48 protein-coding genes and 1 pseudogene (2 of these 49 cut by a window edge) are annotated in these 57,065 nt (G+C 67.9%); 23 read left to right on the forward strand and 26 right to left on the reverse strand.

Annotated elements, in window-relative coordinates:
- The 4 genes from ACYKG1_RS12460 to ACYKG1_RS12475 form a co-directional block, all read right to left on the reverse strand.
- On the reverse strand, nt 1-290 hold the 5' portion of the coding sequence (locus ACYKG1_RS12460; protein ID WP_014037513.1) for a DUF6959 family protein. The gene continues 1 nt to the left of window position 1, outside the view; only the first 290 of its 291 coding nucleotides appear in the window; the start codon lies at nt 288-290; its stop codon straddles the left edge of the window (only 2 of its three bases are visible, at nt 1-2).
- 122 nt (nt 291-412) lie between these two features.
- Nucleotides 413-1,249 (reverse strand): outer membrane protein assembly factor BamE, encoded by an 837-nt coding sequence (locus tag ACYKG1_RS12465; RefSeq protein WP_478470645.1) that lies wholly within the window; start codon nt 1,247-1,249, stop codon nt 413-415.
- A gap of 61 nt (nt 1,250-1,310) precedes the next feature.
- Complete coding sequence (locus tag ACYKG1_RS12470; protein WP_478470646.1) at nt 1,311-6,872, reverse strand: ESPR-type extended signal peptide-containing protein; 5,562 nt, start codon at nt 6,870-6,872, stop codon at nt 1,311-1,313.
- Between the two features lie 235 nt (nt 6,873-7,107).
- Nucleotides 7,108-8,088, reverse strand: a complete 981-nt coding sequence (locus tag ACYKG1_RS12475; protein WP_100472998.1) for an AraC family transcriptional regulator — start codon at nt 8,086-8,088, stop codon at nt 7,108-7,110.
- Nucleotides 8,089-8,777: 689 nt separating this feature from the next.
- Here ACYKG1_RS12475 and ACYKG1_RS12480 point away from each other — a divergent pair.
- The 13 genes from ACYKG1_RS12480 (at nt 8,778) to ACYKG1_RS12540 (ending at nt 21,372) form a co-directional block, all read left to right on the forward strand.
- The gene (locus ACYKG1_RS12480) at nt 8,778-8,966 is read left to right on the forward strand and encodes a Flp family type IVb pilin (RefSeq protein ID WP_014037517.1); all 189 of its coding nucleotides are present in this window, start codon (nt 8,778-8,780) and stop codon (nt 8,964-8,966) included.
- Between the two features lie 89 nt (nt 8,967-9,055).
- Nucleotides 9,056-9,601 carry an A24 family peptidase gene (locus ACYKG1_RS12485; RefSeq protein ID WP_100473000.1) on the forward strand — a complete coding sequence of 182 codons (546 nt, stop codon included), beginning with the start codon at nt 9,056-9,058 and terminating at the stop codon, nt 9,599-9,601.
- Nucleotides 9,598-10,074 (forward strand): TadE/TadG family type IV pilus assembly protein, encoded by a 477-nt coding sequence (locus ACYKG1_RS12490; protein ID WP_100473003.1) that lies wholly within the window; start codon nt 9,598-9,600, stop codon nt 10,072-10,074. The genes ACYKG1_RS12485 and ACYKG1_RS12490 overlap by 4 nt, the downstream gene beginning before the upstream one ends.
- A 25-nt stretch (nt 10,075-10,099) precedes the next feature.
- Entirely contained in the window at nt 10,100-11,137 is a 1,038-nt protein-coding gene (gene cpaB, locus ACYKG1_RS12495) for a Flp pilus assembly protein CpaB (protein ID WP_478470647.1), read from the forward strand.
- 18 nt (nt 11,138-11,155) lie between these two features.
- Complete coding sequence (locus tag ACYKG1_RS12500) at nt 11,156-12,514, forward strand: type II and III secretion system protein family protein (RefSeq protein ID WP_478470648.1); 1,359 nt, start codon at nt 11,156-11,158, stop codon at nt 12,512-12,514.
- Nucleotides 12,515-12,541: 27 nt separating this feature from the next.
- Nucleotides 12,542-13,798 carry a CpaE/TadZ family protein gene (locus ACYKG1_RS12505; RefSeq protein WP_100473026.1) on the forward strand — a complete coding sequence of 419 codons (1,257 nt, stop codon included), beginning with the start codon at nt 12,542-12,544 and terminating at the stop codon, nt 13,796-13,798.
- On the forward strand, nt 13,783-15,129 hold the full coding sequence (locus ACYKG1_RS12510) for a TadA family conjugal transfer-associated ATPase (protein ID WP_100473029.1): 1,347 nt from the start codon (nt 13,783-13,785) through the stop codon (nt 15,127-15,129). Before ACYKG1_RS12505 ends, ACYKG1_RS12510 begins: the two co-directional genes overlap by 16 nt.
- A gap of 2 nt (nt 15,130-15,131) precedes the next feature.
- A complete protein-coding gene (locus ACYKG1_RS12515; RefSeq protein WP_100473031.1) occupies nt 15,132-16,088 on the forward strand; it encodes a type II secretion system F family protein in 957 nt (318 codons plus the stop codon).
- 28 nt (nt 16,089-16,116) lie between these two features.
- Complete coding sequence (locus tag ACYKG1_RS12520; protein ID WP_100473033.1) at nt 16,117-17,052, forward strand: type II secretion system F family protein; 936 nt, start codon at nt 16,117-16,119, stop codon at nt 17,050-17,052.
- Nucleotides 17,052-17,942, forward strand: a complete 891-nt coding sequence (locus ACYKG1_RS12525) for a tetratricopeptide repeat protein (protein WP_262084350.1) — start codon at nt 17,052-17,054, stop codon at nt 17,940-17,942. Before ACYKG1_RS12520 ends, ACYKG1_RS12525 begins: the two co-directional genes overlap by 1 nt.
- A complete protein-coding gene (locus ACYKG1_RS12530; RefSeq protein WP_262084351.1) occupies nt 17,939-18,400 on the forward strand; it encodes a DUF3613 domain-containing protein in 462 nt (153 codons plus the stop codon). The genes ACYKG1_RS12525 and ACYKG1_RS12530 overlap by 4 nt, the downstream gene beginning before the upstream one ends.
- Before the next feature lie 8 nt (nt 18,401-18,408).
- A complete protein-coding gene (locus ACYKG1_RS12535; RefSeq protein WP_262226805.1) occupies nt 18,409-20,562 on the forward strand; it encodes a TadG family pilus assembly protein in 2,154 nt (717 codons plus the stop codon).
- 105 nt (nt 20,563-20,667) lie between these two features.
- Nucleotides 20,668-21,372: a DUF2968 domain-containing protein gene (locus ACYKG1_RS12540; RefSeq protein WP_049443363.1), complete on the forward strand. Its 705-nt coding sequence runs from the start codon at nt 20,668-20,670 to the stop codon at nt 21,370-21,372.
- Between the two features lie 75 nt (nt 21,373-21,447).
- Here the strand turns inward: ACYKG1_RS12540 and ACYKG1_RS12545 are convergent, their stop codons facing one another.
- On the reverse strand, nt 21,448-21,834 hold the full coding sequence (locus tag ACYKG1_RS12545) for a hypothetical protein (RefSeq protein ID WP_478470649.1): 387 nt from the start codon (nt 21,832-21,834) through the stop codon (nt 21,448-21,450).
- A 185-nt stretch (nt 21,835-22,019) separates the two neighbouring features.
- Here ACYKG1_RS12545 and ACYKG1_RS12550 point away from each other — a divergent pair, with 185 nt between their 5' ends.
- Entirely contained in the window at nt 22,020-22,844 is an 825-nt protein-coding gene (locus ACYKG1_RS12550; RefSeq protein ID WP_478470650.1) for an alpha/beta fold hydrolase, read from the forward strand.
- 105 nt (nt 22,845-22,949) lie between these two features.
- On the opposite strand, the gene ACYKG1_RS12555 is transcribed toward ACYKG1_RS12550, so the two are convergent.
- The 7 genes from ACYKG1_RS12555 to ACYKG1_RS12585 all read right to left on the reverse strand — a co-directional run bounded on the left by ACYKG1_RS12555 (nt 22,950) and on the right by ACYKG1_RS12585 (nt 29,729).
- Complete coding sequence (locus ACYKG1_RS12555) at nt 22,950-24,599, reverse strand: MFS transporter (protein ID WP_478470651.1); 1,650 nt, start codon at nt 24,597-24,599, stop codon at nt 22,950-22,952.
- A complete protein-coding gene (locus ACYKG1_RS12560; RefSeq protein WP_478470652.1) occupies nt 24,593-25,876 on the reverse strand; it encodes an alginate export family protein in 1,284 nt (427 codons plus the stop codon). Before ACYKG1_RS12560 ends, ACYKG1_RS12555 begins: the two co-directional genes overlap by 7 nt.
- Nucleotides 25,855-27,702 carry an amidohydrolase gene (locus ACYKG1_RS12565; protein WP_262084394.1) on the reverse strand — a complete coding sequence of 616 codons (1,848 nt, stop codon included), beginning with the start codon at nt 27,700-27,702 and terminating at the stop codon, nt 25,855-25,857. Before ACYKG1_RS12565 ends, ACYKG1_RS12560 begins: the two co-directional genes overlap by 22 nt.
- A gap of 119 nt (nt 27,703-27,821) precedes the next feature.
- A complete protein-coding gene (locus ACYKG1_RS12570) occupies nt 27,822-28,247 on the reverse strand; it encodes a DoxX family protein (protein WP_478470653.1) in 426 nt (141 codons plus the stop codon).
- A gap of 2 nt (nt 28,248-28,249) precedes the next feature.
- On the reverse strand, nt 28,250-28,906 hold the full coding sequence (locus ACYKG1_RS12575; protein ID WP_478470654.1) for a hydrolase: 657 nt from the start codon (nt 28,904-28,906) through the stop codon (nt 28,250-28,252).
- Nucleotides 28,903-29,346, reverse strand: coding sequence for a helix-turn-helix transcriptional regulator (locus tag ACYKG1_RS12580; protein ID WP_100473059.1), 444 nt, complete (start codon nt 29,344-29,346; stop codon nt 28,903-28,905). Before ACYKG1_RS12580 ends, ACYKG1_RS12575 begins: the two co-directional genes overlap by 4 nt.
- Before the next feature lie 50 nt (nt 29,347-29,396).
- On the reverse strand, nt 29,397-29,729 hold the full coding sequence (locus ACYKG1_RS12585; RefSeq protein WP_100473061.1) for a hypothetical protein: 333 nt from the start codon (nt 29,727-29,729) through the stop codon (nt 29,397-29,399).
- A gap of 96 nt (nt 29,730-29,825) precedes the next feature.
- Here ACYKG1_RS12585 and ACYKG1_RS12590 point away from each other — a divergent pair, with 96 nt between their 5' ends.
- Both ACYKG1_RS12590 and ACYKG1_RS12595 read left to right on the forward strand, forming a co-directional pair.
- Nucleotides 29,826-32,855, forward strand: coding sequence for a sensor histidine kinase (locus ACYKG1_RS12590; protein WP_478470655.1), 3,030 nt, complete (start codon nt 29,826-29,828; stop codon nt 32,853-32,855).
- Nucleotides 32,848-33,501: a response regulator gene (locus ACYKG1_RS12595; protein ID WP_262084358.1), complete on the forward strand. Its 654-nt coding sequence runs from the start codon at nt 32,848-32,850 to the stop codon at nt 33,499-33,501. Before ACYKG1_RS12590 ends, ACYKG1_RS12595 begins: the two co-directional genes overlap by 8 nt.
- Before the next feature lie 534 nt (nt 33,502-34,035).
- Here ACYKG1_RS12595 and ACYKG1_RS12600 read toward each other — a convergent pair.
- Nucleotides 34,036-35,229, reverse strand: a complete 1,194-nt coding sequence (locus tag ACYKG1_RS12600; RefSeq protein ID WP_478470656.1) for an MFS transporter — start codon at nt 35,227-35,229, stop codon at nt 34,036-34,038.
- Nucleotides 35,230-35,322: 93 nt separating this feature from the next.
- Here ACYKG1_RS12600 and ACYKG1_RS12605 point away from each other — a divergent pair, with 93 nt between their 5' ends.
- Entirely contained in the window at nt 35,323-36,252 is a 930-nt protein-coding gene (locus tag ACYKG1_RS12605; protein ID WP_478470657.1) for a LysR family transcriptional regulator, read from the forward strand.
- 93 nt (nt 36,253-36,345) lie between these two features.
- Here the strand turns inward: ACYKG1_RS12605 and ACYKG1_RS12610 are convergent, their stop codons facing one another.
- Together ACYKG1_RS12610 and ACYKG1_RS12615 are read right to left on the reverse strand one after the other, a co-directional pair.
- Nucleotides 36,346-37,803, reverse strand: a complete 1,458-nt coding sequence (locus ACYKG1_RS12610) for an amidohydrolase family protein (protein ID WP_262084361.1) — start codon at nt 37,801-37,803, stop codon at nt 36,346-36,348.
- Nucleotides 37,804-37,854: 51 nt separating this feature from the next.
- Nucleotides 37,855-38,556, reverse strand: a complete 702-nt coding sequence (locus ACYKG1_RS12615; RefSeq protein WP_262084362.1) for an ankyrin repeat domain-containing protein — start codon at nt 38,554-38,556, stop codon at nt 37,855-37,857.
- Between the two features lie 122 nt (nt 38,557-38,678).
- Here ACYKG1_RS12615 and ACYKG1_RS12620 point away from each other — a divergent pair, with 122 nt between their 5' ends.
- Both ACYKG1_RS12620 and ACYKG1_RS12625 read left to right on the forward strand, forming a co-directional pair.
- Complete coding sequence (locus tag ACYKG1_RS12620; protein ID WP_100473076.1) at nt 38,679-39,560, forward strand: LysR substrate-binding domain-containing protein; 882 nt, start codon at nt 38,679-38,681, stop codon at nt 39,558-39,560.
- A gap of 125 nt (nt 39,561-39,685) precedes the next feature.
- Nucleotides 39,686-40,123 (forward strand): annotated as a pseudogene (locus ACYKG1_RS12625) (DUF3806 domain-containing protein).
- A gap of 115 nt (nt 40,124-40,238) precedes the next feature.
- Here the strand turns inward: ACYKG1_RS12625 and ACYKG1_RS12630 are convergent.
- On the reverse strand, nt 40,239-41,399 hold the full coding sequence (locus tag ACYKG1_RS12630) for an amidohydrolase family protein (protein ID WP_478470658.1): 1,161 nt from the start codon (nt 41,397-41,399) through the stop codon (nt 40,239-40,241).
- Nucleotides 41,400-41,583: 184 nt separating this feature from the next.
- On the opposite strand from ACYKG1_RS12630, the gene ACYKG1_RS12635 reads away from it, so the two are divergent.
- Nucleotides 41,584-42,225 (forward strand): hypothetical protein, encoded by a 642-nt coding sequence (locus ACYKG1_RS12635; RefSeq protein ID WP_478470659.1) that lies wholly within the window; start codon nt 41,584-41,586, stop codon nt 42,223-42,225.
- Nucleotides 42,226-42,305: 80 nt separating this feature from the next.
- Here the strand turns inward: ACYKG1_RS12635 and ACYKG1_RS12640 are convergent, their stop codons facing one another.
- Nucleotides 42,306-45,032 carry a TonB-dependent receptor plug domain-containing protein gene (locus ACYKG1_RS12640; RefSeq protein WP_478470660.1) on the reverse strand — a complete coding sequence of 909 codons (2,727 nt, stop codon included), beginning with the start codon at nt 45,030-45,032 and terminating at the stop codon, nt 42,306-42,308.
- A 179-nt stretch (nt 45,033-45,211) separates the two neighbouring features.
- On the opposite strand from ACYKG1_RS12640, the gene ACYKG1_RS12645 reads away from it, so the two are divergent.
- On the forward strand, nt 45,212-45,847 hold the full coding sequence (locus tag ACYKG1_RS12645) for a GNAT family N-acetyltransferase (RefSeq protein ID WP_100473087.1): 636 nt from the start codon (nt 45,212-45,214) through the stop codon (nt 45,845-45,847).
- Here ACYKG1_RS12645 and ACYKG1_RS12650 read toward each other — a convergent pair.
- Complete coding sequence (locus ACYKG1_RS12650; RefSeq protein ID WP_478470661.1) at nt 45,844-46,623, reverse strand: CDP-diacylglycerol diphosphatase; 780 nt, start codon at nt 46,621-46,623, stop codon at nt 45,844-45,846. The two genes, ACYKG1_RS12645 and ACYKG1_RS12650, sit on opposite strands and share 4 nt — an antisense overlap.
- A gap of 68 nt (nt 46,624-46,691) precedes the next feature.
- Complete coding sequence (locus ACYKG1_RS12655; protein ID WP_262084366.1) at nt 46,692-47,351, reverse strand: decarboxylase; 660 nt, start codon at nt 47,349-47,351, stop codon at nt 46,692-46,694.
- Nucleotides 47,352-47,521: 170 nt separating this feature from the next.
- Here ACYKG1_RS12655 and ACYKG1_RS12660 point away from each other — a divergent pair, with 170 nt between their 5' ends.
- Nucleotides 47,522-47,818: a hypothetical protein gene (locus ACYKG1_RS12660; protein ID WP_087922875.1), complete on the forward strand. Its 297-nt coding sequence runs from the start codon at nt 47,522-47,524 to the stop codon at nt 47,816-47,818.
- An 82-nt stretch (nt 47,819-47,900) separates the two neighbouring features.
- On the opposite strand, the gene ACYKG1_RS12665 is transcribed toward ACYKG1_RS12660, so the two are convergent.
- From ACYKG1_RS12665 to ACYKG1_RS12695, 7 genes are all read right to left on the reverse strand, one after another.
- The gene (locus tag ACYKG1_RS12665) at nt 47,901-48,785 is read right to left on the reverse strand and encodes a hypothetical protein (RefSeq protein ID WP_478470662.1); all 885 of its coding nucleotides are present in this window, start codon (nt 48,783-48,785) and stop codon (nt 47,901-47,903) included.
- A gap of 110 nt (nt 48,786-48,895) precedes the next feature.
- Nucleotides 48,896-50,602: a D-lactate dehydrogenase gene (gene dld, locus ACYKG1_RS12670; RefSeq protein ID WP_478470663.1), complete on the reverse strand. Its 1,707-nt coding sequence runs from the start codon at nt 50,600-50,602 to the stop codon at nt 48,896-48,898.
- Complete coding sequence (gene lldD / locus ACYKG1_RS12675) at nt 50,599-51,738, reverse strand: FMN-dependent L-lactate dehydrogenase LldD (RefSeq protein ID WP_262084370.1); 1,140 nt, start codon at nt 51,736-51,738, stop codon at nt 50,599-50,601. Before lldD ends, dld begins: the two co-directional genes overlap by 4 nt.
- Before the next feature lie 4 nt (nt 51,739-51,742).
- A complete protein-coding gene (gene lldR / locus ACYKG1_RS12680; RefSeq protein ID WP_100473106.1) occupies nt 51,743-52,507 on the reverse strand; it encodes a transcriptional regulator LldR in 765 nt (254 codons plus the stop codon).
- Between the two features lie 53 nt (nt 52,508-52,560).
- Nucleotides 52,561-54,219: an L-lactate permease gene (gene lldP, locus ACYKG1_RS12685; protein ID WP_478470664.1), complete on the reverse strand. Its 1,659-nt coding sequence runs from the start codon at nt 54,217-54,219 to the stop codon at nt 52,561-52,563.
- Between the two features lie 224 nt (nt 54,220-54,443).
- Nucleotides 54,444-54,896 (reverse strand): MgtC/SapB family protein, encoded by a 453-nt coding sequence (locus tag ACYKG1_RS12690; RefSeq protein WP_100473111.1) that lies wholly within the window; start codon nt 54,894-54,896, stop codon nt 54,444-54,446.
- A 123-nt stretch (nt 54,897-55,019) separates the two neighbouring features.
- Complete coding sequence (locus tag ACYKG1_RS12695) at nt 55,020-55,778, reverse strand: SDR family NAD(P)-dependent oxidoreductase (RefSeq protein ID WP_478472748.1); 759 nt, start codon at nt 55,776-55,778, stop codon at nt 55,020-55,022.
- A gap of 393 nt (nt 55,779-56,171) precedes the next feature.
- Between ACYKG1_RS12695 and ACYKG1_RS12700 the strand changes: the two genes are divergently transcribed.
- Nucleotides 56,172-57,065: the 5' portion of a helix-turn-helix transcriptional regulator gene (locus ACYKG1_RS12700; RefSeq protein ID WP_478470665.1), read on the forward strand. It continues 60 nt past the right edge of the window; the window shows 894 of its 954 coding nt (coding positions 1-894); the start codon lies at nt 56,172-56,174; its stop codon lies off the right edge, out of view.

Below are 57,065 nucleotides of genomic sequence, written 5' to 3' on the forward strand. Positions count from 1 at the left end.
TACAGCGCCTCGCCAGCGTCGGCCAGGCGCGATTCGATCAGTGCATACCACTGCTGCAGCACGTCGATCAGCATGTCCAGCTCGGCATCGGTGCGCTGTGCGCGGCCGCTGCGCAGGCAGGCCTGGGCTTCCTGCAGCTGGGCCAGGAAACCGGCCACCGTATCAGCCTGCAGGATCAGGCCCGGCAGGCGTCGCCCGGGGATGCGCACCACGGCATGGTTGCCGAGCTGCCCGTACACGCTGAGAGTGGCTTCCGTCTTCATGGAGAGGGGCAGGAATTGGGCATTCATCGCGTGCACCGTGGAAAACCTGAGCCGCCGGCAGGCGTGATCAACGGGGGAGACGTAACCACGTCCTGCCGACGGTCAGGGGGGACTCGGGATGCCGGAGCGATGCCCCGGCGCAGGAAAACTCAGCGTGGCTGCGCCACCCCGGCGATCTGCACGCGGCGGTTCGGCGCCAGGCAGGCGATCAGCTCGCGACGATTGCGCTGGTCGCACTGCACGACCGGCTCCGCCGCGCCACGTCCTTCGGCACTGATGCTGGCCGCGGGCACCCCGCCCTGGACCAGTGCGCTGCGCACGGCGTCGGCGCGGCGCTGCGACAGTGCCTGGTTGTAGCTGGCACTTCCGATCCGATCGGTGTAGCCGGTCACCCGGATCGACTGAACCTGCGCGGCCTCGCGTACCTGCGCCAGGATGCCCTGCACCGCACGCTGCCCTTCCGCGCTGAGCACCGCGCTGTCGAAACCGAACAGCGCGTCGGCCGACAGCCGCAGCGGCTGCTCCGGTAGCGGTGCCGGTGCCGGCGGGGCTGGAGGCCGCGGTGGTTCCAGCACAGCCGCGCACGATTCCGGCTTCCAGTAGCCGCCCTGCGCGATGCCCTTGCTGTCGAATCGGACCTGGAACTGGCAGGTGAAGTACTCCGCGCCCTGTGCAGTGCGGAAATTGAACAGGTAGTTCCACTCGCGCACGCCCCACATGCCTTCATTGAAATGCGGCGTACCCAGCAGCGTGTACAGCTGGCGCTTGCTCATGCCCGGGGCGAAGCGGCGCAGGTCGGCGACGTCGGGAAAGATGCCTTCCTTCAGCGAGGCCTTCGAGGCCTCCGGGAAGTGCACGGCGGTGGCTTCGGCAGGAGCGTCGGCGGCCGGCGCATGGCTGCGGCAGGCGGTCAGCAGGCCCATTCCCAGGATCAGGCCCAGCGTGGCGGCGAGCTGGCCGCCGCGGGCGATGCGATGCTGTTTCATGTCATTCCCCCTGTTGACGTTTCCGCGATGCCGGGCCGCGCGTGCGGCCCGGCGGCGGGGATCACCACTGGATGCCGGCACCGACGGCCACGCCGGCCTCGCCACGGCTGTTGGTCGATCCGCTGAACTTGTAGATCCAGCGGCCGCCTTCGGAGACACCGGAGATACCCAAGGCCACGCCCGACTCGCCGTTGTAGCTGCCGGCTGCGATCGAGGCCATGCTGCGGCCCGCCTCGCTGGGCTGCGGCAGCGCCGCAGTGGCCATCGCCGAAGCAATACCGGCCGAGGCTCGGTTGTCGGTCTTGCGCAGGTCGCGCTCGAAGCCGCCCATGCGCTCGTCGGTGTAGGCCTTCGACCAGTCCAGGGTCTGTGCCATGCCCGACTTCAGCTGGTCGACGTTGACCGCGTCGGTACCGGCGGTGCCGGCGGCAACGTTGCGGACCGTGGTCGGGCCACTGCTGGTGCTGCCCAGGGTGACACTGTTGTAGTTGGTCGCACCGTTCACCGTGGTGTCGTAGCGGATCGTGCCCTGCTGCGAGGCCTGCAGCTGGCGCACGTTGACCGCGTCGGTGGCCTGCGAGCCGTCAGCCACGTTGACCACCTGGCGTTCGGCACCGGCTGCACCGACCGAGACCGTGTTGGCCCGGTTCGCCACCGAACCCGCACCCAGCGCCACCGAGTTGTCGGCCTGCGCCTGCGAACCATTGCCCAGCGCAGTCGAGTTGGCACCGGTGGCGGTGGAGCCTGCACCACCGGCGGCCGAGTTGGCACCGCTGGCGGACGGGTCGGCCAGGTTGTTGGTGTTGTTCGCGCGGAAGCTGCCGGCCACGTTGGTGATGTTCTGGATCTTCTGGTCGGTGTACTTCTTCGATTCATCGATGGCGTAGTTCACGCCGTTCCTGAGCTGGCCGACGTTGGTCGCGTCGTAGGTGTCGGAACCGTCGGCGACATGGGTGATCTTGCGCTCGCTGCCGGTACTGCCGACCGAAACCTCGCCGGCCGAGTTGCTGGCACCGGTCTGGCCATAGGCGCCGGTGTAGCCGCTCTGCGCCCCGACGCTGGCCACCGAACCGGCACCCAGGGCGACGCTGTTGCCGGCACTGGCGTTGGCGCCGTTGCCTACCGCCACGCTGTTGGCACCGGCCGCACTGGCCTGCGGGCCGACCGCCACCGCCTCCGCACCGGCAGCCGTTGCAGCCGCTGCCGTCGAGTTCACCGCCAGGTAGGCACTGCCACCGCCACCGTTGGTGATGCGCTGGTTGAGGACCTTCAGCGAGCCATCGACGGCAGTGAAGGCGGCGGTGACGTTGTTGTAATCGCCGCTGCTGAAGGTGCCATCGGTAGCGATGCTGGAGATGCTGAACGTTGGCGCGGTCCACACATTGGTCGCGCCGTTGTAGGCGGTGGTGCCGCCCAAGTAGTTGGCGATGGTGCTGTTCGTGCTGAACAGCTGGTCGCCGGTGATGGCATCACTGCTGCCAGCCAGGATGCTGCCGGCGGCGACGTTGGTGATCTTCACCGCACCGGTGCCGGTGCCGGTCAGCGTCACGCTGTTGAGTACGTTGCCGCTGCCATCGACGTCGTACTTGACGGCCAGCTTGTCGACCTCTCCGGTCTGGTCGGCGACGTTGGCCAGCGAATTGCTGACCGCGTCGAAGGCGGTGCCGACGTCGTTGTAGCTGCCCGTGGTCACGGTGCCGTTGGCGGCGACGTTGTTGATCGAGTAGGTCGGTGCGGTCAGCACGCCGCTGGCGTTGACCGCAGCACCACCGCCGAGATGGGTGGCCACTGCCTGGTTGGCCGCGAACAGCTGGGCACCGTTGATGGCCTCGCTGCTGGTGGCACTGACCTGGCCCGGGCCGAGGTTGCGCAGCGTGGTGGCAGTGCCGGTCTGGCCGAGCGTGGCACTGGCGTAGTTGACGCTGCCGTCGCCGTTGAGGTCATAGCGCAGGGCGCCCTGCTCCGAGGCCTGCAGCTGGCCGACGTTGACCGCATCGGTCGCAGCGGTACCCGCGGCCAGGTTGGTGACCTGGCGTTCGGCACCGGCAGCACCGATCGAGACGGTGTTGTCACGGTCGGCAAGGCTGCCGGCACCCACTGCGATGCTGTTGGCTGCGGTGGCGCGGGCGTTGGTACCGACCGCGATCGAGTCGGCGCCGCTGGCCAGGGCCTCGGTGCCGGTCGAGTTCACCCGCAGGTACTTGGTCCCACCGTTGCGGATATCGGTGATCTGCGTGTTGAGATTGACCAGCGAGCCATCCACCGCAGCGAAGGCATCGGTGGCGTTCTCGTACAGGCCCTTGGCAATGGCACCACCGGTGGAGATGGTGCTGATCTCGAACAGCGGTGCGGTGAAGATGCCGCTGGCGGGATCGAAAGCCGCGCGACCGCCGAAGAAGCTGGCGATGGCGCTGTTGGTCGCCGCCAGCTGGCCGCCGTTGACCGCTTCGAGGCTGCCTGCGGTGACCGCACCTGCGGCAAGGTTGCCGATGGTGGTGGTGCCGGTGCCAGCGCCGAGCGTGACCCGGCGATAGTCCGGATTGCCGGCGCCGTCCAGGTCATAGGTCACTGCAGCGGCCGCCACATCGTCGATCAGGCTGATGGCACCCTTCAGCTGGGCCACGTTGACCGCATCGGTGTTGGCGCTGCCTGCGGCAAGATTGGTGATCTGGCGCTCGCCGCCACCGGCAGTGCCCACCGACACTTCACCGGCGGAGACCTGCGGCGCAGTGAGGCCGTAGGCGCTGTAGCTGGCCTGCGCGCCGCGCAGTGCTGCAGAGCGGTAACCCAGTGCGACCGAGTTGGCCTGGTTCGACGTCGCCTCGGCACCCAGCAGGGTCTGACCGTTGGCGGTGCCGACGGCGCTGTCGCCGACGATCACTGAATGGCCCATGCGCGCGGCATAGTCGGCCGTCGGCACGCCTGTTGGATTGCTGGGATCGTTGACGCCGTCGCCGGGGAAGGCGACGTTGGCGTCGACTTTCGGCAGCTCATGGCGTGCGTTTGCACCGATCACCACTTCCTTCGAACCGTTGGCGAAGGCGCCATCGCCCATCAGTACCTGGTAGTCCTGTGCCGCATTGACGGCCCAGCAGGAGATGTCGGCCAGCGCGATGTCCAGGCACTTGGCCGCCCAGGCCGGGGAATCCGTCGGCAGCAGCAGGCCGAGCAGGCCACCCGGATTGCCGTTGTTGATGTTGTAGATATAGCTGTCGGAGGTGACGCCACCGATCAGGGTCAGGTGCGAGCTGCCACCCGTGACTGCGCCGCCCAGGCCGTTGAGCGTGCTGCCGACTGGCGACAGGTTGACCACCGGCAGGCCCAGCACATTGACCGTTGAATAGGTCTGCATCACGTTGGCGTTGCTGAGCTTGAGGTTGCCGTTGCTCAGGTAGCCATTGCCACCGAACAGGCTGGTGGTGGTCGGCCCGATCAGCTGGCCGACATTGCCGACCAGGCCACCGGTGCCGATGATGAGGCCCGCATTCGGGTCGGCCGCCGCCGGCGCCTTCGGGCTGGTCGGCGGAATCGCAGAGGGTTTGGTCAGGCCGAGACCGCCCAGCGTGCCACCGACCAGGCCACCCACGGCGCTGCCCAGGTTGCCGATGGTGCCATTGAGATTGCCGTTGAGCAGGTTGCCCACCGCGCTGCCGACATTGCCCAGCGTGCTACCCAGCACACCGCCCAGGCCGCTGGTGGGGCTGCCGGTGGTGCCGTCGAGAATGCCGCCCACTGCACCACCGACCGTGCCGACGGTGTTGTTGAGCGTGCCGCCCACTGCGCTGCCGACCTGGCCAACCGTGCCGTTGAGTGCACCGCCTACCGCACCGCCAACCGTCCCGACGGTGCCGTTCAGTGCACCGCCGACTGCGCCAACCGTGTTGTTGAGCGTGCCCCCCACCGCGCCGCCAACCGTTCCGACGGTGCCGTTCAGTGCACCGCCGACTGCACCGACCGTGTTGTTGAGCGTGCCGCCCACTGCGCCGCCAACCTGGCCAACCGTGCCGCTGAGTGCGCCACCTACTGCGCCGCCAACCGTCCCGACGGTGCCATTCAGTGCACCTCCGACTGCGCCGACGGTGTTGTTGAGCGTGCCACCTACCGCGCCGCCAACTGTTCCGACGGTGCCGTTCAGTGCACCGCCGACTGCGCCGACGGTGTTGTTGAGCGTGCCACCTACCGCGCCGCCAACCGTTCCGACGGTGCCGTTCAGTGCACCGCCGACTGCACCGACCGTGTTGTTGAGCGTGCCGCCCACTGCGCCGCCAACTGTGCCAACGGTGCCGTTCAGTGCACCGCCGACTGCGCCGACCGTGTTGTTCAGCGCGCCACCTACTGCGCTGCCAACCGTTCCGACGGTGCCGTTCAGTGCACCACCAACTGCGCCTCCGACTGCGCCGACCGTGTTGTTGAGCGTGCCGCCCACTGCGCTGCCCACGGTACCGACAGTACCGTTCAGCGCACCACCGACCGCACCGCCGACCGTGCCGACGGTGCCGTTCAACGCACCACCAACTGCACCTCCGACTGCGCCGACCGTGTTGTTGAGTGCGCCGCCCACCGCGCCACCCACCGCGCCGACAGTACCGTTCAGCGCACCGCCCACCGTGCTGCCGACCGCACCCGCAGCACCGTGGAGCGTCCCGCCGACCGCCCCCACCGCGCCGCCCACCAGGTTGCCAACGCCCAGCGCGCTGTGCTGCGCGGCGACGGTCGCCTGTCCGGCCAGCTTCAGGTTGCGATCGGCGATCACGTCCTGGCCGTCCGGCGCCTGCACGCGCACCTTGCCGGCGGCGCCGGCATCGAACGCGGCGCTGATGGCACGATCATGCGTCTCACCCGGCAATTCCTCCTTGGCCGGCAGCTTGACCGCGGCTGTCGCCCGGGCCTGGCCCTGACCTTCGATGTGATGGCCAGCCACCGCCAGATGCGCGTCGGCGTTGCCGTCGACAGAGGTCTTCAGGGACGAACCACTGAGGCCCGCCAACGCCTTGGCACCAGCATCGATCGCAGCGACCTGGCGGCCGGCGACGCCGATCTTGGCCTTGGCGCGCGCGTCGGCGGCGACGCCCAGCGGCGCCTGCGCGCCCGGCGCAACGTGTGCGGCCAACGATGCATCCACCTGTGCCGCCGGCGCCGAGGTGTTGCCAAGGCCGACATGGGCACGGACATCGGCCGCCAGCGCCGGCACGGCCACCTGCTTCGGTGTGGTGTTCGCAGCCAGCTTCACCTGCACGGAGGCCGGTAGTACGTCGCGTACCACCGGCAGCGACGTGGTGTTCAGCTGCAGGCCCAGGCGGGCGTCCGCACTGATCGCAGGGCTGCTCTGCGCCTGTCGCGCAGCGGCAGCCAGGGCCACTTCGGCGTCGACCTTGACCGGCATCGGCTGCGCATACTTGGCGGCCAGTGCCTGCAGGTCACGCAGCGATTGATTGGTTTCCGATGCCCCTGCGTGGCCGCTGGCCAGCGCGCACAGCAGTGCCAGGGCCAGGGCGGTGGGCATCAGCAGGAAGGCGCGCGGATCGCGTGCGGCGCTGCCGCCGCTGTCACCAGTGGCCAGTTCCGAGGCCACAACCAGAGCGTTGAGCTGGCGGTTCCACACACGCCGGTAGATGCGGTTCATGAGCATTTCCCCCGTAGGCGAACAACTGGAATGTCAGTGGACTTGCCGTTAGGCAGGTGACTGACATTTCAGCGGTTGCAACGGCGGCGGCGCACTTCAATCCGGCACGGCAATCGCGCATTCCGGCAAATCCACGGCCGGAATCGGCAGCCGTTTATGCAGAAGCGGCAACATGATCGGCAAGCGGATATGCAATTCCGGCATGAACGCCGCGAAAACCCTTGCGGGGCTTGGCTCAGGCCGGCTGGCCGATCTGCGCAGGCGCGCGCATCAGGGTATCGCGCGGCAGTTCGCCGAATACCTTGCGGTAATTGTCGGCGAAGCGCGAAAGGTCCCACAGGCCGCAGCTGAGGGCGATGGCTTTCACCGAGCGACGGCTGGAATCGGCCATCGACAGGCTGCGGCAGGCCGCGCACAGGCGCAGCATGGAAAGATAGCGGTTCGGCGAAGTACCAAACAGGTCCTCGAACGCATAGCGCAGGCCGCGCTCGCTGACGCCTGCGGCATCGCAGATCTCATTCATGTAGATATTGCGGCGCAGGTTGAGCCGCATGAAGTTCTCTGCTCGCTGCGCGATCAGATAATGCGTTCGCCGGGCGCGGCTGCAGCCCGGGCGATCCGCCGCACCGGCGCCCAACAGGGCCTGCACATGCTCATGCAACAGGGTTTCGGTTTCTTCCGGCTGCAGCCCTGCACCCTGCCCCAGCTGCAGGTGCAGCTGCTGGTAATGGCGTGCCAACGGCGTGGCTTCGCTGGCCAGGTTGAACAGCGACAGTGCCTGGCCAGCGGGTGGCGTGCTGCGCAGGCTCAGTTCGGTCAGCTTGCGCTGCACCCGTGCCACCGGCAGCAGCATCAGGGTCATGTGCGTGCCCGGGCTCAGGGTGAACTCACTGATGCCCTCCGGCATGATCGTCAACGCCATGCCTGGCGTGAGCGGTACGCCATGGCACCAGCTCAGCGTCTCATCGGTAGCGTGCAGGTACCCCAGCATCGCCCAGTCCGGTGGCAGCATGAAGCGGCCACGGCAATGGAAGCCGCAGCTGATGCTGCAGAACAGGGCTTCCTCGTGCACGCGCGAGGCGAACGCCGCACGAGGCCCGTTGCCATCGAGCAGCAGCAGTTCGACATCACAGACGCGAAGCACGCCGCTCAGCGTGGCCAGGTCTATCGACCGCAGGCCGCTGTCGTCGCTGCCTTCTACCCCACCATCGACCATGACAGTGTTGTCCCCCGTTGATCCGCCATGCGACGCGGCCCCCACTGCCTGACAGGGCGCGCATCGATCCATTAGCCACTTCCGATGCCAAGCCGGTCGCACCGCCTCCGAGGCGGCCGACCAGGGAAATGCAATAGCTTGAATGCGAGTATGCCCAATAATCCGCAAAGGTAAACCCGCAGACAGGAATGATAAAAATAGATACACAGATGAAGAAAATGTCGGGGCCAGTGGCACGGTTTTCGCATGCCCTGAAAATGGAATCACATTATCTGCACGACCATGAATCGTTTTGCCTGCGAACGGATTCTCGTCACAGAAACAGCCTGAAAGTTTCAGGATCGCGGGGTTTCTGCCGAATTTGCATATAGGTTCCAGTTGCAGCCCACCGCCATTCAGGCAAAGTCGATATCACGGTGATCCGGCCATCTGATCTGGCCGCACCCAGGGGGACAGCATGACCACGCACGCATCATTGGATGCCTCGACCACCGGCCCCGCGCCGTGCGGTCGCGACCGTGCGACCGGTGTCCCGCCTGGAGACGATCACCCTGCTTGAGCACGGCGGGTCCATCCCGCCGCGCCTCCTCCGCCAGGACGCGGAGGCCCACGGACGATCCCGGCGGAGCCGGGCCACCGCCCAACGCAGGTGTACTGCATCCGCAGACAGGTACAGGGAGACATAGGTCATGAACGCATCGATCCGCAAATTCCTGAAGGAAGAAGACGGTGTCACCGCGCTCGAGTACGGGCTGCTGGCGGCCGTCATCGCCGGCATCCTGATCGCGGTCGGCAACGACCAGATCAAGGGGTTCTTCGAAACGCTGTTCAAGAACCTCTCCGCACTGGCCACCAAGGCGTCCGGCTCGACAACCTGAGCGGCGACTGCGTGCGGCTGGCAGCGGCGCGAGCGCGGGGGGCATGGAATCTGGTCAGGGCCGTCCAGTGACGGGCGATGGAGTGTGCGATGACACTGCTGGGATTGTTGGCCATCGGCGTGTGCCTGCGGATTGCGATCAGTGATCTGTATGCACGTCGGGTACCCAACACCTGGCTGATCGCTGCAGGCGTGATCGCCACTGCGGTGATCGTCGCCGGCCAGTTCAGCGCGCCGCGCCAGCCGTGGCTGCCCCACGTTGCCGGCGCGGCGCTCGGCCTGGTGGCGCTGCTGCCGTTCTATGGCCTGCGCTGGATGGGCGCCGGTGACGTGAAGTTCTTCGGCGCGCTGGGTCTGATGCTGGGCTGGCAGGCGCTGCTGCCGGTCTGGCTGGTTGCCAGCCTCGCCGCCGGGGTGCACGCCGTGCTGGTGCTGGCTGGCCGGCGCCTGGGCGTCCTGTTGCCCGGCCGCCTGCAGATGCAGGTCAATCGCACCAGCTCGCAATGGCAATCGCATCCGGCCCTGCGCGACATGCAGGCTGCCCGCCAGGGACGACGTGGCATTCCCTATGCAGCCTACCTGGCACTCGCCGCCATCGGCTGGGTGCTGGCCGGCATCTACGGAGGTGCACCATGAACATCCGCAGCCCACGCCTGCAACGCGGGGTCGCCAGCATCGAGTTTGCCCTGATGCTGATGCTCGGCCTGCTGCCACTGCTGCTGTTCACTTTCTCCGGGGTGATGATCATGGCGGCACAGCAGACCCTGGCCACCGCTTCGGCCGAAGGCGCGCGCGCCTCGCTGCGCTACGGCACTGCCGGCGAACGACGCACCGCCGCCTGCGTCGCCGCACGCACCTCGATGCAATGGCTGCTGCAGTTTTCCAAGCAGAACGTGGACTGCAGCACGGGGGGCAGCAACGCCATCGTGGTGTCGGCACAGGCGCCGTGCGCCGGCCTGGCCACGGCCCAGTGCATGACCGTGACGGTCAGCTACGACTACGCCAGCCATCCCTTCCTGCCCGGCACCGCCACGCTCTACAAGTGGGTGATGCAGGCTCCCATCCGCAGCGTCGCGGTCGCCCAGCTCGATCTCGGCAGCGGCAACTGATGATCGGTACTTTGGAGACGGTTCCATGCTCAAGTTGACCCGCATCGCTGCCGTCGCCCTGATCGGCCTGGCCGTGCTGCTGGCGCTGATCGCCTTCATGATCGGGCGCAAACCGGCCGAACCGGTCACGGTCGCACCAATCGCCCATGACGAGGCGCAGGCGATCACCGTGGTGGAAGCGGTGGCACGCCTGCCTGCGGGCGAGCCGATCAGCGCCAGTGGCCTGCGGCTGGCCCAGCGCACCTCACCCGTCGCCGGTGCCGCCACCAGCATCGCCGCCGTAGTCGGCAAGGTGCCGGTGCAGGACATCGCCGAAGGCAGCCCGGTCAGCAGCAACGCATTGGCACAGGGCTTCTCGCTGCAGCTGCGGCCGGGCGAGCGCGCGTTGGCCGTGCCCGTGGACGAACTGGTCGGTGCCGGCAACCGCATCGTCCCCGGTGACTTCGTCGACGTCTTCCTCAACCTGCGCAATGCCCAGCCCAACATCAACAGCCCCGCCGAAGCCGCGCAGGCGCGCCTGCTTCTGTCGCGCCTGCGCGTGCTGAGCTATGGCCAGCAGGACATCGCGCCCGTTGCCACAGAGGCCGCCGCCAATGCCGCGGTCGACACCCGCAACGACCCGCGCGCGGCCGACATCACCGGCAGCGGCGGCAGCAGCAACAACAGCAATGACGCCCCGCAACCTGCGCGCAGCGCGGTGCTCGCCGTCCCCGTGGCCGATGCCAATCGCCTGCTGCTGGGTGCACAGCAGGGCAAGCTGTTCCTGGCCCTGCGCAATCCCGCCGACACCGGCCTGCCCGACCTGGCGCTGTTCCCGCAGTCACGCGGCGTGATCGATCCGCTGCGTGGGCTTGATGCGGAGCAGCAGCTGGCACTTCAGCGCCCGGAGAACCATGCCTACGCCGGCATCGACGGGGATGCGCTGGCCGGCCGCGGCAGCACTCCGCCACGCAGCACTGCAGATGCACCGGCGCGCGCGCCGGCGCCACGTCGCAGCGCCCCGCGCGCGTCGGGCATCGAGATCATCCGTGGCGACAGTTCCGCCCCCCGTGGCTCCCTTTGACCTGCATCGAGTGCATCCATGACCGAACGTCGCCGCCGTCCACGCATCTCCCCCCGCCAGCGCTGGCTGGCCCTGCTGCTGGTGCTGCTGGCGCCGGCAACGAGCGTGGCCGCCGATGACCTGGTGCTGCAGGCCCGTGAGCAGCGCCCCTGGAACCTGCCGGCCGACCTGGAGCGGGTAGCCATTGCCGACCCCGGCGTGGCCGACATCGTGATGCTGCGTGGCCAGCGCCAGGCGCTGCTGGTGGGCAAGATGCCCGGCACCACCACCCTGCTGCTGTGGCACCGCAGGCAGGCCGAGCCGCAACGGGTGACGGTACGGGTGCAGAGCGCTGTACAGGGTGCTGCCAGCACCGGCGGCAATGACCTGGTGTTCACCCAGCAGGACCAGCAGGGCCTGCTGCAGGGAAGCACCGACAGCGTGCTCTCGCACATGCAGGAACAACGCACGGCGGCGATGGCACTGGGCAAGGACGGTGCGCTTGCCGATACGTCCACCATCAGCAGTGGCGGCGTGGTCCAGGTCGAGGTCAAGGTCGTCGAGTTCAACAAGACCGCGATGAAGCAGATCGGCATCAACTTCCAGAACCGCAACGGCGGCTTCGCCTACGGCTTCGCGCGGCCCGGTACCGGGTTGCCGGGCAACACCGGCCTGCTGCCCGGCATGAAGGAAGGCAACAGCAGCAACGAGGCCGTCTCGCCGATTTCCTCGGCATTCCGCCTTGTTTTCGGCTCGACGAAGGGTCTGTGGAACGCCGACGTCGAACTGCTGCAGAGCAATGGCATGGCCCGCGTACTGGCCGAGCCGACGCTGGTGGCGCTGTCCGGGCAGAGCGCCAGTTTCCTGGCTGGCGGCGAATTGCCGATCCTGGAACCGCAAGGGCTTGGCACCACCACCATCACCTACAAGCCGTTCGGCATCGGCCTTACCGTGACCCCGACCGTGCTGGCAGCGAACCGCATCGCGCTGAAGGTAGCGCCCGAAGCGAGCGACCTGGACTACAGCAATGCCATCGTGCTCAACAACGTGCAGATCCCCTCGATCACTACCCGCCGCGCCGACACCACCGTCGAGCTGGGCGATGGCGAGAGTTTCGTCATCGGCGGGCTGGTCAGCTCCAACATCGTCTCCAACGTCAGCAAGATTCCGCTGCTGGGCGACCTGCCGATCATCGGTTCGTTCTTCCGCAACTTCGATTACAAGCGCCAGGACAAGGAACTGGTGATCATCGTCACCCCGCGCCTGGTGCAGCCGCTGGCGCGCAATACCGAACTGCCGCTGCCCGGCGAGCGCGAAGCCAAGCCGCATCTTCCCGAGTGGGGTTCCTGGTTGCTGGGTCCGGTCAGCCAGGACCCTGTGCCCGGTTTCTCGCGCTGACTCCATGATGCCTGCGATACCACGCCCATGCCCTACGCCACTGCCCAGCCGCTGCATCCGCAAGGACCCCCGATGAACCTGGTCCTGTATGGCATGGATCGCGAACTGCTGCCCCGGCTGGCCGCCAAGCTGCCGCCGAGCACTGCCCTGCATTGGCAGGACAGCAACGCACCCACCTCCGCGCAGGACCTGCAACGCGGTCCGCAGAGCCTGGTGCTGCTCGACTTCCGGCCCGAGCATGCGGCCGCCTCGAGCGTACTGGCACAGCAGCTGCAGCAGACCCAACCGGACCTGCCCCTGGTGGCGGTGGGCGCCACCAGCGCCGGCCAGGTTGAAGGCGTGGTGATCGCGCTGCGCGCGGGCCTGCGCGATGTGCTGGACCTGGACAGTGACGACGCAGGCATCGAGGCGGCCCTGCGGCGTGCGCTGTCTCCGCGGCCGGCAGCGGTTGCCCAGCACGCGCACAAGGCACGCCTGATCGTGCTGCTGGGCGTGCGCGCCGGCGTCGGCACCAGCACCCTGGCCGCGCATCTTTCGGTGCTGGCGCAGCAGACGCGCGCGCTGGCCCAAGGCGAAGCCCTGCAGCAGGACGGCCTGCTGATGGAGCTGGCGCAGCCCGCCGGTGACCTCGCGCTGTACCTTAATCTCGACAGCCGATTCCATTACGAAGACGCGCTGCGCAATGCCAGCCGCATCGATGCCACCCTCGCCCGCACGGCCATGGCGCGGCATGACTCCGGACTGGTCCTGCTGGATCGTGCCAGTGGCAGCGATGCCGTTCCCCCCTCCGATCCTGGCGCGCTGCTGCAGCGCCTGCGTGGCGTGTTCGCCAGCGTGCTGTGCGACGCCGGCGGCTGCCCGCTGCGGCAGCTTCCGCCCTTGTTGCTGGACCAGGCCGACGAGATCTGGCTGGTCACCGATGCCTCGATCGCCACGCTGGTCTCGCTGGACCAGGCGCTGAAGCACCTGGCGGGCCAGCGCGAGCGCGAGAAGCGCCTGCAGCTGGTGATCAACCGCCACGATGACAGCAGCGGCATGGGCCCGGAACAGATCGCGCGCCGCTTCGAAGTGCCGTTGCTGGCGACGCTGCCCGAACGACCGCGCGTGCGCCTGGCCGCCAGCCAGGGCCACCTGCTGCTGCAGGATGCCCCGCGCGACCCCTATCTGCGTGCCCTCGCCCCGCTCGTGTCGCGCCTGGATCCGGCCGCGTGCCCGGTCCAGCCGCATGGCCTGCGGGAAAGACTCTCCCTTGCCCTGGGTGGATCGCAATGGAAGACAAGGTAACCCCGTTCCCGCACGCCGTTGCCCGCCCCGTGCTGGAAAGCACGCCGGGCCACCTGCCGTTCGCGCAGACCGAGCAGTACCAGAAGGTGCTGTCGGCTGCGCATGAGCACCTGCTCAACAGCATCGAAGACGAGCGCATCGACATCGATTCCTGGGCCCCGGACACCATCGCCCGCTGGGTACAGGTGCAGACCGTGGGCTTCATCCAGGAATGGCGCATCCCGATCAACGAGGAAGAGATGCAGGTGGTCGCGGAAGGGCTGGTCAAGGAGCTGACCGGTTTCGGCCCGCTGGACGACCTGCTGCACGACCCCTCCATCGAAGACATCCTGATCAACGGCTTCAAGGACGTGCACGTTTCACAGGGTGGCCAGCTCAGGCGCGCCACCCAGCGCTTCACCGATGACACCCACCTGCTGCGCATCCTGCGCCGCATCCTCGCGCCGCTCGGCCGCCGGCTGGACGATTCCAACCCGATGGTCGACGCGCGCCTGCCCAATGGCGGCCGCCTCAACGCGATCATCTCGCCGCTGGCGGTGGACGGACCGATGGTGTCCATCCGCAAGTTCCGCAAGGACCCGTTCACCCCCGACGAGCTGCTCGCCAAGGGCACGTTCGACGCGCCGATGCAGGCACTGCTGAAAGCGATGGTGCTGGGCCGCTGCAACATCCTGGTCTCCGGCGGCACCAGCTCGGGCAAGACTTCGCTGCTCAACGCCCTGGCCAGCTACGTGCCGGCCAGCGAGCGCGTCATCACCGTGGAGGACACCGCCGAGCTTTCGCTGAACCATCCGCACGTGGTGCGCCTGGAGAGCCGCATCGGCGGGGCCGAGGGCCAGGGCGCGGTCAGCATCCGCGATCTGGTGCGCAACAGCCTGCGCATGCGCCCGGACCGCATCGTGGTCGGCGAAGTACGTGGCGCTGAAGTGCTGGAAATGCTGCAGGCGATGAACACCGGCCATGACGGATCGATGGCCACCATCCACGCCAATACCCCGCGTGACTGCCTGTACCGCATCGAGATGCTGGCCGGCTTTGCCGGCTTCCAGGGCAGCGAGGACAGCCTGCGCCGGCAGATCGCCAGCGCCATCGATTTCATCGTGCAGATCTCGCGGCTGGGCAGCGGCCGTCGGGTGCTGGTCTCGATCACCGAGATCACCGGGGTGAGCGACAACCTGATCACCACGCAGGAGATGTTCCGCCACGAGGTGCAGATCGACGGCACCGGCCGCGAGACCGACCGCTGGATCGGCCTGGGCTTCCATCCGCATTCGCACAAGCTGGAGCCGTTCCGCCAGCAGCTGCGCGAATCACTCTACGGGGACTTCTGAACATGGGCACCGGCCTCCTGCTGGGCGTGTTGAGCATCATCTCGGTGCTGCTGGCGCTGGCGGTCTGGCTGTGGGGCACTGCCAGCAGCCGCGAGCAGCGCCAGGCCTCGTTGCAGCATGCCGAGCAGCAGCTGGCGCGCGGCAGCGCCGCCGGTGCGGTACCGGCCGGGCCTGCCGTTGCCGCGGCCAACGATGCAGCCCGCCCCGCCAGCAGTGGGAACCGCACGCTGCCGTGGGATGGCGTGCTGCAGCGCGCCGGCCTGCAGCCGGGCTGGAAACTGCCACTGATGCTGCTGGTGCCCGGCCTTGTGCTTGGGGTCGTCGCGGCAATGCGGCTGGGAACGGCCTGGATGTTTCCGCTGACCCTGCTGCTGTACCTGCTGGGCTGCTGGCTGTGGGTGATGCGCCGGATCACGAAACTGCGTGCGCAGCTGCTGCACCAGATGCCGGACTTCCTCGACAACCTGGTCCGCCTCACTGCGCTGGGCAACAGCCTGCAGGCTGCGTTCCAGGTTTCTTCGATGCAGACCAGCGCGCCGCTGCGTGGCCTGCTCGACACCACGGTGCGCTATGCGCGCAGCGGCATGGACCTGGATCGCGCGTTGAGCCTTGCCGCGCAGCCGTATCGCATGGACGTGCTGAAGGTGCTGGCGGTGGTGATCGGGGTGAGCGTGCGCATCGGCGGTCGTGCCGACCAGATCCTGCAGCGCATGGGCGACTTCATGCGCGACCTGGAACAGGCCCAGCAGGAACTGGCGGCCACCACTTCGGAAACGCGCATGTCGGCCTGGGTGCTGGGGCTGCTGCCACCGGCCAGTGCGGTGCTGATGGCGATCTCCAGCCCGGCATTCTTCCAGCCAGTGCTGCATGACCCGCTCGGCCACAGGATCCTGCTGATCGCACTGGGCCTGGAACTGCTCGGAGCGTTCCTGCTGTACCGCTTGGCCAAGTCGCTATGACCGCTTGCAGCCGCCACGGAGGTACCCGATGAGTGCCACGGCCTGGTTCGCCCTCTCGCTGCTGGTGTTGGCGGCCGGTGTCGCCCTGCTGGGCATCGCCGGGTGGGTGCGCAGCCATCGCGAGCAGCGCACCTCGGCCACGCTGAAGACCGCCCTGCAACCGCGTGACGAAGCCCGCGACAGCGAGGCTACCCGCCGCGACTCGCTGGGCTGGCTCGAGCGCTTCGGCCGCTCGCTCAGTGGTGGCCGCCTGGAGGCCGCGCTGCTGGCCAACGAGGACAAGCTGCTGCTGGACCTGGCCGGCTGGAACACGCGCCGCGGCACCGCCATCTACCTGGGCCTGCGCCTGCTGCTTGCATTGCTGGTGCTGGCCCTGGCGCTGGCGTTCAGCAGCGCGCAGGGGCTGTCCAAGGTGATGGTGGTGATCGGTGCGCTGGCGGGCGGGCTGCTGCTGCCCAAGTTCGTGCTGTCGTCGTGGGTCAAGCGCCGCCGCCGCGCGGTCGAGAACGAGCTGCCCCTGCTGATCGACCTGCTGCGCCTGCTGCAGGGCGTGGGCTTCAGCATGGACCAGAGCCTGCAGACGCTGGGCGACAAGCTGCGCGATGCGTTGCCGGTACTGGGCGGCGAACTGCAGGAAGCGAACGTGGCCTACACCCACGGCCGCACCCGCGCGCAGTCACTGCGGCGGTTGAGCGAGGTCTACGCCGATGACGACCTGGCCAGCCTGATGCAGCTGATCCTGCAGGTGCATGCGCACGGCGGCGCGGTACAGGAGCCACTGCGCCAGTTCAGCATCCGCCTGCGCGAACAGCGACGCAACACGCTGAAGGAAAAGGTCGGCAAGCTCTCGGTGAAGATGACCGTGGTGATGATGCTGACCCTGTTGCCGGCACTGATGCTGGTGCTTGCCGGCCCGGCGCTGGTCGCGCTGGCCACCACCATGTCCAAGATGGGATCCCCCTGATGCCAGCCCTGCGCACCTCCTGCCTGCTGCTTGCCGCCGCCCTCGCCGCCCTGGCCAGTGGCTGCGCCTCGACCACGCCGAAATACGTGCGCGCGCCCAGCCTTGCGCCGCCGGAACCCGATCCGCAGGACAGCCGCAACGCCTATCTGGAGCTGATCGAGCGCATGCAGCAGCAGGGCGCCTGGTATGCCTCGCTGGCCCACGTGGAGGCCTTCCGCCAGCGCTATGGCGATCGCCCCGCCCTGCGCCTGCTGCAGGCCGACGCACTGCGCGAGACCGGCCAGACCGACGCAGCGGTCGCGCTGTATCGCGAGCTGTCCAGCGGGCCGCAGGCTGCTGCCGCCGCCCATGGCCTGGGCCTGATCGCTGCACGCCGCGACGACGATGCCGGCAGTGAACAGGCCCTGGCGCGCGCCACGCAGTTGCAGCCCTTGAACACCGACTATCTGGGCGACCTGGGTTATGCGCGGCTGCGCGCCGGCCAGTTCGACCAGGCCCGCGAGCCGCTGGCCAAGGCCCTGGAACTTTCGCCAGGCAACGCCAAGGCCACTGCCAATCTCGCACTGTGGGCGGTTCTGCGCGGCGATCAGGCCACGGCAGAGCGCCTGTCGGAACAGGCCAACCTCAACGACGAAACCCGCCGCAGCATCCAGCAGCAGGCCCAGCAGATCCGTACCCGCCTGCAGCAGCGGCAGGCCGCGGCCGCCGTCAATGCGCCCACGCCTGCGCGCACGGCCAGCGTCGAACGCAGCGCCCGTGCATCGGGCAGCACACGGCTGGCAGCCGAACCACATCGCGAAGCACGTGACGAGCGCGATCCGCAGCGCCTGCCACCGTCGATGCTGGAACGCTTCAGCACCAACGAACACCCGACCGGAAGCACACCATGACCGCGATGCGCCTGATCCGACGCTTGTTGCCCGTGCTGTCCTGCCTGCTTGTTGCGGGTGCCGTGCAGGCTCAGCAACAGCCATTGACCGGACAGATGCTCGGCGGCCCCTTGCCGTCGGCACCGGCCACAGCGCCGATGCAGGCCGAGCCGCTTCCCACCGTGGAGCTGGCCGCACCAGCCGCATCTGCGGACGTGGCTGCGGCGCCACCGGCAATCCCCGCAACCGACGTTGCACCGCCGGCAGCACCGCGTGCGCGCCTGCAGAGCGGCGAGGCCACCCGCAACCTGTTCCGCCTGCAGGCGTCCGGGCAACAGGCCGGCCAGCGCCTGCCGATCCTGGGCGACCAGGCCACGCTGAGTTATGCGCGTTACCTGAAGAGCTTTGAACACGAGATCCCGGACTTCTTTGAGACCGATGTTGCCCGGTCCAGGGACGCCTCTTCCTCCGGACGCTGAGGTCGGCCATGAAACGCCCACGCCAGTTCAGTTTCAGTCGCCCACGCGGCGGCATGTCGGTCACGATGATGCTGGTCATGCTGGCGCTGCTGGCCATGCTGGGCCTGATCGAGGTCGGCTACCTGTTCTGGGCCAAGCGTGATGCGCAGAAGGTGGCCGACCTGGCCGCGCTGGCCGGCGCGCAGCGGCTGGAGCTGTGCAGCCCGGACAACAGCGACAACAGCGCAGCCCGGCAAAGCGCGCTGGCCCAGAACAGGTTCGCAGGCACCCTGCAGGTCCGCTGCGGCAACTGGAGTGCCAGCCGCGGCACCAGCAACCGTTTCGTGACCAGCGTCGATGCCAGCAACCCGCGCAATGCCGTGCAGGTGATCGCCGAGCGCAGCGTGCTGCCCTTTTTCGGCCAGAACACCAGCCTGCCAACCGTCAGCGTGCAGGCGGTAGCCCGCCGCTCGGAGCCCACGGCGGTGTTCGCGGTTGGCTCGCAGCTGCTGCGCACCAACGGCGACTCGGTGCTGCTGTCGACGCTGCGCCTGGTCGGCCTGGATGTCACCAACGCAACCGTGCTCTCCTATGACGGCCTGGCGCAGGCCAACGTCACGCCATCCGGCCTGCTGAAGGCGCTCAACATCCCGGTGAGCGCCAACCTCAGCGTGGCCGACTTCAACCGCCTGCTGTCGGTCAACAAGATCTCTCTGGCGCAACTGGTCGATGCCACCGCCACCGTCGTCGGCCGTGACTCGACGGTAGGCGTGCAGCTGCGCGCCCTGTCCGACCTGGTCGCCACCCAGCTGGACATCAACAAGCTCAACATCGCGCTCGGCAGCCAGGCCGGCGGCGGTGGACTGTTCGCGGAAGTTGTCTCGCCCGATGGCACCGTCGGCAGCGCGCTGGAATCGAAGATCAACGTGCTCAACCTGATCAACACCGCCATCTCCATCGCCAACGATGGCAACGGCGTGACGATCAAAGGGCTGGACCTGCTGGGCATCAACATCCAGGGTGGCGTGGTCGAACCACCGTCGATCGCCATCGGCGGCGTCGGCACCCGTGCCTACAATGCACAGGTACGGCTGATGGTGGACGTGGACAGCAACAACCTGTTCGCGCTGGGGCCGCTGCTGAACCTGCTCGGCACGCGCCTGCACCTGCCGCTGCATGTCGATGTGGCCAACGGCATGGGCACCCTGACCGGCATCCAGTGCGGCGGCAGTCCCCCCAAGGCGACCATCCAGGTCGATTCATCGGTGCTGCGTGCCTGCGTCGGCAACGTCGACCCCGCACAGCGCTTCTCGAAGAACAATGTCTGCGACGCCACGCTGCAGAACGAACAGCTGTTGAAGCTGCTGGGCCAGCCGCTGATCAACGACAGGATCACCCTGCCCGCCCTGACCAGCTCGCAGAACCTGACCCTGGCCGCCGGCGAGACCGCCTCGACCCGGATCAACCCGCTCGCCGTCGGTGATGCAGTGTCGAGCCTGGTCAACGAACTGCTTCGCGTGCTGTCCGGCATGCTCAGTTCGCCCAAGCAGGGCATGAGCGCCAACGACACCGCCAAGGCCCTGGCCGACCGCTATCTGCAGGCGGCCTTCCCAAATGGCGGGCGCTACGATGTCGACAAGCTGATTCCGCTGCTGCGCGACGGCGATCCCAGCAAGCAGCTGGCACCGCTCAACAGCTGGACCGTGCCGGGCGGCCTGCCCTATGCGTGCGGGCTGCTGAACCTGACCACCTGCCACAAGGATGGGCCGGTCTGGGATGCGCTGAAGGTCACGGTGACCGGCCAGGGCCTGGGTGTCCTCGACGGGCTGCTCGGCTCGCTGGTTGGCGGCCTGCTGATCAACCGCTGCGACAGCCTGCTCGGCAACCTGATCGACTACAACGGCTGCGTGCGCAACAACCTGGCCTCGTACATCCAGACCGCGCCGGCAGGCTTCCTCGATGGCACCGGTGGCAGCGGCGTCACCAACCCCGACGGCAGTGTCAGCTGCAGCGGCCTGCTGTGTACCCTGCTGAAGCCGATCCTGGCCGCGCTGCGGCCGGTGCTAAACAGTGTCGGTACCCTGCTGACCAACCTGCTGGCCAGCGTACTGGGCCTGGAACTGGGCCGGACCGACGTCAACGTGCAGTCGATCCAGTGCAGCGCAGCACAGCTGGTCTATTGACATCGAGCCGTGACGGGCGCCCTTGGCGGCGCCCGCACCCATGCTAGACTCCCGGCGGGGAACCACCTTCATATCAACCCACACTCATCCGTGGATGGTCTAGACATGCGAGAAACTTCAGGGGGCGCGGTCTTCGCCCGGCACGCGCGCAGCGCGGCAGTGCTGGCCGTGGCCATGATGCTGGTGGCTCCAGCGGCGATGGCCGCACGTGGCGACCGTGAGCCTGCAGCCGAACCGGCGCGCAGCGCGCCGGTGGTGCGCAACACCGTGGACGAGCTCAAGCAGTTGATGGATTCGCGCCAGCTGACCGAGCTGCGCACCACCTACAACGGCAACTACGGCGCCAGCCTGCTGTTCAACGCCAACACCCTGACCTACTACGTCGCCCTGTTCCAGGAGAAGAACTTCTGGCGGGTGATCAAGACCGATGCGGTGGACAACGCCGAGCGTGTCTACCGTACCTTCGCGCAGCAGTCCGAGCAGCTGGCCCAGGTCTACATCGACACCACCCGCCTGGAAGCCGGCAAGCGCTACACCGAGCGCCTGGTGGCCTACAACGAGGAACGCCTGCGCACCCTGCAGCAGGAAATGGAACAGCAGCAGGCCCAGTCGGCGCAGGTCAGCGCCGCCCTGCAGCAGGCCCAGCAGCAGGCCGTGAGCCTCAGCACCGATGTGCAGAGCACCAACAGCCAGCTGGACGCCCTGCAGCGCCGCATCCAGATCCTGCAGGCCGAACAGGGCAACCCGGAGTTGAGCCTGCCCAAGCCGGACAGCGTGCCCGCACCGGCTGCCGCCAGCGACGGTCGCTGAGACCCGCATTTGCGGCATTCCACGCAACGGCGCCCCAGGGCGCCGTTGTCGTTTTCGGCACTTCAGCACCCCACTTCACTGGCAGGCGCCATGGACCGCGTCATCCAGCTGCCGGCGCTGCACGAAATCCAGCCGCCGACGCTTGAGCAACTCCCGCTCGCGTTGCCGGCGCGCACGCTCGCAGGCCGCCGCATCCGCGCTGATCGTGATCAACGCCCCCTGCGCCCGGCCGGCACGCCGCGGGCGGCGCGAAGGCTTCGGTGGCGCGAGCACTGGCGCCACTGCGCCTCGGGACAATGACTGCTCCGCCGGGACGTCCCAGCGCCATGCGGCACGTCCCTGGCAGGGCGTCTGCTGGTAGACCGGATGCGGTCCATCCACGCATTTGTAGACGAGGGTCTGTGCCGGCGCGGCCATCGGCAACAGCAGGCACAGCATCAGGGACCATCGCGTGGCGGGCATCCGGGCGTTCCACTGGCAGGCTGCAGACATCCTCGGCGCGCGACTCCGGTCCCACCAGAGCGATATGCGTCACATCCTTTGCAATCCAGCACAGCGGTGCAAGTCCGTCGCCGGCACCTGCGCTGTACTGCCGGAGGCAGCGGCAGCCTGCCGCTGCCTCCCTCCCTTCCGCCAAGGAACCTGCAATGAGCAACTTCGTCACCGTCGCCGACGGCGCCCGCATCTTCTACAAGGATTGGGGTACCGGCCAGCCGATCGTGTTCGCCCACGGCTGGCCACTGTCCTCCGATGCCTGGGACCCGCAGATGCTGTTCATGGGCCAGAACGGTTACCGCGTGATCGCCCATGACCGCCGCAGCCACGGCCGTTCCAGCCAGACCTGGGACGGCAACAACATGGACACCTACGCCGACGACCTGGCCGCGGTGATCGAGGCGCTGGACCTGAAGGACGCGATCCTGGTCGGCCATTCCACCGGCGGCGGCGAAGTGGCCCACTACATTGGCCGCCACGGCAGCACGCGCGTGGCCAGGGTGGTGCTGGTCGGCGCCGTGCCGCCGCTGATGCTGAAGACCCATGCCAACCCGGCCGGTACCCCGTTGGAGGTCTTCGACGGCATCCGCAAGGGCACCGGCGGCGACCGTTCGCAGTTCTTCAAGGACCTGGCCACCCCGTTCTTCGGTGCCAACCGCGATGGCAACACCGTCACCCAGGGCATGCGTGATTCGTTCTGGCTGCAGGGCATGCTCGGTGGCGTCAAGGGCCAGTACGACTGCGTGCACGAATTCTCGGAAGTGGATTACACCGAAGACCTGAAGAAGATCGACGTGCCGGCACTGGTCGTGCACGGCGACGACGACCAGATCGTGCCGCTCGATGCCTCGGCCAAGCTGTCCGCGCAGATCATCAGGGATGCCGAGCTGAAGGTTTACGTCGGTGCGCCGCACGGGCTGACCGTCACCCACGCCGAGCAGTTCAACGCCGACCTGCTGGCGTTCGCACGCAGGTGATGTGCCGCGGCGGCGCCATCCAGCGCCGCCGCATGAAAAAAGGGGACGGAGGGGATTAAGTCGTTTGTGCACAAACGACTTAATCCCCTCCGTCCCCTTTTTGGGTCAGATATCGCTGTGGTGGTGTGGCACGCCGGTCTTCGGCAGCGGGTCATGCCCGCCTACGAAATGACGCACCACCGGTGCACGCTCGCCCCGATGCAACGCGCGCAGCACTTCCTGGATCGCCTTGTCGTCGGCGGTGATGCGTTCGTGCTGGCGCAGGTGCTCCAGCCACGACGGGGTAACGAAATACTCCAGGTGGATGCCCGGGGTGGCCACATCCTCGACCACGCCCCAGACCACGGCGCCATCGCGGCGCCGGATCGTGCCCAGCGCGCGCATCTGCGCCTGGAACGCAGCGCGATCAGCTTCTTCGATGCGGTACTCGATGGTCACCAGCACCGGGCCTCGATCGTTGGATACCGGCACCGACAGTTCGGGGGCCGGCCAGTGCCCCGCCGGGCGCAGGTTCAGGTCTTCGGTACCAGCGATGCGCACGCGCCACACCAGCAATCCGCCGATCACCGCACCTGCGGCAGCCACCAGCAAGGCCAGTTCCGGCGAGGTGCGCTGTGCGAGCGCGCCCCAGCTCAGCCCACCGGCGGCCATGCCCGCGGAGAACACCATGATGTACAACGCCAATACACGCGCACGCACCCACGCCGGCACGGCAGTCTGCGCGGCGATCTGCAGCGACGACAGCACGGTGATCCAGGCGAAGCCGTTGACCAGCAGCACCAGCGGCAGCAGGTACCAACTGCGGGTCAGCGCCAGGCCGACCAGGCTCAGGGCCAGCGACAGGGTGGCCAGCAGCACCAGCAGGTCACGATCCATCTGTGCGCGCAGCTTCGGCAGCAGCAACGCACCGCCCACCGCACCCATGCCGATGCAGCCCAGCAGCATGCCGTACTGCCCCGCCCCGCCGTGCATCTGGCCGCGTACCACCACCGGCAGCAACGCGTTCATCGCAGCGGCGAAGAAGAAGAAGCCGACCGACTTGATCAGCACCGCCTGCAAGCGCCCGGCGCGGCTGGCATAACGCAGGCCCGCCTTCAGGCCAGCACCGAACCCTTCCGGCGGCAGGCTGGACTGCTTCGGGTCGCGCTTCCAGCCCCATACCACGAACAGCATCGCGGCGAAGGTGATGGCGTTGAAGCCGAACGCCCAGACGGCGCCCAGCTGGGCGACGATCACGCCACCGATGGCCGGGCCGATCGAACGTGCGATGTTGATGCCGATCGAGTTGAGCGCCACCGCAGAAGCCAGCATCGGCTGCGGCACCAGTTCGGACACGATCGCGGCCTGCGCCGGCATCGCCATCGCCGCACCGCAGCCCATGCAGAAGGTCAGCAGCACCAGCAGCCGCGGGGTCAGCATGTCCATCGCGGTCAGTGCCGCCATCACCGCCGCGACCAGCAGCATCCAGCCCTGGGTAGCCAGCAGGTACCTGCGTCGATCGACGATGTCGGCCAGGGTTCCGGCGGCCAGTGCCAACAGCACGATCGGCACGGTGGTGGCCGACTGCACCAGGGCCACCATCAACGGTGAGCCGGTACGCTCGGCCATCACCCAGGCGGCGGCCACGTCATTGACCCAGGTGCCGATGTTGCTGGCCAGGATCGCCAGCCAGATCGAGCGGAACATCTGGATCTTCAGTGGGGACCAGGCGCCTGCGGCCTGCGTGGGGGGTTGCGACGCGGTTGCGTTCACCATTGCCATGCTCCAACGATCGAGGCGAACAACGTGTCCTGGCCACCGGCCTGCTTCAGTGCAGGTCCGGCATCGACCCAGGCCAGCTGCAGCTGCCATTGCCAGTGTTCGCTGGCCTGCCAGCGGGTTTCGGATTTGTACTGATTGCCGATGCGGCGCGCGCCACCGGCGCTGCCCGGCAACGCCACCAGCGGTGCGGGCGTGGTGTAGACCGCATCCGCGCGACGATGCTTCCAGGCCATCTGCACGCCCAGTTCCGTCGTCACTGCATCGCGCAGGCGCAGGGTCAGCGTGGGCTGGACGTCCATCAGATTGGCCGGGGCCAGCAGGCTGGCCTCGCTGAAATAGGCCGACTTCGGAAACAGCGCATTGAAGGTCCCCAGGCGGCCGTCATGCAGGTTGCCATCGCCACTGGCGATGTCTGCCTTCAGCCCCAGCCGCGGTTGCAACGGCAGGTTCGTCCAGCGCCACCCCGTATCGGTGGCCAGCGTCCAGGCGCGGATATCGAGCGTGCCGACGGTCGTCCGCAGTTCACCGCCCTGCGCTACCAGCTCGCTGTTCCAGTCCAGTGCACCGGCCTGGCCGAACCAGCGCGCGCCCAGGGTCTGCCGACGTTCGGTGCCGCTGCCTGCGGCGAAGCGCGCGCCGTCGCGGCGGTAGTCCAGCAGGTACAGATCCCACTGTCCCGGTCCGTGGCTCCGCGCGGTGGTGGCGTAGGCACCCCACAGGTGGCTGCCGTGTTCGCCGCGATCATCGAAGGCACCCGGTCGGTTCTCCACCGGACGCAGCGCCATCAGATCAAGCGTGCCGAATCTACCTTTCCAACCCACGCGCGCACCGTCGAACGCCAGGCGGATGTTCGGCCCATCGCGCACCGACAGCAGCCGTGAGCTGCCGTAGCCGGCTTCCTGCCGGCCCAGCTGCAGATGAAAACCACCGTGCTGCCAGCGCCAATAGGCCTGCTGCACATCCAGCGCGCTGCGGTCGGTACGGCCCGGTCCGCCGGCCTTGCCACTCTCACCATGCACACCCAGCTGCAGCTTCGCCTGCCAGGTCTCTTCCACATAGGTGGCCGAGGCCAGCGCACGCAGCAGCCCATAGCCGTCCTCGCTGCCGCCAATGCCGAACCGGGTAGGGTCGTAGTACAGGCCACGCATGCGCAGCGACGCATCCCATTGCAGTTGGCCGTCGCCCGCGTCACTGCAGTGGCCGCCATCGCAGGCCAGTGCAAGCGACGGTGCAGCCAACAGCGCCAGACTCAGAACGCGAAGCACGAGCATCCCATCGCGCCCCAGAACGCGGTCAGGTCGTCGGTGGGTGCAGCATGCCGGGCCGCATGGCCGTGCGCGCCGTGGGCACTGCAGGCCACGCCGTGATGGTGGTGATGCGCGGCGGCCAACCCGGTGGCGGTACCGCCGACGTGGTAGCCACCGAACCTGTTGACTGGCGACCAGTCGGGCATCGCCGGCGGCAGCTGCGGCGCAAGCCCTGCATAGTCGGCGTCGGCATGCACGATGCGGCCACCGACCACGGTCAACACGCTGGTGATGTCGGCGATCTGCGCGTCATCCACGCGGAAGTAGTCGGCCGAGAGCACGATGAAATCGGCCAGCTGGCCCACCTTCAGCGTACCCTTCACCGCTTCGTCGCCGGAGAACCAGGCGCTGCCCTGGGTCCACAGGCGCAGCGCCTGCTCGCGTTCGAGCAGGTTCTCATCGCCGTACAGGGCCAGCCCGCCCACGGTGCGTCCGGTCACCAGCCAGGACAACGCCACCCACGGGTTGTAGCTGGCCACGCGAGTGGCATCGGTACCGGCACCGACCGGCACGCCCTCGGCCAGCATGCGCTTGACCGGCGGCGTGTGCCGCGCCGCCTGCACGCCGTAGCGCTCGACGAAGGCCTCGCCCTGGTAGGCCATGCGATGCTGCACGGCGATGCCGCCGCCCAGCGCGCGGATGCGTTCGATGTTGCGCGGGGTGATGGTCTCGGCGTGGTCGATGAACCAGTGCAGGCCATCGAACGGCACCTCGCGGTTGACCTGTTCGTACACATCGAGGATGCGGGTGATGCTCTCGTCGTACGTCGCATGGATGCGGAACGGCCAACGCTTCTCGACCAGCAGCTTCACCACGTCGTGCAGTTCCGGCTCCAGCGCCGGCGGCAGTTCCGGGCGCGGCTCGTTGAACAGCTCGAAGTCCGCCGCGGAGAACACCAGCATCTCGCCGGCACCGTTGTGGCGCAGCAGGTCATCGCCCTGGCGCGGCTGCAGCATCTCGCTCCAGCCGCGGAAATCATCCACTTCCTTGCCCTTGTTCTGGGTGAACAGGTTGTAGGCGATGCGCACCGTCAGCTGGTCATCGCGATGCAGCTGCTCGATGACCTGGTAGTCCTCGGGGTAGTTCTGGAAGCCACCGCCGGCGTCAATCACCGAGGTGATACCGAGACGGTTCAGCTCCCGCATGAAATGGCGGGTGGAATTAGCCTGGTACTCGATCGGCAGCTTCGGGCCCTTGGCCAGCGTCGCGTACAGGATCAGCGCATTGGGCTTGGCCAGCAGCAGCCCGGTCGGGTTGCCGAGCGAGTCACGCACGATCTGTCCACCCGGCGGATCCGGCGTGTCCTTGCTGTAGCCACATGCGCGCAGCGCAGCCCGATTGAGCAGCGCCCGATCGTACAGGTGCAGCAGGAACACGGGCGTATCCGGCGCGATGTCATTGAGCTCCTGCAGCGTAGGCAGGCGTTTCTCGTTGAACTGCGCGGCGGTGAAGCCACCGACCACGCGCACCCATTGCGGTGCCGGGGTGCGGTCGACCTGTGCCTTGAGCATCGCCATCGCATCGGCCAGCGAACGCAGGCCATCCCAGCGCAGCTCCAGGTTGTAATTCAGGCCGCCGCGGATCAGGTGGGTATGGCTGTCGTTGAGGCCGGGCAGCAGGCGCCGGCCCTGCGCGTCGATCAGGGTCGCTTCGTTGCCCCAGCCGCGCATGATCTCCTCGTCGCTGCCGACGGCCACGATGCGCCCTTCCTGCACGGCCAGCGCCTGGGCATGCGGCTGCTGTGGGTCGAGGGTGGTGATGCGGGCATTGCGGATGACCAGCGTGCTCATGCGACGCTCCTTGGAAGTGGAATCGAGTGCCGCAGCGGCGCGGCCGGCCAGGCCCAGCGCAACGGCGGCACCACTGGCCAGCACCACGTTGCGGCGGCCGTGGTCGAGTGGATCGTGACTCATGCGAGGTCTCCCTGAAGACGGTGGCCATCCAACGCCCAGGCGCCGGGCCCGATGAGCGCGAGGGCCAGTAGTACCGTGGTCCACATCAATGGGTACTCACTGCCACCGCGCATCCAGAACCAGCCCTTGGGCAGCGTCAACAGCACGGTGAAGCCGATGAAGGCGGCCGCCGCAAGCGCGGCGACGCGGGCCTGCCAGCCCAGCAGCACGGCCAGCCCGGACAGCACCTGCAGCAGGGCCAGCAGCAGCGGCAGCGGTGCCACGGCCGGCAGGCCGAAGCCGCGCAGCTCGGTGGCGAAGCCGGCCAGCCCGGGGCCACCGAACCAGCCGAACAGCTTGCCCAGCGCGTGCGGCAGCAGGAATCCTCCCGCTGCCACGCGCAGCATCAGCAAGGCCAGGTCGAGGCCATGGCCGGCCAGCATGCTCAGTGCCCGCCTTCCTGCGCACCGAACATGCGCTTGGCGTACTGGATGCCGATGCCATAGCCGCCGGCATGGTCGCGGGCGATGCCGGTGGTCAGCTCGTAGGTCTCGCCACGCGCCCAGTCGCGCTGCAGCTCGAGTAGGTACTGCACGCTGGTCATCGGCACCGCGCCGGCCTGCACCATGCGGGAGATCGCACGCTCGTGGGCCTCCTCGCTGACATCGCCGCAGGCATCGGTGATCACATGGACCTCGAAACCCTGCGCCAGCGCCGACAGCGCCGGACCCACGATGCAGACGCTGGTCCACAGCCCGGCAAGAACCAGGCGGCGCTTGCCGATGCGGTTGACCTCATCGATCACCGCCTGGTCTTCCCAGGTGTTCATCGAGGTGCGGTCGAACACCGTCTGGCCCGGGAAGATCTGCGGCAGTTCCGGGAACATCGGGCCGGAGAACGACGTCTCGGCCACGGTGGTCAGCACGACCGGCACGTTGAAGCCCTTGGCGCCCTTGCTGATCAACGACACGTTGTTGCGCAGCGCGGAGATGTCGATGGTGTGGGTGGCGAACGCCATCTGTGACTGGAAGTCGATCAGCAGCAGGGCGTGGTCGGTGGGCGACAGCAGGGCCGGGGCGGGCGTGGCGGTGGCAAGGCTCATGGATGGACTCCGTTGGAAAGGTGATCAGGGGGAAGCAACAGGGCCGCATCACCGGCCAGGTACTGGCCGGGGCTGCAGCCGGTCTCCGCGCGGAAGCTGCGGACGAAATGGCTCTGGTCGAAGAAGCCCAGCTGCTGGGCCAGGCACGCCATCGGCAGCTGCGCGCCCGGCAGCAACTGGCATGCACGCTGGATGCGGCGACGACGCACGTAGCGCAGCGGGCTGGCGCCGGTTCCGGTGCGGAACAGACGCACCAGATGGAAGCGGCTGACACAGGCGGCCTGCGCCAGTTCGGTCACCCGCAGCGGCTGCGACAGGTGCTCGTCGACATAGCGCAAGGCGCGCTGCAATGCGGCAGCCTGCTGCGGTGCCAGCGACACGGCGGGCGGATCGGGCGGGAAGACGGTGGCCATGGGGGGCGCCGCGAGAGGGTGGCCCATGGTGCGTGGCCGCTGCGCGATGCCCTACCCCCGTCGGTCGAGGCCGGCACCTACCCGAATGGGGGAGGCCGGCGGCCGAGCAGGCGGCGCCCGAACAGGCGCGCATCCACTGAGTAGGCGCCTGGCCCCAGCATCAGCAACGCCGGTGGCAACGCCATCAGCGGCCACGGTGCCTGCTGCGCGAACATGCCCGCGACCGCCATCAACGCCGCCAATGGTGTCAACGCGCCCAGCACGAGCATGGCCGCCGCCAGCAGGCACAGCATCGACGCCCACGCCGCATCCGTGCCGGGCGTGCACAGCGCGGCGGCCAGGCACAGCCGCAGCCACAGCAGGCCGATGCCCGGACCGCGGTCGGGGAACATCACGAACAGGCGCTGCATCGCCAAGCTCCAGAGGACATGCCGGCGTGATAGCCGACAGCGGCGCCCGCCGCCTACCCCGTTCGGGTCACCCCGGGCTGCCCCACACCTGCCAGAATGCGCGCCATGCGTGTCCGCCCCTTCCCGTCGCAGCGCCACCTGCCGACGCTGCTGACCTGCCTGCTGCTGTTGACTGCCCTGCCCGCCCTCGCCGTGCAGCGCCCGCCGGTGAGCGGCGGGCTGCCCGATTACGAGCACACCGCCTGGCGCGTCGGTCAGGGCGCACCCGGTGACATCTGGGACATCACCCAGGACCGCGACGGCCTGTTGTGGCTGGCCACCGGCTCGGGCCTGTACCGCTTCGACGGCCGTCGTTTCGAACGCCAGGCGGCGCCAGGCGGCAGCCACTTCCCGTCCACCAACATGGTCACTCTGGCGCAGACCCGCGATGATGCCCTGTGGATCGGTTACTTCCAGGCTGGCATCAGCCAGTTCGCGCGCGGCCAGCTGCACAACTACGGCCGCGACCAGGGCGTGCCGGTGGGCGTGGTGCCACACTTCAGCCAGGACCGTGACGGTCGCCTGTGGGCCGCGATCAATGGTGGGCTACGCCAGTTCGATGGCCAACGCTGGCAGCCGCTGCCCACTGGCACGGGCGTGCCGGAACACCGCGTGCAATGGCTTCTGCACGACAGCCGCGGCACCTTCTGGGTACTGGCCGACCTGAAGGTCTGGATGCGCGCGGCCGGCCAGGCCGCGTTCGAAGACACCGGCATCGCCGTCTCGCAGATGGCGACGCTGGCCGAAAGTCCACAGGGTGAAGTGTGGCTGGCCGACCGCGTGCGCGGTACGTCGCCGCTGGCCAACGCACAAGGCCTGCTGCCGGACAGCGAGCGCGAGGCACGGCGGTTGCCGGAGCTGGTCGCTGCGCGCCTGCAGTTCACTGCCGATGGCGCGCTGTGGGCAACGATGAGCCCGCATGGCGGTGTCGCCCGGGTCACCTTCGCGGGCGGCCGCGCCATACGCATGGAGCGCTTCGATTCGCCTCACGGGCTGACCGCCACCTCTGCCGTTCCGATCATCGCCGATCGCGAAGGCAATCTCTGGGTCGGCACCAATCTCGGCCTCAACCGCTTCCGCGCGCGCAGCGTGCACACGCTGGCGGTAGGCCCCCGTGATCCCTACCGCTCACTGGTGCGGGCCAGCGATGGGCACGTGTATGGCTATGGCGAAGACCTCAAGCCTTACGACCTCAGGCGCAGCCTGCTCGATGGCAGTGCCACGCAGCTGCAGGCCGCCGCGCGCCAGGCACCCACCCCGATCTGGCAGTTCGACTGGGTCAATCTTGCGCGCACCGAGGCCGGCCACACCACGCGGATTCCGCTGCCTGCGCCCTTCACCGGGCAACCACTGCATGCCCTGCTGTTCCCCGACGACGAGCAGGCCTGGGTCTGCACGGGCGAACGAGGGGTCCTGCACTACCTGCACGACCAGTGGCAGCGCGAACGCCGCCTGCCCGAACAGGCCTGCTCGTCGCTGGCGCTGGATGCCAACGGCCAGCTGCTGCTCGGCTATGCAGACGGCCGGCTGCGCCGCATGGGGGCGACGCGCATCGAAACCTTCGACGCCAGCCACGGCCTGTCGGTCGGGCCGATCACGGCGGTACTCGATCATCGGGACCTGCTGCTGGTTGCCGGCGAGGCCGGGTTGGCCGTGCGCCTGGGCAATGGCCGGTTCGTCCAGGTGAGCACCGACATGGCCGGCGTGATGGAAGGGATCACCGGCATGGTCGCCGATGCGAATGGCTACCTCTGGCTCAATGGCAGTCGTGGCCTGGTCCGACTGGGGAGCGATCAGCTGCGGCGCGCACCGCGCAGCGGGCAGCCGGTGACGCCACGCCTGTTCGATGCGGTGGATGGCATGCCCGGCATCGCCCTGCAGAGCGGACCGATCGCCACCGCCGCACTGGCCAACGATGGCCTGTTGTGGCTGGCCACCAACCAGGGCCTGGCCTGGCTGGACACCACCCGCTCGCACGTCAACACCATGCCACCCAGCGTGCGCATCGGCGAAGTGCTCTATGGCAGCGAGCACGAGCCGCTGCGCGATGGCCTGCGCCTTCCGGCCGGCACCAGCCAATTGCAGATCGATTACGTGGCGCTGTCGCTGGCACGCCCGGAGCGCAACCGCTACCGCTATCGCCTGTCCGGCGTTGACGACGGCTGGCAGGATGCGGGCAGCAGCACGCGCGCGTATTACACCAACCTCGCACCGGGCAACTACCGGTTCGACGTGGAAGCAGCCAACGAGGATGGTATCTGGAGCGCCGCGCCGGCCAGCCGCAGCTTCCACATCGCCCCCACCTTCATGCAGACCGTGTGGTTCAAGCTGCTGTGCGCGGTAGTGATCCTCGCGCTGCTGGTGATGGCCGTGCGCATCCGCAGCGGGCAGCTGGCGGCCCTGTTCCGCGCGCGCCTGCAGGAACGCCATGGCGAACGCGAACGCATTGCCCGCGACCTGCACGACACCCTGCTGCAGGGCAGCCAGGGCCTGATCCTGCGCCTGCATGCGATCAGTCAGGCCGCGCAGACACCAGAGCCCGTGCGCAGCCAGCTGGAATCGGCGATGCAGCTGGCCGAACGCAACCTGGCCGAGGGCCGCGAGCGGGTCAACGCGCTGCGTGACGGTCCGTTCGCGGGCCGCGACCTGGCTTCGGCACTGGCCGATGTTCACGCCGAATACGCCGGGCACGGCACCAATCCGCTGCGCCTGACCGTGGAAGGCGCAACACCACCGCTGCAGACCGATGCCGCCGAGGAAGTGTTCCTGATCGGACGCGAAGCCATCCGCAATGCGCTGCGCCATGCCAATGCCAGCGCCATCGAAGTGGAGCTGTCTTACGGGATGCGGTGCTTCCTGCTGCACGTGCGCGATGATGGCGTCGGCATCGCCGAAGAAAACGCCGGCAACGGCCATTGGGGACTGCAGGGCATGCGCGAACGCGCGCAGCGCCTCGGTGCGGACCTGCAGCTGTGGACACGCCCCGGGCTGGGGACCGAAGTCGCGCTGGCGGTTCCCGCCCGGCGCCTGTATCACCGCCGCCCACCACGTTGGCGCTGGCCTTGGAGCAAAGCACACCATGACTGAGTCCCCTGCCCCGATTGGCGTGCTGGTGGTCGACGACCACCCGCTGCTGCGTGACGGCCTGGCTGCGCTGCTGGGTGCCCATCCCGACCTGCGCCTGCTCGGCGAGGCCGCCGATGGCGAGGAAGCCATCACGCGCTACCAGCAGTTGCAGCCGGACGTCGTGCTGATGGACCTGCAGATGCCACGGCTGGATGGTGTCGAGGCCATCGTGCGGATTCGCGCGCTGGATCCGCGTGCTCGCATCATCGTGCTGACCACCTACCGCGGTGATGTCCGCGCGGTCCGCGCGCTGCAGGCCGGCGCCAGCGCCTATCTGCTGAAGGACATGCTGCGTCACGAACTGGTCGACACCATCCGCATGGTGGCCGGTGGCCGGCGCGCACCGATTCCACCAGTGGTGGCGGCGAGCATCGCCGCGCATGTAGTCGAGGATCGGCTGTCGCCGCGTGAGACCGAGGTGCTGCGGCACGTCGCCAGCGGGCTGTCGAACAAGCGCATCGGCGAGCGCATGCAGATTTCCGAGCAGACGGTGAAGGCGCACATGAAGAGCCTGATGGACAAGCTCGGGGTGGGTGATCGCACGCATGCGGTAACCCAGGCGTTGCGGCGCGGGATCATCAGCCTGGACGACAGTGGTCACGATTAGGCGGTTGTTCGGCAGGGCCTGCAGCCCTGCACCCGCAGTAGTGCCGGCCGCTGGCCGGCAACCTCAACAGCAACAGCAACAGCAGAAGCGTGCATTGCGTGGAATGGCGGAGCGGTATCGGACTGCGGGGACGCCGTAAACCCATCCTTGGGGGCTTGGCCGCGGCATCCATGCCGCGGACACCCCGCACTCCGACACCGCCCCAGATCCGCGCCATGCGTGGATGAAAGCTGTCAGATATCGAAATACACCGTGGGTCAGATCCGTTTTCCTTCGGAAAACGGATCTGACCCCAAAAGCCGTTCCGACAGATCGCAGAAAACTTTCGAAGGCGGGTGGGTCCGGTTGCGGGGGCGTGAGCGCCATGGATGGCGCGACCGAGCCTACATGGACGTATTTACGGCGTCCCCCGCAACCGGACCTACCCCGCCATCCCACGGATAGCCGGCTTTTGCTGTTGCTGTTGCTGTTGCTGTTGCTGTTGCTCCAGCTTCCAGCAGATGCGGGGCTGCAAGCCCTGCCAAACATTCCCCTTTACTTCAAACGCAGCAGCAGGCTGCCGCCCGCGCACACCACCGCCAGCCAGGCCACGCCGTGCCACCCCCACTGCGCCAGCGCCAGGCTGCCCAGCGCACCACCGGCGGCCATGCCGATGAACATGCCCGTGAACAGCAGCGCATTGAGCCGGCTGCGTGCCGGCGGCACCAGGCCGTAGACCAGCGTCTGGTGCGCCACCAGCGCCGACTGGAAACCGAAGTCGAACAGCAGCGCACTCACCACCAGCAGCGGCAGCAGCGCGGCGGCCGGCAACCAGGTTTCGGCCAGCAACAGGCCGAAGCCCAGCAGCGCCACCGCGATCGCCAGCCGCGCCACTGCGTGGCAACCCAAGCGATCGGCGAATCGACCCGCAAACGGCGCAGCCAGTGCACCGGCCGCACCCGCAATACCGAACGCACCCGCCGCCGCACTGCCCAGGCCCAGACGTGCATGCAGCATCAGCGCCAGTGTCGACCAGAACGCGCTGAAGCCGACCGCCAGCAACGACTGGCTGGCCACCGCACGGCGCAGCTGTGGCTGCTCGCGCCACAACGCCAACAACGAACCCAACAATGCCGGATAGCGCAGCGTGCTGGTCGGTGCGAAGCGTGGCAGCGCCCGCGCCATCACCGCGCCCATCGCCGCCACCGAGACCGCGGCCAGCACGAACTGGGTTCGCCAGCCCCATGCCTCGGCCACTACGCCACTGACCACCCGTGACAGCAGGATGCCGAGCAGCAGGCCGGTCATCACCCGGCCGACGATCTGGCCGCGCTGTGCATCCGGCGCCAGCACCGCAGCGGCCGGCACGATGTCCTGTGCCAGCGTGGCCATCAGCCCGACCAGCAGGCTGGCCATCAGCAGGCCCGGCAGGTGCCCGGCCATCGCTGCGGCGCCCAGTGCCAGTGCCAGCAGCGCGGACTTCAACAGAATCAGGTGACGCCGGTCGAAACGGTCACCCAGCGGTGCCAGCAGCAGGATGCCCAGCGCATACCCTAGTTGGGTCAAGGTCGGTACCAGGCCGGCGGCGCGCTCACCGGCGCCGAGGTCCTGGGCGATCAGGCCCAGCATCGGCTGGCTGTAATAAAGCGAAGCGACCGAAAAGCCGGCGCCGGCCGCCATTGCCAGCACCAGCGGGGTGGAGGGTGCGGTCGCGGGTGCGGCGGCGACGGACAGCGAAGGGGTAGACATGGGGAGTCCCGGTGGAAGAAGTGGGCGTATCCTGCCGGTATTCCCCAAGCGTCTGTAGTAGGATTCATTACATACCATTTATACGCCACACGCATGAATGACCTCGCCACCGGAGCCGATCGCCTGGATCTGCTGCGCACCTTTCTGCGCATCGTCGATGCCGGCAGCCTGTCTGCCGCAGCCGTGCAGCTGGGCACCACCCAGCCGACGGTCAGTCGCCGCCTGCAGGCCCTGGAGCGGCAGCTCGGCCTGCGCCTGCTGCAGCGCTCCACCCACGGCCTGCAGCTGACCGAAGATGGCCTGCGCTGCCAGCGCCATGCGCAACGGGTCGTGGACGAATGGGAGTCACTGCAGGCCGAACTGCATGGCGAACCGGAAACGCTGCGCGGACGCCTGCGGGTGATGGTGCCGCACGCGTTCGGCCAGGCGCAGCTGCTGCCGACCATGCTCGCGTTCCTCGCCAAACACCCGCAGCTGAGCCTGGAGTGGATCCTGGAAGATCGGCGCCCGGACTTCATCGCAGAAGGCATCGACTGCGCGGTGCGGGTGGGCCCAGTCGACGAACCGCGCATGGTCGCGCTGCCGCTTGCCGAAGTACCGCGCATCGTCGTGGCTGCGCCCACACTGGTGCAGACCACCGCGATCAGCACACCAGAACAAGCGCAGGCACTGCCGTGGATCTCACTGGCCACCTACTACCGCGAACGCCTGCTGCTGCATGACGCACAGGGGCGCGCGCATACGCTGTCGATCAGCCCGCGCCTGCTCAGCGACAACCTGTTCGTGGTGCAACAGGCCGCGTGTGCCGGGCTGGGCGCAGCGGTGGTCTCGGCCTGGCTGGTGGCCGAGGACATCGCACACGGGCGGCTGGTGCAGCTGCTGCCGGACTGGCAGGCACCGGCACTGCCGGTACACGTGGTATTTCCCGCCGCGCGCCAGCAGCCGCCGCGGCTGCGCGCCTTCATCGATGCGATGAAGGCCGCGCTGCCTCAGCTGCATGGGATGCGGCCGGCGTCGCGCTAGGTCCCCGGCCGCATCATCCACGCATGGCGTGGATTCCGTTCGAGGCCACAGGGTCAGGGCCCTTCCCGGTGGGAAGGGATCGGACCCTGTCGATCATTGCGCCTTCGCCGCCTCGGCATTCCAAGCCGCGACCTTGGCCTTGGTGTCGGCCAGCATCTTGTCCAGTGCGGCGCGGTCATACACGTTGCCGCGCAGGATCACGCTGTCGATCTTTTCGGTGGCGGCAATGTCCTGCAGCGGATTGGCAGTCAGCAGAACCAGATCGGCGGCCTTGCCCTGCGCGACACCACCGTAGCGGTCCATCTGGCCGAACCAGGCCGGGCCGGAACGGGTTGCAGCCGACAGCGCCTGCGGTGCGCTCAGGCCTTCCTTCACGAACAATTGCAGTTCCTGGTGCAGGGCGATGCCCGGGAAATTGAACGAATTGAGGAAACCCGCATCGGTGCCGGCGATGATTGTCACGCCGGCTTCCTGCAGCATCGGCAGCACCGCCGCCACCTGGTGGTACTGCGCGTGGCGCGCTTCGATCTGCGCTGGCGTTGCCTTGGCGGCACGGTCGACGCGCCACTGGTAGGTCGCGCGCAGGCCCGGGCCGATGTAGGCCAGGTACGGATCGTTGGCGTGGTCATCCTGGTCGAGGAAGTCGAGGATGCGGCCACCGTTGAGGGTCGGGGTCACGAATACGCCGCGCTTTGCGAAATCGCGGTAGGCATGCATCGCGGTATCGCGGTCGAAGCTGGCGTCGAGGCGCCGGTTGGCTTCGGCGCGGTCGATGCGGCCGGCACCAAAGTCGGCGGCGATCTGCGCTTCGTCCTTGCTGCCTGCCTTGAATGCGTAGTCCAGATGCTCGATCGAGGCCAGGCCTGCATCGACCGCCTGCTCCACGGTCAGCGCCATCGGAATGTGGCCCGACGCCTTGAAGCCGGCCTTGCGCGCGGCACTGGCCGAGTACAGGAACAATTCCGGCTTCAACGTGCTGTCGGTGATCTTCACGAAATCGACCTTGTCGTGCTGCAGGCGGGTGATCGCCTGGTCGACGTCGGCCTCGCTGCCCACCTCGATCGTGCCTTTCCAGACCGGCTTGATGCCTTCGATCTTCGCGCCGGAGCTGAGCAGGCGCGGGCCGAACAGCGTGCCCTTGGCGATCTCACCGCGCCATTGCAGCACCTGTTCGGGAAGATCACCGGAGCAATCGCGCACCGTGGTGATGCCGTGCGCGATGTACAGCGGCAGCAGCGCCTTGTTCTCTTCGATCAGCGCCGGGCCACCACCAAAGTGCACATGCATGTCCCACAGGCCCGGAATCAGGTACTTGCCCTTGGCATCGATCTGGCGGGCCGTACTCCACTGGCTGCGCAGCTGCGCGTCCGGGCCGACGGCGACGATGTCCTCGCCACGGATCACCACGCTCTGCCCGGCCAGGGTGTTGGCGTGCTCGACATCGACCACGGTGGCATTGCGGATCAGCAGGTCGGCGCGCTCGGCGGCGGAGGCCGACAACGGGGTCACCGCGAGAAGGATGGCAAGGGACAACGGACGGGAACGGAACATGGACAGCATCCTGATGGGCACGCCCAGCGTGCGGGTGGAAGGGGTTGCGGTTCAGCGCACCGCGCCGTGCTGGCGCAGCAGGGTTTCAATTCCGGTATAGCCGCGCTGGCGCGCGTGTGCCAGCGGCGTTACGCCATCGCCGTCGGCCAGCTCCGGGTCGGCACCAGCCTCCAGCAGCAGCTGCACGATCTGCACGTGGCGCGCGCCGCCATCGCCGAGCAGGATCGCTTCCAGCAGCGCGGTCCAGTGCAGCCGATTGACATGGTCCACAGCCACGCCCGCGCGCAGCAGCGTGCGCACGGTGGCAACGTGGCCACGCTCGGCGGCGGGAATCAAGGCGGTGCCGCCGTAGCGGTTGGTGCTGCGCAGATCGGCGCCGTGCGCCAGCGTCATCGCCAGGATCTCGTCCAGGCCGCGCGCACCGGCGTACAGGTAGGCGCTGTCCTGCAACGCATCCTTGGCATTGACGTCGGCGCCGGCTTCGATCAGCTCACGCGCGGCATCCACGTTGTTGCCGTGCGTGGCCAGCAGCAGCGCGGTGCGGCCCTGGCCATCGCGTGCCTCCAGATCGGCGCCGTCTTCCAGCGCCCCGCGCACCGCCTCGGCATCGCCGCGGCTGGCCGCGTCACGCAGGCGCGCATCCGCATCGGCCCGGGACGTGGCCGTACAGGCCGGGGTGACCATGGCCAGCAGGAACAACAGCAGCACGCGCGCAAACGGCGTGGGCCAGCGAAGCGAACGATGGAAGCGCATGACGGTGTCTCCTCCTGTCCATCAGCACGGATCACCGCGTGACGGTAGCAACGGCCGGACATTGCCGGCCCCTGCCCTGCATGGTAGAAGTCGGCTTGGGTATCCAGAAGTGAAATGTTCAAATGCAAGACAGTGCCAAATCGAATAGAACCCTGTTCGAACTGGACCTGCTGCGGGCGCTGGTGATGGTGGCCGACTGCGGCAGCTTCACCACGGCGGCAACGCGCCTGCATTCGACCCAGTCCACGGTCAGCCAGAAGGTGCGCCGGCTGGAGGCGCTGGCCGGGCATCGCCTGCTCGAGCGCGGCCACCGCGACGTGCACCCCACCGACGCCGGCCACACCCTCCTTGGCTACGCGCGGCGCATGCTCGACCTGAACGAGGAAATGGCGCAGGCGCTGGCGGGCGCCACCGTGGAAACCGCCGTCCGCATCGGCGTGCCCGAGGATTTCGTCAACGCGCAGACCACGCGCATGCTGGCCGCCTTCAGCCGTCGCCACCCGCAGGTGAAGCTGGAGATCAGCAGCGGCCTCAGCCGTGACCTGGCGCACGGCTTCGACCACGGCGAGCTGGACCTCGTGCTGGTCAAGCAACGCCGCAACACCCGCCAGGCGGTGCACTGCCGACGCGAGCCGATGCACTGGATCGACAGCCTGCGCAGCAGCTGCCTGCTGCAGGACCCTTTGCCGCTGGTCACCTTCCCGCCGCGCGGGCTGTACCGCGATGAGATGATCCACGCCGTGGAGGCACTCGGCCTGCGCTGGCGCATCGCCTTCACCAGTTCCTCGCTCAGCGGCATCCAGGGCGCGGTGGCCGATGGCATCGGCATCAGCCTGCTGCCGCGCCGCGCGGTCACCCGCGAACACCGCATCATCGATGGCGAGCGCGACCTGCCGGTGATCGACAACTACGAGATCGGCCTGCTGCATCGTGCGGACGCCGACGATGCGGTGCGTGCTCTTGCCAGCGAGTTGTGGCGGCAGGTACAGCGCGAGCCGGACTGACCACGATAGATCCGCGCCATGCGTGGATGCTGTTCGCGCATCAAGCATCGACATATGGTCAATCCGGCCGCATGGCGGGCAGCATCGCCCCGTAGAGTGCCCGCTGATCCCGTACCCGATGCAGCATGTCCGGCGAAATCCCCACCCGCTTCGATCCCCTGCCCGCCGCCCTGCAGGCGCACCTGTAGCACCAGCGATCGCTGATCGCCGCGCGCGTGGCCGTCGGCTTCCCGGCGCTGCCGGTGCAGTGGCCGCTGGCGGCCACCACGCTGCAGCGCGTGGTCGATGCCGAGCTGATCGATCATGACGACTGCGACGGCTGGGAAGCACTGGGCGTGGCGTTCGGCGATACCCTGGCCCAGCGCGTGCCCGGCCTGGCCTGGATGCAGGTCACCGATGCCTGGGGCATCGACGCGGTGCTGCGCTACGCCGACAGCAGCCTGCAGATCGGCGCCAGCACACTGCTGCTCAAGCGCGTCGAACAGGGTGAGGTCATCGATATCGCCCACCTGCTGGCGTGGCTGGAAGAGTTCGTCGCTACCCGCGCCGACGATTACGCCTGAACAGCCGCCGAGCATGGATCGGCGCAATCGGAACCGGCGTGGCGTGATGGGTAGATCCACGCCATGCGTGGTTGGAACCACGGCGCGGCCACAGTCATCCACGCACGGCGTGGATCTACAGCCAGCGGCCGTCCACCACCACGCGTCGTTCCACCGGCACTGCAGCCACGGCCGCCGGACCGTGGTCGGCACGCACCGCCACGAAGGTGGCCGGATGTCCTTCTGCAAGGCCGTACTGTGGCAGCCCGATCACCTGCGCGGCATGGGTGGTGACCATGTCCAGCGCCAGCATCAGGTCGGCATCGGTGTAGAAGCCCGAGCGGTACCCCAGCAGCATCGCCCGCTGCAGCAGATCGCCGTTGCCGTACGGCCACCAGCAGTCGCGGATGTTGTCGTTGCCGGCGAACACGCGCACGCCGGCATCATGCAGTGCGCGCAGCGGCGGGAACGGATGGTCGCCCGGGGCATTGCTCATGATCGCCACGCCCGCCGTCGCCAGCGCCTCGCCCACCTGCAGCGCACGCGCCAGCGGCACCTCTCCCAGCGCATAGGCATGGCTGACCGCCACCCGCCCCTGCAGCCCGGCAGCCCGCGTGCGCGCCGCGATGCGCAGCAACTGGGCCAGGCCGGTTTCGCCGGGCTCATGCAGGTGGATGTCCAGCTGCACACCATAGCGCTCGGCCAGGCCGAACAGCAGCGCCAGTTGACCTTCGGCATCGCCATCCAGGGTGGTCGGGTCGATGCCACCGAGCACCTCCACGCCCGCTGCAATGGCCTGCTCGAGTACCGCGGCGGTGCCCGCGCAGGACATCACCCCGGCCTGCGGGAACGCCACCAGCTGGATGCGCATGATGTCGGCACAGCGCAACGCCGCCTCGCGCACCGCGTCGAGGTGGCGCAGGCCGGTGCTGCCGTCGATGTCGACGTGACAGCGCATCGCCACGGTGCCGAAGCCGCTGCACTGGCGGATCAATGCCTCGGCGCGTTCCACCATCGGTGCGGCACCCGCCACCGCGGCCTTTTCCACCGCCAACCGTTCACGCAGGCTGTTCACCGGCTGGTGCGGGTGCCAACGGTCGCCGACGAAGCTTTTGTCCAGGTGGATGTGGCCGTCAACCAGCCCGGGCAGCACCGCGAAGCCCTGCAGGTCGACGCTTTCTGCCCCATCGGCGGGCCGGGCATCGCCATTGAGCCCGCTGATGCGGCCATCACGGATATGGAAATGCAGCGGTGCGCCGTTGCGGTCGACGCCGCCGTGGATGAACTGCAGGGTCATCGGAAACTCCCGGAAAGCCAAGTCATGGCGCCATCCTGCGCGCCGGCACCGCCATCGGCCAACGAAATATCTGGATGCCACACATTCATCAGAACGATGAATGCCGCCGCGACCACCGGTCGCAGCCACGCCGTGCACACGCCTGAACGGGTACCATAGGCACCTGTTTCCGCTGTGATGCCGCATGGGCCCGTCCGACCGCCACGATCGTCTCCGCCGCTGGCAGGCCGCGTCCCTGCTGGCTGCTGCCCCGATCGCCAGCCTGTCCGCCACTGATGCCGCCGCCACCGCGCCGCTGCAGGCGCCGCCTGGGCAACAGCGCATCGCCCCGGCGGCGCTGGTCGAGCGGCTGCACCAGCGCGTGCTGTCCGGTCAGAGTGCCACCGCCACCCTGGAACACTGGTGCGCCGAGCACGGCCTGGCCGAACAGGCACGGGTACGCGCGGTGCGCGTGCACGGCCAGGACAAGCCGGCGCCGGCCGACGTGCTGCAGGCATTGGGCGCGAAACCCGGCACCGACCTGCGCTATCGCCGTGTACAGCTGGTCTGCGGCAGCCGCGTGTTGTCCGAGGCCGACAACTGGTACCTGCCCGGCCATCTCAGTCCGGCCATGAACCAGGTGCTGGACAGCACCGACGAACCCTTCGGCCGCGTGGTCGGTCCGCTCGGCTTCCAGCGCCAGACGCTGGCCGACCAGACGTTCTGGCCGCCGCGTGGCGACGGCGACCATGGCGTGATCCTGGAAGTGCGCGCCCTGCTGCGCGACCGCCAGCAGCAGCCCTTCAGCTACGTCATCGAGTCGTACCTGCAGCAGGCGCTGCCCTAGGCGCCGAGCGGGCGCAGCAGAACCGCACATCGAGACAACTGAAGGCCCGGCAGTGCCGGGCCTTCTGCTTGCGTGCCGGATCAGCGGAACCGGTAGTCCAGCTGCAGCCAGTACTGGCGGCCATACGGGTCATAGTTGCCGACCGGATAGAACGGCCAGCCACCTCCGTTCCTGTCCGCCGGCGGGCGGCTGTCACGCAGGTTGTTGACGATCACACCCACCGACAGATTCTCGCCGAACTGGCGGAACACGCTGGCGTTGTAGGTCATGTACGGCGCGATGCGGCCACTGCCATCGGTCTTCGGCAGCGAACCGAAGCGGTTGCCATACAGCGTGGTGGTCCAGTCACCCTGGTTCCAGGTGATGCTGCCGTTGGCCTTGCTGCGCCACTGGTAGTCATCCAGCGAATTGCGGATGTCACGCTCCGGATCATCGGAGAACTGGCGGTACGTGTGCTCCAGCACCACGGTATAGGCCAGGCGCGTGGTGAAGCGGCCATAGCGGCCGGCATCGAAGCGCCAGTTGCCCTTCAGGTCCAGGCCACGCACCGATTCGGAGGCCGCGTTGATCGGGTTGATCAGCACGCGGGTCACCTGGTCCGGCTGCACCGTGGCAGTGGACGGATTGCGGATCACCCGCGACAGCGCGTCCTGGCACAATGGCGAACCGATGTCGCGTGCTTCGCCGCCCAGCGTGCGGCCCAGGCGGCAATCGGCCTCGTCACGCAGGATGCGGCTGGTGTCGAGGCTGGTCACCTCGTTGTCGATGCGGATGTCGTAGTAGTCGGCACTGAAATCCAGCCCGGACAGCGGCGACCAGACCACGCCGAAACCATAGGACTTCGCGGTTTCCGGCTGCAGCTGCGCGTTGGCACGGTTGCTGTAGTCGATCGACAGGCCGTTGTAGTCGCAGTTGTCGTACGACTGGCCTGCGGTGCGGCAGCGCCAGTAGTCGGTCATGCCCGGGTTGTAGCCGCGGGTCTCGGTGGCGAACACGTAGTTCATGTCCGGCGCACGGAAGCTGGTCGCAGCAGAGCCGCGGATCAACAGGCTCTCGATCGGGCGGAACTCGACGCCGAAGCTCCAGGTCGCCTTGCCGATGTGCTCGCCGCCGGCGCGGTACTGGTCGTAGCGGCCGGCCAGCGTGGTGGTCAGCGATTGCAGCAGCGGCAACTGCAGCTCCACGCCGGCTGCATAGCGGTCACGATCACCGCCGGCACCGATACCGGCGCTGGTATTCCAGAACTCGCCGGTGCCCAGCCGCGGGTCCGGGCGGTTGCGGTAGCCCTGGCTGCCGGCCTCGACCACCGCCGCCAGCGCAGCGTCACCGCCCGGCAGTGCGAACAGGCGGCCGTTGACGCTGGCGCTGAAGGCCTGCAGCCATGCCGCGTTGCGGCTTTCCTGGTAGCCGGACAGGCGGCCGTATTCCTGTGGCGTCAGCGGCTGGAACAGCCGCGACGGATCCGGCGCGTAGACCTCCACGCCGTTGCGCACGCCCCGTTGCGGGCCGAGCAGGTACTCGTTGATGCCGGCCAGCAGCACCGGGCGCCGGGTGCGGTTCTCGTAGCGGGACCGGCTGTAGACCGCTTCATAATCCCAGCCGCTGTCGCCGATCTGGCCGCGCGCGCCCACGTTGAACGACCACGAGTTCTCCAGGAACCGGTTGGCGTTGCGCGGCAGGCCACCGATCTCTTCCGGCGCGAACCGGCGGTACCAGCTCTCCAGGTTGCCGGTGTTCTGGTTGTAGAAGTAGTTGCGCGATGACGTCCAGGTCGGGGCGCGGGTATTGTTGCTGATGCGCGCGCTGCCCACCGCCAGGTCGGCGAACAGGTCGGTGTGCTCGTCCAGATGGAAGGTCAACAGGCCATAGCCATTGAGGTTGCGCTTCTCGGTCTGCACGGTCCAGTAGCTGGCCGCTGCCTCGTTGCTGCCGCAGTACCACCCTTGGCGCGGGTTGTTGGCACGGAACACGCTGCCGCCGTAGATGCCGGACGCCCCGTCGCAGCCATTGGCGCCCGGATCGATGTTGCGCCCGGTAGCCGCGTTGCGCCGATAGGCAATCGCCGTTGCCTGCGGTGCCTTGCCGGCCGGATCATCGTCCAGTGAATCCATGAAGTCGCGCTGGCGTGCGTGGATCGCCTTGCGCACATCGAACTCGAAACCAAACAGGCCGTCCCAGCGTTCGCCGGACGTGCCGCCGACCACCTGCACACGCTGGTTGTCGCCGCCGCCCTGCTGGGTGCCACCGGCGCGCACGTTCACGTCGACGCCCTCGAAACGGTCCTTGAGGATGATGTTGACCACACCGGCAATGGCGTCGGAGCCATACACCGCCGACGCGCCCGCTGCCAGCACCTCGATGCGCTCGATCAGCGCGCTCGGGATGTTGGCCAGGTTGACCACGTTCACCGAGCCCTCGTAGGCCAGCGGGTAATCGGCCTGGCGGCGGCCGTTGACCAGCACCAGCGTGCGGTTCGGGCCCAGCCCGCGCAGGTTGATGGTGTTGGCGGCCGGCGTGAACGTATTGCCGAAGTCCTCGCCCTGCACGTTGCCGGTGTTCTCGGTCAGTGCACTCAGGGCGTCGAAGGCGTTGCGGTAACCCTGCGCGTCGATCTGCTCACGGCTGATCACCGTCACCGGCGATGGCCCCTCGACACTGGCACGTGGAATGCGCGAGCCGGTGACCTTCACTTCCTGCAGTGTGGTGGGAGCGCTTTCCTGCGCGAAGGCCGGCAGCGGGACCAGCATCAGGGACGACAGCGCGAGCACCAGCGGACGCGGGCGCATCGCCTTGGGGGAGGCGGACATGGGCTTCCTGGGGGGAGTGGGCGGCAGTACGGGGCCAGTGCCTGTGCGGCACATAACGATCCCGTAACGAAAGTGTCCTGAATGGGTGGTTTCAACGGAAATGACCAGCCCTGATGGCGTTATGCCTGAACTGAATCAGACCCATTCCCGGCACCGCCACGTTTTTTGCAATGAATTGCATGGCCTGGCGCCTCCGCGATGCGCATCGTGCCGGGATGACCAACAGCGCCCCTTCCACCCCCTTCGCTTCGCTACGCCCCGTCCTGCGCCGCCACTTGCTGCACCTCCAGGCCACGCCCATCACCCTGCGTTCGTTCCAGCGCACCGACCTGCCACGCTGGCGCGCCTTCGACGACCGTCGCCAGCGCGGCCAGCGGCATCCCCATGGCATTGATGAAGAGGCGCGGTTCCTCGCCAGCGTCTATCGTTCACGCCTCCAGGAAGACAACGACCTGCTGGTGCTGGGCGTGTTCGACGACGCACAGGGCGTCCTGCACGACCAGCTGCATATCCGCCTGCAGTCGCTGCATTCGCGCTGCGCCGAGCTGCAATCGCTGCAGCACCGGCACGCCCATCCGCAGGCGGCACTGAGGGCGCTGTGCCCGTTCCTGTTCGACGATGTCGGCCTGCACCGCGTTTTCGTGCTGCTGCCACCAGGCTGCACCACCCCGTTTGCGCAGGCGCTGCAGGCCCATGGATTCATCCGCGAGGGGATCCTGCGCGACTACCATCTGGACGCACAGGGATGGCATGACCGCCAGTTGCTGGCGCTTACAGCGCCGGCCTGGCGCAGCTGCCAGCAGCGGATCGGCTAACGCACCCGTTCCAGTGCCGCACCGGCACCGGTCAGTGCCGTGCAGGCGTGGTCCTGCAGTTCCTCCCCGCTGGCATCGTTGCCGCTGGCGGCATCCACGCGGGTGGCCAGCAGGATGAAGCCGGGGACACCCTGCACGTCATCGCGTCCGGCCACCACCAGGCTCCACTGGCCCACGTCGCCCACCCCGCTCAGGCCGTAGGCCAGCAGGTTGAGCGGATTGGCGGTGAGCGCTGCACCCGGCAGCAGATAGGCCTGGTACTGATGCCCGCGCAGTGGTACCGGCAACGGTGACCAGCGCGGACCAAGCGCACCGGCATGTGCATCCAGCGCCTGCAGCACATCCGCGCGCAGGCAGTCGACATGGATATGCAGCTGGTGCTGCGAGCGGCCATGCGGCGAATTCAGCGCCAGGCTGGCCACGTTGCGCGGCAACGGCTGGCCCAGGGCCTGTTCGGTATGCCCGCGCGCCTGCCAGGCGGCCGCGAAATAGTTGGGCGCCCCACGCTGGTACAGGCCGTGGCTCTCGATGCCACTGACCTTGTCCAGCGGCATCAGCAGGAACTGGTAGTCGCCGTGCGCATCCTTGACCAGCACGTCGCGGCGGTCGGCGCCCGTGTCCACCCGCAGGCAGCTGCCCCGCGGGCCTCCTGCCGCCTTGCAGTCACGCTCGATCAGGCGCCACAGCGCATCGGAAGTGGCCGGCGGCGGAGGCGGCGCGCTGGCGCAGGCGGACAATAGCAGCAGGGACGACAGCAGCAAGGGGCGCAGGAACACGGCAGCGACTCACGGAACAGGCACGGCAGACGGCGCCGCGCTGCATTCTAGCCAGTGCCGTGCTGCAATCAGTAAGTGCCGAACGGCACTTCAACCACGAACGGGGCCCCGCCGTCGCCGCCCTGCAGGGTGTAGCGGTCCAGCGCACCATCGTCATCGGCGTGCGGCTGGCGCTGGAAATGCAGGGAATATCGGTTTTCGCCCAGCAGGACGGCACTGCCGTCGGCCTCCAGGGCGGCGCCTTCGGGAATCAGCAGCCCACCCAGGTCGCTGTAGGCGCCCGGCACATCGGTGAAGCCATAGTCGGCCAGTTCGTCCACCCGCTGCATCGCATAGACATGCGGCAGATAAGGACGCGCCGGGCTGCGGCCATTACTCAGGTCGGTCACCCAGGCCTGCGGCAGGTGGTACTGCTCGCGCAGCGCGGCCACGCCCAGCGACGGGCTGGCCACCTGCAGGCAGCACACCACGCGCTTGCCCTCACGGTCGACAACGGCGAATCGATCGCCACGGGTCGCAGCCTGCGGCAGCATCGCGAAGGCCAGGTTGCGCTGGGCCGGCGCGTAGCCGGCCTCGGTCTGCAGGTTGCGCCAGGCGCCGAACACCGGCGTTTCCGCAGCGGCGGCGGGCACCGGCTCGGCGGCGGTGGCGGCACACGCCACGCCCAGCACCGACACTGCCAGTACCGTCATCACCCTGCCCTTGTCGCGGAAACTGCCTGCCGTCATACCGTACCAACGCCTGCACCGGAATGGCCCGGCCTGCCCGCTGGCGCGCTGCCAGTCAACCCTCCCACTATGCAGTGACCACGCTTTGCCGGCAATGACCAGGACGCTGACGCCTTTCGCGCGCCTGGTGCTATCGTTCCCGCCATCTTCCCCTGCGCAGGAGCGCTCGCATGTCCGCCTTCCGTCTGTCCCTGTTGCTGCCGGCCTCTGCCCTGCTGCTGTCGGCCTGTGTCAGCACCCCAGGCCCGCAGGTCAAGGGCACCGGCCAGTGCGATGCCAGCCAGCTGGGCTGGGCGATCGGCCAGCCGGCCAATGAACCCAACATCCGCCGCCTGTCCAGCGAGAGCGGCGCCGGCCTGGTCAACCCGATCGGCCCCAACACCATCACCACCCGGGACATCCGCCACGACCGCCTGCGCGTGTACGTGGACAAGGACAACATCATCACCGCCACCCGCTGCGAGTAAGCGCCCCGCAGTTTTTGTAGTGCCGAGCCCACGCTCGGCTCTACCGAAAAGGCGAGTCGGGCACGGCTTGACTCTACAGGGATCAGGGTTCGGTATACCCCGCACAATCCGGCAGTTCCTGGTCCGGGTGGAACACCCCATTGCTGAAGCGGAACAGGCGGGTATAGCTGCACGCCGGGTCCTGCTCGGTGCGCAGGTCCTTCTTCTTCAGCGGCCCCTTGGCCAGAGAATCCTCGAAGCGTGAGGCACCGGCCGGGAACCGCGTCGCCACCGTCTGGTAGCGCAGCACCGGCATGCCCCCGGCGGCCGTATCCAGCGCCAGCTTCGCAGAGAACCCATATTCGTCGTGGCAGGCGCCTGCGCGCTGCTTCATGTCCTGTTCGCTGAAGCAGGCGCGGATCATCGCGTTGCCCCGCCATGGCAGGGTCAGCACGTCATCGTCCACCTGGATGTCATCCTGCAGGTGACGCACGCGCGCCAGCTGCAGTGTGGACGCGTCGGCACCCCCACCGGAGTACATCGCGCTGGACTTGACGATGCCGCCCACCAGCACGTTCTGGCGGGCACGCTGCCGCGGGTCACTCACTGCCTCATCGCTGCCCACGCCAGGCGCCAGACGCACGATCCACGGCCACAGCGACAGCTCGCTTTCCTGTGGCACGTCGATGCTGACGTGGTAGACGTGCGCCTCGCTTTCGCCGGCCTCCCGTTCAGCGACTTCCAGCGTCGTCGGCCGATCGCCGTCCTCGGCCACCGGCTGCACACGCACGCACCAGGCACGATCGACAGTGCAGTACTGCATGCGTGCCTCGCCCTGCCCGCTCTGCTGCAGCACCTGCCCCAACGGCTCCATCACGTTGCCCGCAGCGTCACGCTGCTGCGGCAGGATCGAGCCCTGCGCCAGCGCCAGCATCGGGGCGGCCAGCAGTACGGCACACACGGTCGTGCGGGCAACGAGGGTGGGCATGGGCGGCTCCTGCGTATGGGATTCCGATGGTAACCGCTGCCCGGGCGGCGTCGAGCCTGCCCGACATCGCCTCTGCGGAGTCGCGCCAGGCTCGATTGCTCTTTCCTTCGTCAATGCCCACTGCAGTCGCAGCTGCCCCACCCCTTCGCCTTCGACGTCTGGCCGATACCGGGATTGAACGTATTGCTCGGGTCCAGCTGCTTGTAGAACCCGGCCAGCGCCGGCTTGGCCGGGTACAGGTGGCCGACGTTGTGCTCGGCCGGATACTCGGCGCCTCGCTGGTCCAGCAGCGCCCACATCGCGTGCTCGATCGCCATCGGGTCTTCGCCCTTGCGCGCGATGTAGTCCTGGTGGAACACATGGCACAGGAAGTGCCCGTAGTACAGCTTGTGCAGCAGCCGGCCATCGATATCGGCCGGCAACTGCTCGAACCAGTCGGCGTCATCACGGCGCAGGGCGATGTCCAGCGCCACGATGTCCTGCGCCTGGTCGCGGTGTACCTCGCGGTAGCGCACCGCGGCGCCGGCCACGGCGAAGCGATGCAGGAAGGCCTTGCGCCCTTCGTCCGCCGTGCAGTGGAAATAGCCGCCCTCGTTCGTGGCGAAGAAGCCGCGCAGCCAGGCCTCGGTGTCCGCTGCATCCTGCGCGGACACCTTCAGCAACAGGTGATGTTCGTAGCGCTGGCGGAACTCGCCCATGCGTTTGGGCAGGTGCGACGGCAACAGGCCGGTCAGCAGCTGCATCACCCGATCGGTCACCCCGCGCAGGCCCAGCCGCTCGAACCAGCCGTCGACCCGGCTCTTCAAGGCGAACGCGGCGGGCACGCGTGCGGTGCCGAGGCGATCGATCAGCAGGAAGCTGTCCTTGCCGTAGCGCTCGCCGATGTCATAGGCATCGCGGTGGATGTACTCACCGGCAATCGGCAGGCGCTCGAAGCCGGCCAACAGCTGGCGCCGGATCGCGGTGAGGCTGTCGGTGCGGTTGCTGCCGATATAGAAGACCTCGGCGGCCTCCTTTTCGAAGGTATCCAGGCGCACCGCGAACACCGCCAGCTTGCCGGCCGAACCTGCAGCTTCGAAGTGGCGGCTGGGATCGGCGTTGAAGCGCGCCGGCGTATCGGCATCGATCCGGCGCACTTCCTCGGCGTAGCGCGGATCGGAGGCGGCACGGCCGTCACCGTCACCCACGTCAGCGGCGCAGTAGTCGCCCGCCTGCAGGCGCTGCAGTATCTGCTCGGGCGTATCGCCCAGCGCGATGCCCAGATGGTTGACCAGCTGCAGCTGGCCCAGCGCATCGACCTGTGCATACAGTGCCAGCTCGGTGTAGGCCGGGCCGCGACGCACCAGCGCGCCACCGGAGTTGTTGCAGATGCCGCCCAGCACCGAGGCGCCGATGCAGGACGAGCCGATCACCGAATGCGGTTCGCGGCCCAGTGGCGCCAGCGTCTGCTCCAGCCGGTCCAGCGTCGCGCCGGGCAGGCACAGCACCTGCCGGCCCTCGTTCAACAGCTGGATCCCGGTCAGGCGCAGCGTGCTGACCAGCACGATCGGACGCCCATAGTCGTTGCCATCCGGGGTCGAGCCACCGGTCAGGCCGGTGTTGGCCCCCTGCAGGATGATCGCCGCCCCGCCCTGCACCGCTGCCTGCAGCACATGCCACAGTTCCAGCAAGGTACCCGGGCGTACCACCGCCAGCACCGGACCGTCGCCGAAGCGGTAGCCACGGCGGAAACGGCGGGTGGCCTTGTCACCGGTCAGTACATGGCGGCCGCCGACCGCATCGCGCAACTGCGCCAGCATGGCATCGTGGCCACTCACGGCAGGCTGGCCAGCGAATCGCGGCCGATGTCGGCGATGCGGTGCGCACCGGTCAGTGTCATCGCCACGCGCATCTCCTTTGCGATCAGGTCCAGCAGGTTGGCCACGCCGGCCTCGCCCTGCGCGGCCAGTGCATAGACGAAAGCACGGCCCAGCAGCACGGTGTCGGCACCCAGCGCCAGCATGCGCACCACGTCCAGGCCGGTACGGATGCCCGAATCGGCGAGAATTTTCAGATCGCCCTGCACCGCATCGGCAATCGCCGGCAGTGCGCGCGCGGTGGACAGCACGCCATCCAGCTGGCGGCCACCGTGGTTGGAGACCACAATGCCGTCGGCGCCGAACTTGACCGCGTCGCGTGCGTCATCCGGGTCGAGGATGCCCTTGATCACCATCGGGCCCTTCCAGAATTCGCGGATCCACTCCAGGTCCTTCCAGGAAATGGACGGATCGAAGTTGCTGCCCAGCCAGCCGATGTAATCCTCCAGCCCGGTCGGGTTGCCCCGGTAGGTGGAAATGTTGCCCAGGTCGTGCGGGCGGCCGGACAGACCGACGTCCCACGCCCAGCGCGGGTGGGTGATGGCCTGGCCGATGCGGCGCAGCGAGGCATTCGGTCCGCTCATGCCCGAGTGCGCGTCGCGGTAGCGCGCGCCCGGCACCGGCATGTCCACGGTGAACACCAGGGTGGTCACGCCCGCGGCCTGTGCCCGCTCCAGCGCGTTGCGCATGAAGCCACGATCGCGCAGCACGTACAGCTGGAACCACATCGGCCGCTGGATGGCCGGCGCCACTTCCTCGATCGGGCACACCGACACCGTGGACAGGGTGAACGGGATTCCGCGGCTGTCAGCGGCGCGCGCCGCCTGTACTTCACCGCGCCGTGCATACATGCCGGTCAGGCCGACCGGCGCCAGCGCCACCGGCATCGCCAGCGTTTCGCCGAACAGCTTGGTTTCCAGGCTCAGGTCGGACATGTTGCGCAGGATGCGCTGGCGCAGCGCGATGTCGGACAGGTCGGAAACGTTGCGCTTCAGCGTGTGCTCGGCATACGCGCCGCCATCGATGTAGTGGAACAGGAACGGCGGCAGCCGGCGTTCGGCCGCAGCACGGTAATCGGTGGAGGCGGAGATGATCATGGGGTCAACCGTGTGGGGAAGGTAGACGCGAGGCCCGCGCACGCCGGGCTTCGTTGTCATCGAGGGTGCGCAGCGTGGTATGCACGAACTCGAGGTGGGCGTGCGCGGCGGCGCGTGCGCGTTCGGGGTCGCCGGCCAGCACCGCGTCCATCATCTCGCGGTGCTGGTCGGACAGCGGCGAGAAGGTCCTCGCCGAGGTGTAGAGCTTTTCACGGCTCTGCGAGATGTTGGTCTGCAGCAGGTCGAACAGGCCGCGCATCACCTGCAGCAGCACCAGGTTGTGCGAGGCCTCGGCGATGGACAGGTGGAAGGCCGCGTCGGCCTCGGCCTCGCCGGTGGGATCGTCCTTGCCGTGCGCGTCCATCATGGTCTGGAAGGCCTGGGCGATACGCGTGCGATCCTCATCGGTGGCGCGCAGCGCCGCATGCCAGGCGGTGGCACCTTCCAGTGCGTGGCGGATCTCCAGCACGTCGAAGCGGTATTCGGGGTCGCCCTGGAACAGCGGCAGGTAGGGCGCCAGCGGTTCATCCAGCGCCTGCCGCGCGCGCGCCGCGGGTTCGGCCACGTAGGTGCCGCCACCAACCCGTGCAGTCAGCAGCCCCTGGCTGGACAGCTGCGCGATGGCCTCGCGCAGCGCCGTGCGCGAGACCCCCAACTGCACTGCCAGGGTGCGCTCGGCCGGCAGCCGGTCACCCGGCTGCAGCCGCTGTTCCTGCACCAGGCCGCGCAGCTGCGCGGCCACCTTGTCCGAAATACGTTGCGTGCTCATGGCGCCATTGTGGCCTGAAGCGCGCAACAGAGGGTCAGACCGCGCGGCATGGCTCAGGGAATCATCCAGGTCAGCCAGTAGGCCTGCGCCAGCGTGATCAGGCCGACCATCGTGGTGAAGATCAGGCTGTGCTTGACGGTGAAGCGGAACAGGTCCGATTCCTTGCCGGCCAGGCCGACCGCGGCGCAGGCAATGGCGATCGACTGCGGTGAGATCATCTTGCCAGTAACGCCACCGGTGGTATTGGCCGCCACCAGCAGCACGTCGGACACCCCGATCTGCTGCGCGGTGGTGGCCTGCAGCGCCGAGAACAAGGCGTTGGACGAGGTGTCCGAGCCGGTCAGGAACACGCCCAGCCAGCCCAGGAACGGCGAGAAGAACGGGAACGCGTCGCCGGTGTGCGCCAGTGCCAGCGCCAGCGTCGCCGACAGGCCCGAATAGTTGGCGATGAAGGCAAAGGCGAGCACCATGCCGATCGAGTAGATCGGCATGCGCAGCTCACGCACGGTTTCGCCGAAGGTCTGCAACGCCGAACGGGCCGGCATGCGAAGCGCGATGATGGCGATCACCGCGGCGAGGATGATCGAGGTACCGGTGGCCGAGAACCAGTCGAATTTATAGACCGCCTCATAGCTGAGCGGCGCGTCCACGATCGGCGGCATCTTCTGCACCATCTGGTCCAGGCCCGGCACCGGGAGCTTCAGCACCCAGCTTTCCAGCGGGCCACCTGCCGCGAACAGCGACTTGAACGGCTTGATGCTCCACAGCGTGACCATCGCGGTAAGGATCAGGAACGGCGACCATGCCTTGGCGATCTGGCCGACGCTGTAGCGCGGTGCCTCCAGTGCCTGTGCCGCCGCCTCGGCGCTGGTTTCGGTGTCGAAGCGGAAGATCCGCACCGGCTTCCAGCGGCGCAGGAACAGGGTCAGGCAGACCAGTGATGCCAGCGACGCAGTGATGTCCGGCAGCTCCGGACCGATGAAGTTGGAGGTCAGGTACTGCGCGATGGCGAAGGAGCCGCCGGCCACCAGCACCGCCGGCCAGGTTTCCTTGATGCCGCGCCAGCCATCCATGATCGCCATGATCCAGAACAGCACGATGAGGGTCAGGAACGGCAGCTGGCGGCCGGCCATCTGGCCGATCTCGAACGCGTCCAGGCCGGTAACCTGCCCGGCCACGATGATCGGAATGCCCATCGCACCGAACGCCACCGGCGCGGTGTTGACGATCAGGCACAGGCCGGCGGCATACAGCGGCTTGAAGCCCAACCCGACCAGCAGCGCCGCGGTAATCGCCACCGGCGCACCGAAACCGGCCGCGCCCTCCAGGAAGGCACCGAAGGCGAAACCAACCATCAGCATCTGCAGGCGCTGGTCTTCGGTGACCGACAGGATCGATGCGCGGATGATGTCGAACTGACCGGTCTTGACCGAGACTTTGTAGAGGAACACCGCGCCGATGATGATCCAGGCGATCGGCCACAGGCCGTAGACGAAGCCGAAGCCGGCCGCGCCCAGCGCCTGGCTCAACGGCATGCGGTAGAACAGCAGGGCCACGCCCAGCGCGATGGCCACGGTAATCGTGCCGGCGAGCCAGCCCTTCATGCGCAGCACGGCCAGGGCAACGAAGAAGAACGCGATCGGCAACAGCGCGATCAGGCTGGACAACCACAGGTTGCCGGCGGGGTCGTACAGGTGTTGCCAGGGCTGCATGAAGGCTCTCGACTGGGGCGGGATGTGCTCCACCGCAGGCGGTGGGTCGCCGTGGTCGATACTTATTGGTCGTACCAATAATCGGAATCATCGAACCACGTGGAGCGGATTTAACCGCCGCTCCGGCGAAGCGCCTATTAGACCATAGGGCTAGTTGCCATATTGGTCCGACCATTATGCATGGCAGTGGTAGTGCCGGTCGCTGCCCGGCAACTCCGCACTTCCTACGAGATCCGCTTCTCCAGCCGCCGCATCACTGCCAGCACCAGCACGCACAGCACGCTCACCCCGATCGCAATCATGTATTTGCCGATACCCACGGCGATGCCGATGGCCGCCGCCATGATCAGCGAGCTTGCGGTGGTCAATCCGCTGACCTGGTCCTCGCGTGAACCGCGCAGGATGGTGCCGGCGGCCACGAAGCCCACGCAGGCCACCACCGCTTCGATCAGGCGTACCGGATCGACCTGCAGCAGATCGCGGTAACGCTCCTGCTGGAAATGTTCGGCCACCGAGTCGCCGAGGCCGACGATCAGCGCAGCCGCTCCGGCGATCAGCATGTGCGTGCGCAGGCCGGCAGCATGCTTGCCCATTTCGCGCTCGACGCCGAGCACGCCGCCAAACAACATCGCTGCGGCTACGCGCAGCAGGATCGAGACATCCTGGGTGAGTTCCATGGGCAGGCTCCGGGATTTTCCCGGAGCGTTGCGTGCACGGCGTGGGACGGGGGTGAAGGTGGCACCACGGTCCGTTCACCCGGTAGCGCCGGGCCATGCCCGGCGCCATCGGCAATCAGCGCATCACTGCGCCAGATAACCACCATCGATCGCGTAGTAGGTGCCGGTCGCGAAAGAGGCGTCGTCGCTCGCCAGCCAGGCCACCAATGCCGCCACTTCCTCGGCCGTGCCCAGCCGCTTCAGCGCATGCCGCCCTTCCAGCGTCGCGCGCACCTTCGGGTCCATTTTCTCCAGCAGTGGCGTGCTGATGAAGCCCGGGCCCACTGCGTTGACCCGGATGCCATCTGCAGCATGTTCCCAGGCAGCGGTCTGGGTCAGCCCGACCACGCCGTGCTTGGCCGCCACGTACGCAGTGGAACCGGCATAGCCCACCTGGCCCAGGATCGAGGCCATGTTGATGATGCTGCCGCCTGTTCCGGCCGCCTTCATCGCCTGGATCTGCGCACGCTGGCACAGGAACACGCTGGTCAGGTTGACATCGATCACGCGCTGCCAACCCTCGATTGGATAGTCACCGCTGCTGGCCGCCGGGCCACTGATACCAGCGTTGTTGACCGCGATATGCACACCGCCCAGTTCTTTCACCGTGCGCTGCACCGCTGCCTCCACCGCCACGTCGTCGGTCACGTCCAGCGCGATGCCGATGGCCTGTGCACCGGTGCGGTGCAACTGCGCCACGGTGACATCCACCGCATCCTGCTTGAGGTCCCAGACCGAAATACGGGCACCGGACGCGGCCAGCGTCTGCGCCACGGCCAGGCCGATGCCCGACACGCCGCCGGTCACGATCGCGGTCTTGCCGGTCAACTGGTAATCAATCATCTGCATTCTCCATCGGTGGGGTATCGATGCGGCGCGTGGCCGCCAATCAATCACCTTACGCCGGCCGCTGTGACGAGCTGGCCCACGGCCTGTCCGCGGAGGATCGTTCCAGCAATGAAACCTCAACCGAAGTTTATGTATGGAATTCCGTACGGATATATCGCCAAAACGCTGGCGTATGTTCCGCACCCCCGTCAACTTGGCCGTAATGACCAATCGGTTTGACCGTATTCAAATGCCATGCGAATGATTCGCAGCGACAATGGGAAACGTTTCCAGTTTCTTCGACACATTCCTTCCCACCTGGCGCGTTACCGGCCTCCCAGGCTGCCCGTTACACGGCAGCGCATGGGCCCATGGCCGCCAGCGCCTCCCTCCTGTACATGCCGAGCGATGTCCCGATACTTCACCTTTGCCGATTACCGCCGCTTCGGCCACCGCCACGGCTTCGACTACCGCGCCGATCCGGAACACCTGCGCGACGACCAGTGGGCCGGCTGCGGCGAAGTCAACGAGCAGTTCATGCGCGGTGGCATGAGCCTGATCGCCTCCGACGTGCATAACCGGTTCCCCTATGTGGCCACCGCGCAGCAGCGTCCCGGGCTCGCCATCCGCGTGATGCTGCAGGGCCAGGTCGACGTGCGCGTCCCGCGGCGCGGAGGATTCACGTTGCGCGCCGGCACCGCGATGACCGCCCATCATCGCGACCAGATCGAGATGACCGGCGCGCATCCCGGCGAAACCCGCCTGCGCGGGGTCAGCGTGATCGTGCCAAGTGGAATCGAGGCGGATGTCTTCCAGATGCCACAGCTGGAAAACGCGCTTGACACGCACCTGGAATGCCGCCACTGGGCCATTCCCCACGCCATGCTGCCGGTGCTGGGCCAGTTGTTCGACAGCCCATGGCAGGACGGCATCGACGCCTTGTGGCGCGAAGGCGTCGCGCTGCAGTTGCTGGCCCTCGGCCTGCAGGCCGAAGATCTGCAGACCGACCAGGTGCGCGCGCTGCGCGCCGGCCAGCGCGAGCGCCTGGAACGGGTGCGCAGCTACCTGCATGACGACCCCAGCCATGCGCACAGCCTGGTCGAGCTGGCCCAGCTGGCCTGCATGAGTCCCAGCTCATTGCGCCGCCATTTTGCCCAGCAGTATGGAAGCTCCGTATTCGACTACCTGCACGAGCAGCGCATGCGCCATGCCGAACAGGGCCTGCGCGAGGATGGCTGGACGGTTGAACAGGCCGCCGCCGCCAGCGGTTACCGCCATCCCAGCAATTTCGCAGCCGCGTTC

This window comes from Stenotrophomonas sp. 85239_Sma, assembly GCF_056481725.1.

Excerpts from the sequence above, each read along its gene's own strand:
- ACYKG1_RS12630 (WP_478470658.1), bottom strand. The coding sequence starts at position 41,399 with ATGACCCTGCAGTTCATCCACGGCGGCGTCGACCGCAACGGCGCACCG.
- ACYKG1_RS12645 (WP_100473087.1), top strand. The coding sequence starts at position 45,212 with ATGGCCTGGCGCCTCCGCGATGCGCATCGTGCCGGGATGACCAACAGC.
- ACYKG1_RS12605 (WP_478470657.1), top strand. The coding sequence starts at position 35,323 with ATGAATGACCTCGCCACCGGAGCCGATCGCCTGGATCTGCTGCGCACC.
- ACYKG1_RS12515 (WP_100473031.1), top strand. The coding sequence starts at position 15,132 with ATGGGCACCGGCCTCCTGCTGGGCGTGTTGAGCATCATCTCGGTGCTG.
- ACYKG1_RS12660 (WP_087922875.1), top strand. The coding sequence starts at position 47,522 with ATGTCCGCCTTCCGTCTGTCCCTGTTGCTGCCGGCCTCTGCCCTGCTG.
- ACYKG1_RS12590 (WP_478470655.1), top strand. The coding sequence starts at position 29,826 with ATGCGCGCCATGCGTGTCCGCCCCTTCCCGTCGCAGCGCCACCTGCCG.
- ACYKG1_RS12490 (WP_100473003.1), top strand. The coding sequence starts at position 9,598 with ATGAACATCCGCAGCCCACGCCTGCAACGCGGGGTCGCCAGCATCGAG.
- ACYKG1_RS12530 (WP_262084351.1), top strand. The coding sequence starts at position 17,939 with ATGACCGCGATGCGCCTGATCCGACGCTTGTTGCCCGTGCTGTCCTGC.
- ACYKG1_RS12525 (WP_262084350.1), top strand. The coding sequence starts at position 17,052 with ATGCCAGCCCTGCGCACCTCCTGCCTGCTGCTTGCCGCCGCCCTCGCC.
- ACYKG1_RS12500 (WP_478470648.1), top strand. The coding sequence starts at position 11,156 with ATGACCGAACGTCGCCGCCGTCCACGCATCTCCCCCCGCCAGCGCTGG.
- ACYKG1_RS12555 (WP_478470651.1), bottom strand. The coding sequence starts at position 24,599 with ATGGTGAACGCAACCGCGTCGCAACCCCCCACGCAGGCCGCAGGCGCC.
- ACYKG1_RS12560 (WP_478470652.1), bottom strand. The coding sequence starts at position 25,876 with ATGCTCGTGCTTCGCGTTCTGAGTCTGGCGCTGTTGGCTGCACCGTCG.
- ACYKG1_RS12690 (WP_100473111.1), bottom strand. The coding sequence starts at position 54,896 with ATGGAACTCACCCAGGATGTCTCGATCCTGCTGCGCGTAGCCGCAGCG.
- ACYKG1_RS12665 (WP_478470662.1), bottom strand. The coding sequence starts at position 48,785 with ATGCCCACCCTCGTTGCCCGCACGACCGTGTGTGCCGTACTGCTGGCC.
- lldR (WP_100473106.1), bottom strand. The coding sequence starts at position 52,507 with ATGAGCACGCAACGTATTTCGGACAAGGTGGCCGCGCAGCTGCGCGGC.
- cpaB (WP_478470647.1), top strand. The coding sequence starts at position 10,100 with ATGCTCAAGTTGACCCGCATCGCTGCCGTCGCCCTGATCGGCCTGGCC.
- ACYKG1_RS12570 (WP_478470653.1), bottom strand. The coding sequence starts at position 28,247 with ATGCTGGCCGGCCATGGCCTCGACCTGGCCTTGCTGATGCTGCGCGTG.
- ACYKG1_RS12640 (WP_478470660.1), bottom strand. The coding sequence starts at position 45,032 with ATGTCCGCCTCCCCCAAGGCGATGCGCCCGCGTCCGCTGGTGCTCGCG.
- lldP (WP_478470664.1), bottom strand. The coding sequence starts at position 54,219 with ATGCAGCCCTGGCAACACCTGTACGACCCCGCCGGCAACCTGTGGTTG.
- ACYKG1_RS12545 (WP_478470649.1), bottom strand. The coding sequence starts at position 21,834 with ATGCCCGCCACGCGATGGTCCCTGATGCTGTGCCTGCTGTTGCCGATG.
- ACYKG1_RS12470 (WP_478470646.1), bottom strand. The coding sequence starts at position 6,872 with ATGAACCGCATCTACCGGCGTGTGTGGAACCGCCAGCTCAACGCTCTG.
- ACYKG1_RS12480 (WP_014037517.1), top strand. The coding sequence starts at position 8,778 with ATGAACGCATCGATCCGCAAATTCCTGAAGGAAGAAGACGGTGTCACC.
- ACYKG1_RS12540 (WP_049443363.1), top strand. The coding sequence starts at position 20,668 with ATGCGAGAAACTTCAGGGGGCGCGGTCTTCGCCCGGCACGCGCGCAGC.
- ACYKG1_RS12610 (WP_262084361.1), bottom strand. The coding sequence starts at position 37,803 with ATGTTCCGTTCCCGTCCGTTGTCCCTTGCCATCCTTCTCGCGGTGACC.
- ACYKG1_RS12620 (WP_100473076.1), top strand. The coding sequence starts at position 38,679 with ATGCAAGACAGTGCCAAATCGAATAGAACCCTGTTCGAACTGGACCTG.
- ACYKG1_RS12655 (WP_262084366.1), bottom strand. The coding sequence starts at position 47,351 with ATGACGGCAGGCAGTTTCCGCGACAAGGGCAGGGTGATGACGGTACTG.
- ACYKG1_RS12635 (WP_478470659.1), top strand. The coding sequence starts at position 41,584 with ATGGGCCCGTCCGACCGCCACGATCGTCTCCGCCGCTGGCAGGCCGCG.
- ACYKG1_RS12600 (WP_478470656.1), bottom strand. The coding sequence starts at position 35,229 with ATGTCTACCCCTTCGCTGTCCGTCGCCGCCGCACCCGCGACCGCACCC.
- ACYKG1_RS12695 (WP_478472748.1), bottom strand. The coding sequence starts at position 55,778 with ATGATTGATTACCAGTTGACCGGCAAGACCGCGATCGTGACCGGCGGC.
- ACYKG1_RS12565 (WP_262084394.1), bottom strand. The coding sequence starts at position 27,702 with ATGAGCACGCTGGTCATCCGCAATGCCCGCATCACCACCCTCGACCCA.
- ACYKG1_RS12505 (WP_100473026.1), top strand. The coding sequence starts at position 12,542 with ATGCCCTACGCCACTGCCCAGCCGCTGCATCCGCAAGGACCCCCGATG.
- ACYKG1_RS12575 (WP_478470654.1), bottom strand. The coding sequence starts at position 28,906 with ATGAGCCTTGCCACCGCCACGCCCGCCCCGGCCCTGCTGTCGCCCACC.
- lldD (WP_262084370.1), bottom strand. The coding sequence starts at position 51,738 with ATGATCATCTCCGCCTCCACCGATTACCGTGCTGCGGCCGAACGCCGG.
- ACYKG1_RS12485 (WP_100473000.1), top strand. The coding sequence starts at position 9,056 with ATGACACTGCTGGGATTGTTGGCCATCGGCGTGTGCCTGCGGATTGCG.
- ACYKG1_RS12580 (WP_100473059.1), bottom strand. The coding sequence starts at position 29,346 with ATGGGCCACCCTCTCGCGGCGCCCCCCATGGCCACCGTCTTCCCGCCC.
- ACYKG1_RS12475 (WP_100472998.1), bottom strand. The coding sequence starts at position 8,088 with ATGGTCGATGGTGGGGTAGAAGGCAGCGACGACAGCGGCCTGCGGTCG.
- ACYKG1_RS12615 (WP_262084362.1), bottom strand. The coding sequence starts at position 38,556 with ATGCGCTTCCATCGTTCGCTTCGCTGGCCCACGCCGTTTGCGCGCGTG.
- ACYKG1_RS12510 (WP_100473029.1), top strand. The coding sequence starts at position 13,783 with ATGGAAGACAAGGTAACCCCGTTCCCGCACGCCGTTGCCCGCCCCGTG.
- ACYKG1_RS12465 (WP_478470645.1), bottom strand. The coding sequence starts at position 1,249 with ATGAAACAGCATCGCATCGCCCGCGGCGGCCAGCTCGCCGCCACGCTG.
- ACYKG1_RS12520 (WP_100473033.1), top strand. The coding sequence starts at position 16,117 with ATGAGTGCCACGGCCTGGTTCGCCCTCTCGCTGCTGGTGTTGGCGGCC.
- ACYKG1_RS12595 (WP_262084358.1), top strand. The coding sequence starts at position 32,848 with ATGACTGAGTCCCCTGCCCCGATTGGCGTGCTGGTGGTCGACGACCAC.
- ACYKG1_RS12550 (WP_478470650.1), top strand. The coding sequence starts at position 22,020 with ATGAGCAACTTCGTCACCGTCGCCGACGGCGCCCGCATCTTCTACAAG.
- ACYKG1_RS12585 (WP_100473061.1), bottom strand. The coding sequence starts at position 29,729 with ATGCAGCGCCTGTTCGTGATGTTCCCCGACCGCGGTCCGGGCATCGGC.
- ACYKG1_RS12535 (WP_262226805.1), top strand. The coding sequence starts at position 18,409 with ATGAAACGCCCACGCCAGTTCAGTTTCAGTCGCCCACGCGGCGGCATG.